Here is a 57087-nt window from a genome sequence, read left to right on the forward strand (position 1 = left end):
TTGAACCACAGCGGACGCGTCACGGAACCCATGCTCAAAGGGTCCGACGGCGTCCACCGGCCGGTTACGTGGGACCAAGACCAGTCTCCTGCACTACGTGGTAATCGATGATGTCCGTTCTATGGCTGAACTCTCCGAGGCCGGCACGCGCGGCGCCACCACCCCGCTGGTCCCTCAAACCGGGCGGCAGCATTCGGCTGCAGAACCACCGCTGGCCGGTTCCTTGGGGGGAACCGGCCAGCATGGGCGTCGGGAGCTGAGGAAGCCCCTTGTTTAGAGGGCTACTTCGAGGTATCCGTCCACGAGGCGGGTGCTGTAGGTCGCGAGCCGCAGTTCGGGGTTGGTGAAGCATTCGCCGGTCTCAAGGTCGTAGACCTCTTTGTGGAGCGGTGAGGCGATGGTGGGACGGCTGCCACGGGAACCGACGATTCCCCGCGCCATGACATTGGACAGCGTTGCCGGGTCCTGCTGGGATACGGCCAGGACCTCATCCGGCGTGGTGCGGAAGAGCGCTACTTGCTTGCCTCCGACCAGGGCAGCTTCGCCCCAAGCCGGTTCCAGCTCGTCGATTGCGCACACGCGATGCCAGCCAGACTCGGCCGGTGCACTCAGCTGCTGTTGTTTTTCCCGATCCAGAATTACGGTCATTTCAGCCCCTATCACTTAGCCTGCCGGTCCGGCGGATCCAAATGCCGTCAGCCAGCGCGGGCCGTTTGCGGCCACAACTTCACGGTAGGGCCGCCATGTTTCGCCGGAATGCAAACAATGTGTCCTGTTCGTAAAGGAGACCTCACATCGGCGCATTCCTCACCGTGATGCCGAAGTTAAGCCCACGAAACAAAGGGGAAACTGACGCGAAACTGCGTGTCTTTAGTCTGAAGTGACAAGTCGCGGATGACGGTTCTGCGGCACATGCGAAAGGCCGCCAGTGACCGGACATACTTCCCCCTCAGAGAACCCGCGCCGCATCGTGGTCGCGGGCGGAGGCCCTGCGGCCCACCGTTTTGCCGATGCCATGCATACCCGCGGTCTTGAGGGCTGGCACGTCACGGTCCTGACCGAAGAAGCGCATCTTCCCTATGACCGGGTAACGCTGAGCAAGGCGCTCATCGAGGTGGACTACGACCTCACCCTCGGGCACGCGTCGATGTGGGACCACGATGCGCTGGACCTGCGCACCGGCGAGCGGGTGGTCAGGATCAACCCCGATGCAAAGTCCGTGGAAACCGCGGCCGGCAACAGCTACGAATACGACGCCCTCGTGGTCGCGACGGGTTCGAATGCCGCCCGCCTGCCCATCCCGGGCGCCGAGTTCACGCATGTCTACCGCACGCTCGAAGACGTCTGGGCCATCAACGAAGCAATCACGCAGCTTACGGATAAGCTCGACCGCAAGGTCAACGCTGTCACCATCGGCGGCGGCCTCCTAGGCCTCGAATCGGCCGCAGGCACGGAGCGGTTAGGCGCCACGCCGATCGTCATCGACGGTGCGTCCTGGCTGATGGCCACCCAGCTCGACGAAGGCGCCGGCCAGGCACTGGGCCGCCTCATCAAAGACAAAGGCTTCGAAATCCACGGCGGCGTGTTCCCGTCTGAAGTATTGTCCGACAACGATGGCCAGGTCACCGGCGTCCTCATGGCCGACGGCCGCATCATCGACGCCGATATCGTGATCGTCGCGATCGGGGTCAGGCCGCGCGATGAGCTCTTCCGAGCAGCGGAAGGAGAGGAACAGGTCTTCACGCTTGGCCCGCGCGGCGGTGTTGTCATTTCCGATGGTTGCGAGACCGAGATCCCCGGAATCTTCGCCATCGGTGAAGTCGCGAACTTCGAGGGCATGTGCCTGGGGCTCGTAGCGCCGGCGAACACCATGGCCGAGATCGTGGCCGACCGGCTGCACGGCGGCCAGGCGACCTTCCCAGGCTTTGACACCGCCACCAAGCTCAAGCTCTCGGGCGTGGACGTTGCCAGCTTCGGCGACGCGTTCGCCACCACCGAGCACTCCCTGGAAATCGTCTACGCCGACCCGGCCCGGGGCGTCTACCAGAAAATCGTCACCACCGACGACGCCAAGACCCTGCTCGGCGCGATCTTCGTCGGCGACGCCACCCCCTATATGAGCCTGCGCCCCTTGCTCGGCCGCGAGCTCCCGGCCGAGCCCGGCGCCTACCTCACCGCAGCCGGCGGCGGGGACGCGCCCGACACCGAACTGCCCGACGACGCGATCCTGTGCTCCTGCAACAACGTCCCCGCCGGGACCATCCGCGACGCCATCAACGCGTGCGGTAGCTGCGAGGGCAACGCCCCCGTCCAGGAACTGGGCGAACTGAAGGCCTGCTCCCGGGCCGGAACGCAGTGCGGCTCCTGCGTGCCGATGCTCAAGAAACTCCTCGAAGGCGAGCTGAAGAAATCCGGCATCGAAGTCTCCAAGGCCCTGTGCGAGCACTTCAGCCTCTCCCGCCAGGAACTCTTCGACGCCATCCGGGTCCTGGAACTGGACTCCTTCGAAGACATCCTGGCCAAATACGGCACCGGCGCGGGCTGTGACATCTGCAAACCGACCATCGCCTCCATCCTCGCTTCGCAGCATTCCGCGTACGTGCTCGACGCCGGGCGCGGCACCCTGCAGGACACCAACGACCGCGCCCTGGCCAACATGCAAAAGGACGGCACCTACTCCGTGGTCCCCCGCATCCCGGGCGGGGAGATTACGCCCGACAAGCTCGTCGTCATCGGCACGATCGCCAAGAAGTACGGCTTGTACACGAAGATCACGGGCGGGCAGCGGATCGACATGTTCGGCGCCCGCCTCGAACAGCTCCCGCTCATCTGGGGCGAGCTCATTGACGCAGGCATGGAGTCCGGCCAGGCCTACGGCAAGAGCCTGCGCACCGTGAAATCCTGCGTCGGATCCACCTGGTGCCGCTTCGGCGTCCTCGACTCGGTCTCCATGGCCATCAACCTCGAGCTGCGCTACCGCGGCCTGCGCAGCCCGCACAAACTCAAAATGGGCGTCTCCGGCTGCGCCCGCGAATGCGCCGAAGCCCGTGGCAAGGACGTCGGCGTGATCGCGACTGCGGAAGGGTGGAACCTGTACGTCGGCGGCAACGGCGGCGCGAACCCCGCCCATGCCCAGCTCCTCGCCGGCGGCTTGGACGACGACACCCTGATCAAATACATCGACCGCTACTTTATGTACTACATCCGCACCGCCGACCGCCTCCAGCGCACCGCCCACTGGCAAGCCGAGCTCGACGGCGGCCTCGAGCACGTGCGCCAGGTGGTCGTCGAGGACTCCCTCGGCATCGCCGACGAGCTCGAAGCCGCCATGGCCAAGCACGTCGGGTCCTACGAGGACGAGTGGGCCGCGACCCTGAAAGACCCGGAACGGCTCCGCCGCTTCCGCTCCTTCGTCAACGCCCCCGAACAGAAAGACGAGGCCATCGCCTTCGTCCCAGAACGCGGCCAGATCCGCCCCGCCACCAACGAAGAAAAGAGCGCCGTCCTGATCGCCAGCACGATCCCCGTCCGCGGCCAGGACTAAGGAGCAAGAAGCCATTCCTGCAGAGCCGGGTCGAGAACAAAGTCACGATTCTGCACGAGCAAAGGAACAAGGGGCGGACAACCACGAAAAATTCGAGGACCACGCAGCGGAGGCCGCATTCGCCGTTGTCCTGTTGACTCCTGATGATCAGGGCGGACCCGCCGGCGTGATGAAACCTCGAGCCCGGCAGAACGTCGTGCTTGAGCTGGGGTATTTCTTCGGCAGGCTCGGCAGAGACGGAGTGGCCGCAATTTAGCGAAATCCCCTTCGAACAGCAGGAGCTGCCACCCTGTCAAAGTCATGCAGTCCGGCCCCTACCCCACCATGAAGAATCAAGACAAGCAGACCACCCCCCAACCAAGAAAGCGAGACAGAGGACCAACAAAAATGCCCCCGAAGGGGCACACAAAAAGCTGATTTATGCACAGTCCGAGGGTCAAAGGCCCCCTGAGCTGTGTCAGCACCCTGGGACCCCGGAAATGTGCCCCGCGTCTGCGGTCGACACATCGCCTCCGAGATAAGTTTGTCCAAGATGGCCCCTTGGATGCCTTGCTAAATCCTCCGTACCGGAAGGGGCACGAGCGCGAGGCAGGGCCGGGTACTGGGTCTCCCGTTGGATTCTTCGAGGACCCCCGCCTATCTGTGGATCAAGGCTTAGGCGGCGCGGGTCAGTCGCCCGGCAATGACCTGCAGGCGGCAGGGAAGCCTTGCCGGGTCGGCGGATCCGGGCAGCAATCCCTCCCGGACTACCGCGCCAAGCCGGTCAAGGACATCCGTCCCCGCAGCAGCTGCGCTGAGGTCGATGACGATCTCCATTCCCGGCAGGAACGAATTCGTGCGGCGCACGACCGCGTACAGGGCCAGGAGATTCGCCTCGGTCACGGTTCCGTGAACGGCCAGCCGGGCCGAGCCCATGTCAGGCTCCAGACGGACACGGATCTTCAGCCTGCTCTCCGGAGGCGTCGCCGGTCCTTTCTTGGCGGCCCCGGCGGGGGCTGTCGAGTCCACGCCACACCGAACCGGCGGAAGGGTCAGGGCTTCAGGACCGGCGGGACGGGCACGCGTTGCCTGGCCGCCGCTACTGGAGCGGAGGCCAGGCTTCACGGTCATACCCACACACACTGCAATAGACCACATCGTCTTTCCGTTCCGGCGTTTCCACTACCGCGGTCCCGGCGCCGGGACCGCGGCCTTCTGAGATGTCTGAAACTCCGGGCATGCTTATCCCCGCTCCTGGTGGTTGAGGGCACACCGGCTCGACTATGCGTGCCGCCATGTACCCCACGTCACACTAGCCGTGCCCGGAACAGCCCACTAGAGGCTTTTGGACCTTCCCCCAACGGCCACGCACAAGGCAGGGAAGAAAACTACGACAGCACCATCGAGCACAGCCACAGGCACTGGGCGTCGGCAGACTTCCTGCGGTTCCACCTGGAGCCTGACACCCTGGCAGAAGGTTTATATGGCTGCGGGCTTCCAGGACGAGGGGCGCCACCCACAAAGTATTTGGGTGCTGCGCCGCCGCGCGGACGGTAATGGGCGTAGCGTGAAACAAGACAGGGTGCTGGGGCGTGCCTTATTTCAGGATGTTTCTCTCTCAGGAAGCGGCACGCGATGCACCCAGCCCAGAATCCGGTTCCTGTCCACCCCGTTCCGCGAGGACCACTCGCTGCCGAGGCCGCTGCACGGCCCGCGGGAACCGAGGATCCTCTCGGCGACGGCAGGGACCGGGGCCAGAAGCCGGTCCTGGAGCAGCTCGTTCGTTCCGGCTGCGTCCTGATCAATGCCCGATCCGGGATTCTGCACCTCGCAGGAACCGACCTGCCAAGGCACTTCATCACCGCCGGCATCGATGAGCCACGTCACGGGGAACCGTCTGCCCTGACACTACCTGTCCCGGATAGCCGCGATCTGCCGATGAAGTCACTCCTGGAGGTTCCCATCCGGGCGTCAAGCGGGGCCGCGGGCAGCATCTGCTGGATCGATAAGATCGATGGCGACGAGTTCACCGCCGACGACGAAGAAGCCGCCATCGCCCTGGCCACTGCGGCCGGAAGGGCGATCAGTCACAGCCTCCGCCCGGAAGAAGACAAGCGGCGTGCCCTCTGGCTTGACGCATGCATCGAGGTCAGCGGCCGCATCGCCCTGGGCGATGGGCGGAGCGGGACCGGCGGACTGCGTTTCATCGCGGACCAGGCCCGCCGCGGCCCCGGTGCCAGCCAGGCCGTGGTGCTGGTCCCCGCCAGTGACCACAGCACCTTCGTCGTTGTTGCCGCGGCGGGAGGGGACGAGGCCCTTGCCGCCGGAGGGACAGTCCACCTGGGTGCTGCTCTGAGCGATCTCCTCCACGCAAGCGCAGGCCTGGCCTTGTTGGATGACGGGGCCGAACTGGCCGCTCAGTTGTCCGGCCCGTCCACCGGGAACGTCCTGGCGATCTCCTTGCAGACACGGGACCTCCAGCCGGGGTGGCTGATCCTCAGCGGGGCGCAGGCGCCGGGGTTCACCCGGACAGATGTGGAAATGGGCGCGTATTTCGGTTCCCACGCAGCGTCGGCGCTGGAACTGGAGAGTACCAGGGTGCGCCGCGAGGAAGAGCTGATGCATACCGACAGGGAACGCATCGCCCGGGACCTCCACGACAACGTGATCCAGCGACTGTTCGCCGCCGGCCTGGGGATCCAGGCCCTGCCCAACATTTCGGACCGCGAAGAAACCGTGCGGCGTGTCGGGGCCATCACCACCGAACTGGACGAATCCATCAGGGAACTGCGGGAGACCATCTACGCGCTGAACCCCTCCGGCGGCGGCGACGCGACGCTCAGCAGCCGAATTCTCCGGACCCTCAACTCGGGCACAGGCACGGTGGTGCCGCGGCTCACACTCAAGGGCCCCATCGACCAACTCACCGAGCCCAATCTCACGACCCAGTTGCTCGCAACCTTGTCCGAAGCCCTCAGCAACACGGCGCTCCATCCCGGAGCGGACACGATCAGCGTGGAGATCACGGCCGGTCCCGCGGAGCTGGTCCTTCGCGTCCAGGACAACGGCACCGGATTCGGCCGCCACAAGCACGGCGGATTGATCAACCTTGAGCACCGTGCCAGGGGACTCGGCGGCTCAAGCACCGTCAGATCCTCCGCCAGTGGAACACTGCTGGAATGGGCCGTCCCAATGCCCTGACCGTCCCCCTCCGAAAGTCGGCCGGTGCCTTCAAGGCCGGGCCTGGTATGCAGGCCATTCAGCAACAACCACCCCGCCCGGAAAATCAATTCCTGGCGGCAGGCACCCGAACACGGCGGGACGGGCACGACGCAAGGCCGCAGCGGGGCGCAAGCTTGCAGTAGCCGGAGAACCATATCAAAGGAGACGCGAGCATGGCTGGGAACTTCAAACTCATCCGCACCACCCGAGGCCAGTACCGGATCCACCTCATGGATGGCGACGGACACCTTGTCGCTGTTTCGGTCCCGTTCGAATCCAAAACGGCCGCGGTTCAAAGCATCACCACGACCCGGGAGATCGCCGGGACAGCCCACATCCAGGACCTCACACGCCGCCGCAAAAAGACCTGAAAGAACGAGAGGAACCACGCTCGGTGACCTCGACGCCCCCTCACCAGGCTCGAACGGGAATGCGGGTGCGGGTTGGATGTCCCCGGTTCCGTCCTCTCCGACGGTGGCCTTGATGGCCGCCGCCGTGCTCATAGCGTCTGTGAACATCCCATATCTTGGTTTCGGGCGGTCGAGTGCTTCGTTCCCGCAGAAGGGTCAAGTGCCGACGGCACTTACACGAGCGGTCCGGCGGAGGGGTTGCGGGCATTCCCGGTCCCGGAAAGCCTGGAGCCTGGAGCCGTCCCGAAACCGGAGCAGCCGGATGACGGTTGCCCCGACGCCAGCTTCGGGCTTGGCCTGGACCTCCCGGGGTCTGTGCGCCGGACGCGGCGGGACTATAGCCCCTGTCGCCCGCGTCCGGGCGGGTATCAACTGGAAGAACACCAAGGACCCAGTGCGGGCCCTTCCCTGCCACCAAGTCTGGAGATACCCTCATGTCTGATCTGCTCAAGTGGTCCCCGTTCGCTACAACCCGCTGGACCTCTCCGTTCCACACCTTCCTGAGATCCCCCTCGGAGCTGATGGACTCCCTGGACCGCATGTTTGACTCGACCAACGGGCCCGCCCCGATCAGGGTCGAGGAATTCCTCGATGGCAAGACCCTGGTCGTGCGCGCCGAAATGCCCGGAGTCGATCCCGACAAAGACGTCAAAATCACCGTCGAGGACGGATACCTGAATATCAGCGCCGAACGTCAGGAAAAGGAAGAACACAAGGACAAGGGCGGTTTCCGGTCCGAGTTCCGCTACGGGTCCTTCAACCGCAGCATCCTGCTGCCCGAGGGCGTGAAGGAAGAAGACATCAAGGCCTCCTACACCAACGGCGTCCTGGAAGTCCGGACCCCCCTGCCGGAGGCGGCTGCTGCAGAGCCCACGGCACCTAAGAACATCCCGATCACGCGCGGATAGCGATGTCCGCCCCGGGCATGACCCGTCCCCGGGGACGGGACCGGAACCCGTGCCCCCGCCATTGGGGGCCGGGGGCACGGCAGTCACCGGGGCTGTGTCCTTCGTGGAAACGGTGGACAGCGGGGCGTTCAGTCCACGGAACCTGGAATATCCGTCGCCGGATCCGGCTCCGGCACGGGGCGCCGTGTTGCGGGCAACCTGGCTGCGGAATTGGGCTCGTTGGAGCGGTAGGGATGCAGGGCATAGATGGTTTCCCGCAATTGCCGGATGGATTCGTCTAGCTCGGTGGTGATGGCCCGGACGCGTCGGACGGCTTCTTGGTGGTCGGCAATGTTCGGCAAGGTCTGGATTCCCAGGCCGGCAGCGAACAGGCGTTGGATGACGACGTCGTGGAGGTCCCGGGCGATGCGGTCCCTATCCAAGTACACCAGGTCTTCCTCGCGGGTCATTTGAGTATCCTGAAGCTGCAGTGCCAAAGCCGCGTGTGAGCCGAAATATGCCCCCATCTGAAGATCTGTCCGGGTGAACCCGGGAGCTTTTGCTCCCCGGAGGACCAGCAGTCCATGCTCAACGCGCTCCGCTTGCAGGGTGATGGCAAGGATATCTCCGGTGTCCGGACCGGGCAGCTGACCGGACAGTCCGGCTCCGTCTGTCAGCAGAGCCTGGCCCGCGGTTGCGGAGTGCAGATCTCCCACGGCCGGGTCCAGGTGGACAATTTGTCCTGTTGCGTCGGCTTTGTCCGCTCCTGCGGCACCGGCGACAAGGAATGTCCCTTCCGTCCTGGTCGGCACGAGTATCAGGGCCTGCCTGCATCCTGAGCCGCGGCAGGCCTGGCCTGCGATGAAATCCAGTCCGCCGGTCCTGGCTTGCGGATCGTTGCGGGCGAAGTGGCTACTGACGTCCAGGCATGCGCCAAGCCAGGCGGCCCGCCGCGGGGTTTCTTCGTCACCGCCGTGGCCTGGAACCATAGAAGAGCGCATCAGTTCTTGGGAGTACCGGGCCCGGTCCTCTGTTCCGGGGGTCCCGATGGTGGTTCGGGGAGTTGCATGGTGTATTCCAAGGACTGACCGGGCAGGGCCTGGATTATGTGGTGAGTGATTCACGTGCCGCCTCCTGAAAGAGAAAGGTCCTGAAATAGGGCACGCCCCAACACCATGTCGCCTTTCACGCTACGCCGCCCATGACGGACGCGCCATGCCGTGCCGCCAAAATAGCGTTGGTCACACACCGTGTTCGAAGGAACCCATGGCGGGCAACCTCCGTGCCGTAAGGTAGACCGGCCGCCGGGTGCGGAATTCTCCGAGGTGATCTCACCGGAGTTCTCAACGCAGAAAGACCGCTGCTCCTGCATCGAGGGCTTCCGGGTGGCTTGATCGTGAACGATGGTCGGAACAAAGAGGAACCGCGGACTGTGGCAGACCGGTCCTTGCACTGCGATGGGTCCGGTGGCTTCACGGTTGCCGGATGAGACGTAAGATTCATGTCAACAGGGTCTTGGATCCCGCACTGCAGGCGATCGGAGCCTCTTGGGCGTTCCGTCCTTCAGATTGGTTCCACATGGATCTCACCTTCATGGTCGTGCTGGTCATTTCGCTGGCATTGTTCTTTGACTTCACAAACGGTTTTCACGACACAGCCAACGCGATGGCCACGCCCATCGCCACCGGGGCCATCAAACCCAAGATCGCCGTCGCCCTGGCCGCCGTTCTTAATCTTGTGGGTGCTTTCCTCTCGACGGAAGTCGCCAAGACCATCTCCGGCGGCCTGATTCGTGAAGGGTCCGGCGGTATCCGGATCACTCCGGAACTGATCTTTGCCGGTCTTCTGGGCGCGATCATCTGGAACCTGTTGACCTGGTTGCTCGGCCTCCCGTCGAGTTCCTCCCACGCGTTGTTCGGGGGCCTTATCGGGGCGGCCGTCGTAGGCATGGGCTTTGAAGCCGTGGACTTCACGGTGCTGACGGCGAAGGTCATTCTCCCCGCCGTTTGTGCCCCCGTGATTGCCGGCGGCGTGGCTTTCCTCTGTACCCGGTTGGCCTATGCGATTACCCGGCGCCAGGATGCGTCAGGGGATAAGCTGACGCAGAAGCGTGGAGGTTTCCGTAATGGTCAGATCTTCACTTCGTCCCTGGTCGCTTTGGCCCACGGGACCAACGATGCGCAGAAGACCATGGGGATCATCACCCTGCTTCTGATCTCCAGTGGATTCCAGCGGGTCGGGTCAGGTCCTGCCATCTGGGTCATCGTGTCCTGTGCATCCGCGATCGCCGCCGGCACCTACGCTGGCGGATGGCGGATCATCCGGACCCTCGGTACCGGCCTGACGGAAGTCAAGCCAGCCCAGGGTTTCGCTGCCGAGACCAGTACGGCCGCTGCCATTCTCGCCTCCTCGAACCTCGGCTTTGCACTGTCAACCACCCAGGTAGCCTCCGGATCGGTCATTGGCTCCGGGCTGGGGCGCCGGGGTGCGTCAGTGCGCTGGGGCACTGCGGGGCGCGTCGGCCTGGGCTGGCTGTTCACGCTGCCCGCTTCGGCCGCCGTCGGGGCATTGACAGCACTGATCATCAGGCTGGGCACGGCCGGCGTCGTGATCGATGCTGTTCTCGGGTGCCTGGCCGTTGCGGTCATCTTCCTCAGGTCCCGGCGCAACCGGATTACTCACCTTAACGCCGTCAGCGAGGTCGAGCTCGCCGCTGAAGTCATCAAAGTGCCCAAGAAGGGCAAATCCCGGGCAGCCGGAACCTAGAAGTGATCGATTGGACTGGCCTTGGACCGCTCTTAAGTCGGTTTCCACGGATGAGCGCGATCCGCCCGGTCACCACGTGGGCTTCAGCCGGAGTGAACGGATCCTTGGTGGTGAATCACGGAATCGGGACCGGGAAAGTACAGCCCTTCATGACCGGTGTCAGACCAGCGGATCATGTAGGGCGGTGCACCGTCGGGTCCGCGCACCTGAATGATTTCGCCGTCGCGACTCGGTTCGTCGATGTGCGCAGGCGTGTGCACAATGATCCGGACGCCGACATTCGCTCGCATGCGGACCTCCCTGAATGTTCTCCAATAGTGCTGGCCGCCTTAGGCTGCGCGAAGGACGCATTGGCTCATGGAAGACCTCTACGTGGCTGCCTGCGCTGCGTCTCCGTGCCGCCGGTCCGTGGACGTCGTGGGTCGGGCGGCCATTGGCCCGCGCGCGCAACCGACCGCTGCGGTAATTGGTCTTCCGGTTGGTGGGCGGTTGCGGGTTGTCGGTCGCTCCACCGCTCCACTCCCCTGGCGGCAATCCCTTGCCATGCATTTGCGGGAACCTCACGGGGATCATCCGTGGCCGGACGAGGTCACCGAGACGATGTTTGACAGGTTCAGCGAGGAACGGGCACGGGGCCTGACGGTGGTGGAGCCTCTTTTCGTGGAAGTCTCGGCGGACGTGGCATGGTCTGGCCGCGCGTCCCGCCATCCGGTGCGCCTCCTGCGGGTCCGACCGGAGTTGCATCCGGGTGATGTCTCGTCACCCTTTGATACCGCCGGAATTCCGGGGGTTCTTCAGAGCTACCGTCGCCAACCCGGAAGCTTCATCGAAGAATGTCGACACCCCCGCCGAACCAACAACTATGGGCCAAACAGTCCTCCTGCCGGTCTTCGACGCTCGATGCCAGCGGGTCCGACAGGACAGCATCCAGATCCGGATTCACACGTCGTCCCTGACCAAGGCTGGCAGCAACGAATCCCGGACTCCCATCCAAAAGAACTCCCCGCCGCCACCCCCGACTGACCGCCGGGCTTGAAGACCCGGTCCGGTCCTTCAAGCCCGTTGTCCAATTCAGTCAACCCCTGCGCAGGGATCCCGGCCAGAGTAACGTCTACTTGTTTTCGCTGCGGGGGACGGGCCTAATACTCCCCCGGCCGCACCCCGCACGGACCGGCCACTACCGCTGTCCGCAGCGGAGTAACCCTGACGTACCGGCGAGATCATTGGCCAAGGAATCCGTGATGGGCGTCTCATGCCGAGGCCTCCGGAGCGCCTTCGGTGCCGGGGCACGCCGGGCGCCGCCGATGGACGGTCCAGCCGCGGCGCCTCTAAGATAAGGCAAACCCCACTGCGGAGGACCAACGAGGCCAGGGGTCCGCTGAGTCGCCCTGACGGAAACGGACTCATACCTCGTTGGAGGTCTGTCTGCGCATCACGGGCGCTGCACTTCCTGTGCAGAAAGGCAGATGGAGACCCTTATGCAGACAGACCCCGAGCCCGAAGCCGAAGCAACCGTCCATACTGTGACCGTAGAGGCTTCCAGCACCCACCCGGAGGACTGGGGAAGGGCCACGGCCCGTGCCCTGAGCCAGCTGATCCAAGAGATCATCGCCACCACCGGCACGGACCCCTGCCGTGATCCCGAGGGCCTGGACGTCTCGCTGCACATCAAAGCCGTGCCCGAGGGTGAGGCCATCACGGTCACCTGGCGCGGCTGACCTGCGGGTGCTGTGTCCGGTCCAAGACTGGCCGGCCGCTGGGTTTCCCTCGCCGCGAAGGGAGCCGGGCTTGCCGTCAATCTGCCTTCTTTGTAGTCTCCTTGGCGGTGTCGGCACCCTGCTTCAATTCCGTCCGGGCTTGCCCCGGCTCTCAATGCCTTGCCCTGGTCGGTCACCAGGTTGCGGCTCCGGGGTGTGATCGGGGCTTAGACGCTTCGGCCGCGGTTGACGAAGAACATGATCACAGCGACCACAAGCACGATCGGAGCGATCCAGAGCAGGAAGCCGACAGCCTTGACCGTGCCGCCGATGATGAACAAAACGATCGCGATAACGGCCAGGATCCAAAGCAACGCGCTCATTACCATTACCTCCCAAATTGTGTTCTCGAACAGCCCCGGGTCGGCGGCTGGCCCCAATCTACGCCGCGCGGAACAGGGTTTCCAGCGATACGCTCCGGGCCCGGATGCGCCGTTGGCGCCGGACGATTCGCAGAGTTCCTGCTTCTCGGCAAGGGGACCACATCGCATTGCCATCCACGGCGGCCGGGCGGTCGATCCGGCTCTGCTCCTCCTGCCCCCCCTGTTGCCTCACGTCAATAGCTCCGGGAAGGTTGATTCGTTGCCTCATGTGAAAACCTCCGGCTGGTGTGGTTCCATCGTTCGTTCACAGCGGGTTTGATCGGTGCCGGTTGTTTGGCGGTGGCGATGGTTTCAAGCCCGCCGGTGAGGGCCAGTATCTGTCGTGAGAGCGCGGCCGGCCTGATCTTCTTGTATTGGGCGTTCATGCGGATCATTGGCATCCGTGCCACGGCGGGGTCTGCTACGGCGCGCCTGTGCGGGGTCGCCGCACGGTCGTGGGTTTTGCTGACCTTGGCTCCGTGGCGGACCTTGGCGATGAGCTTTTGCTGGGGTAGCAGGTAGTTGGTGAAGATCCGGTCCAGCTCCCAGATCTCGTTGAGCAGCTCCAGTTCCGCGGCGGTGTCATAGCGCAGGTAGCCGACAAGCTCACGGACCCGGGACCAGTTCTTCTGTTCGACGTGGGCGCCGTCGTTCTTGTTGCTCGGGCGGGACCGGGTGAAGGTGATGCGGTGCTCGAGGCAGAACTCGAAGAGTTCGTTGTTGATGAACTCACTGCCGTTGTCCGAATCGATGCCGATGACGGGAAACGGGAAGACCGCCAGGACGTGCCGCAGGGCCGCGAAGACGTGCTTCTGTGCCTTGTTCGGCACGGACCGGTTCACCGTCGACCCGGTAGCGATATCGGTGACCGTGAGGGTGAAGCAGTACTGCCCGGACGCGGCGCCGCCCTCTCGGCCGACCAGATCGATCTCGACGAAACCCGGCACAGCGTTGTCCCACTGGGCCCAGGTGCGGATCGGGATCTGGGACTTCAGCAAAGATCCGGGCTTGGTATGGGACCGGCCATGCGGCAGGAGCTTCGCCCGCTGACCGGCCAGCCGCCGGTCAATGGTCGCCGCACTCATGCGGGCGAGCATCGCTGCCTGCCCGTCGGTAATGTCCAGGACCTTCTCTGCCCGCAGCATCGGCACGAGATCCGGCAGCATGGGGGCCAGCAGCTTACCCGCAGGGCCCCGTAGCACCGCCCAGCACAGCACGAGACCGTCCTGCAGGTCGGCCCCATACACCGGGGCGCGTCCCGGCCTGACGGGCCGTGGCCGCGGCGGATCGAGCGCATGCCGCAAAACCGCCCGGGCATGGTCCCGGTGCCAGCCGGTCAGCTCGACAAGCTCATCCAGGATCCGCCCCTTCCTGGCCCGGTCACCGGCCCGGTAGGACTCGGCCAGGTGCTTCGTCACGGCTTTGCGTTCACCCATCGTCAATCCCATCCCTCAAGGATCTCCGCGGCCACCCTTCCCGGACCTTTTCCCATGAGGCAACGTATGCGGCTACGCGGAGGTTTTTTATGAGTCAACGCGGGCCCTGTCTTTCCGTGGTAGCCGGGCGTACGCTGATCACGTCCCCGGTACCGGACCGGCCCGGGTCTTTGCCTCCGGATTCAATCAGTGAGGGATCACCATGGAGATCAACATCAGGGACCACTGGGACAACCTCAGCCCCGAAACCCGGCAATGGCTCATCGAGAACCCCGGGTGTGTGGTGCTGCCGCGCACGATCACGGAGACGATCCATCAGGAAACCGGAATCACCGCGGACTCGGACCAACACGCGCAGGCGCCTCTCTCCCCCGAAGACCTCGACTTCCTCCGGGCCCGGTCCGAAGAAGCGCCCGCTCCGCCGGAGCACCGGTTCTTCGACGCAATCCAGCCCGGATAAGGCTGAAGCTGGGCGTCAAGGGATAAAGGACTCCCCCATGAATGCAGAACCACAGCCGTCACCGGAGCCTACCCCTCCGCCCGCACCGGGCGCCGGCCCGCCGGCAGGACGCCGGCCGGTGCTCACGCGCGCCGGGATGGCCTGGACGGCCACCATTGCCGCCCTCGTCCTCCTGATCCTGCTCATCGCGTTCATCGTGCAGAACCAGGACGCCGCCAGGGTCAGGTTCTTCGGCCTGGACGGGACCATCTCCCTGGGCATTGCCCTGCTCATCGCCGCGGTCGGCGGCGGGGCCCTGGTCGCGATAGCCGGTGCAGTACGCATCATCCAACTCCGGACCCGCACCCGCCGCACACCCGCCACACGCCGCTGACATCCGAACACCCCCCTGTGGCCATCTAGCCGTTGCGCGGCACTCAACGCAACAAACCCAGCCCCCAGCCACGCTTGACGAACCATAGAAGGGTCACTGCCCCGCCGCCGGTCCCGGCACCGACTCTCCCGAACCGGGAACAGACAGCTGAACAGGGCGCTGCACCGCATCGCGCTCACCCAGGCCCGCTGCCATCCGGGCGCGCGAGAACTTGTGGCCCGCCGCAAAGCAGGCGGCGACGGCGGCATGGAAGCACTGCGTATCCTCAAACGCCGACTATCAGACGTCGTATACCGGGCTCTGATAGACGATCACGAAACCTCCGAAGCCAGCGAGCTGGTCCTCGCTGCTTGACAGAGGAGCTAGAGACAGTCCCACACGGCCAGCTCTACCGGAGCAGACGGGCCAGCCGTTGCAAGGCGGGATCTGTTCAAATCGACTGGGCTGCGGAAGTGGCGCCTGGAATACGGCGGCGCGCCGCTTCTTTTCTGTGGACGGCCAGACCCGGGTTGTCCACAGCCAGTGGCTGGTTTGCCGCGGTGGTTGTGGGTATCGGGTGCACAACGCCTCCGGGTCGTGAGGGCGGACGACTTGGGTGTCGTCCTTGGCTTCTAGAAGGGTTTCCCCACTGGGTGAGGGGAAGTGGAAGCATGGAGGATGGACGGCGGCCGCGGGGCAGTGCCTGGCAGATCGCCGAGGTCTGGATCGCGGCCGCGGCGCTGCTGTTGACGGCAGCAAGGATGGGTCTGGAGCTGTCGCAGATGGCAGGGCATTGACCGGGGATGGTTGGTGGTTATGCAACCAGGGGCCGGCGGCCCCCTGGGGTTTTCCCTCTGCAAAAGACATCTCACGGTGCTAATCCGCCAACTCAGTCGGCACGGCCAGCCGTTCATCGGTCAGTTCGTGCAGCCTGGCGTCCCCGGCCAGCGTCATCACCGGCAACAGCCCGGCCGATGACACGAAGTTCGCCTCATCGAAGGAAGCTGACACCGCGGACGGCTTATGGAAAACTTGCATCTGCGGGATGCTCCTCTTCGGCCTTTCCAACGGAGCTACGCGCGGCGTCGGTCCCCGTCGACTACTAAATCATCCCCGAATCAAGCCATGGATTCCTGAACCGACCCGGGACCAACAGCTTCAGTCAGGACATCGCCCGGACTGACCCAGTGGCTCAACAGAACCGAAGGGACTATCCAGGAGAACCACGCGCCCAAGGGGTTCTGACGAGCGCCCCGTTCTCTCCGAACAAGCGTTTCTTCGTCCAGTTGGAAGCCACGGGCTTGTAAATTCCGCGCCGACGACGTGATGGCGGCAGTCCGATTCGTGCACGACAAAACGGTGCGTCCGCAGTTGTCGGATGTGTTTCACCCGCGCTCTGACCCAAAGGACCCCTCGAGTTCGAAACGTCGGAAGTTGTCACCGGCCCTGAACACCGCAAGGCTCTACGTCTGTTCGTCGTTCTGCTGTCCTATTTTCGCTGGGCGGGCCCTCCGCGCACCAGGGCGCTACCCGCCGCTCGCAATCCAAAACTTCGCCCGACGCTACTACATCGCCTATTTCCTCACAAAGTTTGGACCGCTCGCCCAAGTTGCATTTCGGCCCCTCAACCCCGCCGACGGTGGCCGCGAGTACCAGCAGGTCCGCCACAACACCGCACGGTTCCTCACCCTGCTGACGGACCCCGTAGGTGTTGCCACGATCGTCACGATCCAAGCGCGGGGCCACAACCGCTGACGTGATGACCCCGCTGTAGTCTGACGCCATGGCCATGGAACTGATCTCGCTAACACCCACTCAAGCCCTAGGGATCCCGGTCGCCCTCATCGGCTCCATCTTCCTGGCCCTGGGCGCCCAATTCCAGCACCGCGGTGTATCCGCCGGTAAATCCGGGGACGGGACCGGCAAAAAGACAGGACTGAACCTCAGAGATCTATTCACACTGGTACGGCGACCCTCCTGGATCGCCGGGACGCTGATGCTTGGCCTGGCGGTAATCCTGCAACTCTTCAGCCTGTATCTGGCGCCCTTGACTGTGGTCCAGCCTCTAGGCGCCCTCGCTCTCGTCATCACTGCTGTCCTCAACGCACGGACAAACAGGACGAAACTGGGCACGCAGACGATCCGGGCCGTGACCTTTTGTGTCGGAGGCATCGGACTATTTGTCACTGTCGCGGCCCTGACCACCACCACGGTCCCGATCCACGACACCCAGCTGATCATCGTCATTGCCGTACTCACCGCCGTGCTGGTTATTTTCGCCGCTGTCTTCGTCTTCCTCCGCAGGAAGCTCACCACTCTCTCATACATCGTCGCAGCGGGGGTCCTGTTCGGGTTTGTGGCGACCCTGGCGAAGGTCGTCATCGACCGCGTCCATACCCTGGTCCGGTTCGGATTCCACTACGAACCAGGAGACGCGCTCACCTTCGGATGTGTGACCGGCTTGATCGCTGCCGCCCTGTCGGGGTCCTACTTCGTCCAGACCGCGTATTCGTCGGGACCGCCAGACCTTGTGGTCGCCGGATTGACGGTGATCGATCCTCTGATCGGCGTGAGCATTGGAATCGCCGTGCTCGGCGAAGCCTCCTCCGCCCCGCTCTGGGCAGGCATCGTGTTCATCCTCGCCGGAGCGCTGGCAGTTTATGGTGTTTTCGAGCTCTCCGTCCGTCCCCTCCGCGAAATCCCGGCCGAGCCGCGATTGTGAACATTGCAAAGCCGCGCCGCAGGTTCCTGAAGTCTGATTCCGTGAGCTGCACGGGCAGCGCCTGACGGGAGGCTGGCGCTGCCCCCTTCCTCAGGGCCACCGCAACGAAGGCCGCCCCTGAGAACAGGCGCCAGATGCCACCCAGAAACATTTGAGCCGCAACACGTCCACGGACGAAAAAGCCTGGACGCGTTCGCCCCATCCAGACCAAGCTTTTGATCCATTGATTGCGAAAACAAAGCAGCGCAGACCGGATCAAGGCATGATGCCTGCCCGGGCTCGCGCAGGAGGCGTCGGCCCCTCCCTTTGCATCACAGAGCACGGCCAGGCCTCGTCCTTGTGGTGATTCGGCCTGCTAGCCTCACTGCATGCGCAGAACATCGGCACGAGGCTCGGACACCGCCAGAGGAGAGCGCGTATTGATCCTGTCGGCAGGGGTAGGATCAGGGCACAACAGCGCGGCCGCGGCGGTGCACCAGGCGTGTGCCGCGCGCACTGATATCGCCGAGGTGCAGGTGCTGGACGTGCTGCAGGTAAGTAGCGTGCTCTACCGCGCACTGCTGGGGAAGGGATACTTCGTCCTGGTCGAGGGCTTACCCTGGCTGGTCGAGTGGGGTTACGACATCAGCAACCCGCCCTTCCGACGCCGCGGCCCAATCGACCCCTGGACACGGGTGAACGCCGGTCCGGTCATCAGTGCGATCAAGAGGTTCCGACCGACGGCGATCGTGTGCACGCACTTCCTGCCCGCCCAGCTGTTGGCGTCACTGCTCCTCCGCGGCGTGGTTGATGCGAAGACCGCTGTCGTGACGACGGACTATGACTTCCAGGGTTTGTGGCTCTCGGGCGCGTTCCACATGATCTTTGTGGCCAGGGAGGAAGGGAGGGTGGAGCTGATGGCGCTCGGCCTTCCTCCCGACCGAGTGGCGGCCACGGGCATCCCGATCAACAAATCCCTCGATCCTGCGCCCGTGCGCGATTGCAATAAGCCACCGATGCTGTTGATCTCGGCGGGTGCGACCGGCGGGGACTATGCGTTCTCCGTGGTGCGGCAGACGATGCACATGCGCTCGGCATTCACGGCCACGGTGGTGTGCGGGAACAACGACGTGCTGCGGCAACGCATCGAGAAGCTGGTCGCGACCGCCGGCGACCGTTACCGCGTGCTCGGGTTCACGACGGAGATGCCGCAGCTGCTGGACCGCGCGGACTTGTTTGTCGGCAAGCCGGGCGGGCTTTCAGCGTCGGAGTGCATGGCTGCGGGTCTGCCCATGGTACTTGTAAACCCCATCCCGGGGCAGGAGGTTCGCAACGGCGATTACCTGATGGAGCAGGGGGCAGCCGTCCGCTGCAACAGCCCCGCAACGATCGGCTGGAAGATCGACGAGGTGCTGCGCGAGCCCGGCCGGCTGCAACGGATGCAGGCGGCCGCGCGGAGAACCGGCCGCCCTGGCGCCGCTGCGGACGTCCTGAGCGGCCTGCTGTGCGGGCCGTCACGTCCGCTGGTCGTGACCCGCGCGGCGCAAAGGACAGTTCTTGCCGCGAGCGAGCAGCGTTTCGTTGCGACTGATCTCACAGGCCCCTCGTCGCTGGTCCGCCTGGTCGACCGGGCCGCGGGCAGCACCGTAGCAGTGCTGCAAGCCGAGGAGCTTTCCGACCTGCAGAAACGGTACGCGACTCCGAACAGTGGCCTGGTGCTGCGACGCGGCCAAGCACCCCTTTTGCTCGGCTGGGAGGAACGGCGGTTGCTTCGCGCCCTGCTGCGGGACGACAACGCGCTGCCCGTCCGCGTAGTAGGGCCATCGGCACCATGGGAGGAGCGTTGGGGCGGGGTGCGGGCCGTCGGATAGCCGGTCGTTGCTGATCTCTGTGGCCTTGGCGGCGTGCAGAACGAGCCGCGCAGCGAGGGTAGAACCGGTGATTTTTGCGTAGGCGAGGGCGGTTTCCCGACAGCCTCGGTGTGCTCGAGAAGCGGCAGCAGATGCGCAGCGGTGACGTTGCTGAGCTCACCGACGCGTTCGCCGTTAAGCCAGACCTCGACAAAAGGACGCTCGACACCGTTCTTGAGAGTGCGGACCGCCTTGTGAAGGCTGACTAGCAGGAGGCCAGCCCCGTCCGGCGGCACGTGCTTGAAAAGGATGTCGAAATGGTTCTCTTCCTTGAGGACTTGCATCGCCGATCCCCACGGCACAAGAGCGGTGGCGCCCGCCGGCGCCTCATTCAGCGGCGCGATCAACTCCGGCTCGGGCAGCGCGACGGTGACCCGCGCTTGCAGCCGATCGCCGCCGTCGAACGCCCAGATGCGAGCCGTCGTAGCCGCCGTGAACCCGCTGGCAATAATTCTCCTGACAGGTTGCGCGTAACGGACCGCATCTTCACGACTGAGATAGCCAAGGACCTGATTCCGCCAACGAACACTGATGGCATTCTTGTCATACGGGTTATCGGGTTCGGCCACGAGTTCCACCTGAACGTCTTCAGCTTCGCTGCCCCTCCCGACGGCGGTCGACGCCTTACAGGCGCGGAGCGCGGCTTGGATCGTCTTGCCGTACGCGTGCTCGCCCACGACTTCAACGTTCGGCCATTCCGACCGGCCAGCGACACACGATACTCCCCCAGGCTTCTGGAGTAGGGACGAGTGACTGGCGCACTTGGTGCCCGACATTCAATAGCGACCCGCCGTGGCTCGGCGTAGCCCGCGGGGGCCTCCATCGGGACATCAGGAACTGCGATTCTTTGTGCGGCGCTGACTGGACTGGCCGACCCGGTCCTGTCCTCCCAGGCCTGGCGGTTCCAGCGCCGCTTCCGCAACAGAAACATCAGCCCGACGGTCCCCGCGGCCAGGACGAACCCCACGGGAGAGGATACCGTTGCGATCAGCACCAGCAGCCCGACCATGGTCCACTGGGCAATCGTCCCGACCTTCTCGAGCCCGGGCACGCCGCGCCCTCCGGCGGTCAGCTTCGCCGGGCTCCGACCGACACACCCCAAGACAAGCGTCGCCTGTCCCAAAGTTAGGTGCAACAGGCTAGGGCGCTTGCCCGTTGCGCGTGCGACGGCCGCGCGAACAAAGTTCCGCTGAAACTTCAACGCCGCGTGCGTCCCATCGGCTGCGAGAAGCTCCCGCCATGTCTCGTCGCTGATGATCTGACGCGCAACCTGCGGGCGAGTCGGTTGGGATGCGCTCGCAGCAGGCTTCCGTGCTGAGCGGCGGTTCGAGCTGGTAGTCACATACGAGGCACCCGTTCCGGGGATCCCCACTGTGCTCGTCGTGCGGCCTGTAGTGGACTCCGTAACCCGGAACGGGCCCGCCCCAATGCTTGCACTGACCCCGCGCTTCGACGCCGTGATCCTCACAGGTCCTAAGGTCTTCGACTTGGGATGACGGATCCCCAACTCGCACCCCCACATAGGCAATCACAAGGAAGCCTTTATCCCAGTACGGGGATTCTAAGCCTCAGGAATCGCAATGGGAGCGCGTCCCGTCAGACGCCGAAGGAACGGTCTCATCGCCCTCCCATCGCCTGTCCCATCAGTGGAGCTGGGGAGATTCGAACTCCTAGCCTGTTCGATATTGGTTTCCATGTGAAGCCATCCCGCTGCGCTTGCTCAGCGGCGTCCCCGCCATAACACGTGCAGCAGCGGAACTACCGACACGATCATGAGCACATTTCCGAGCACAGTGTCGTCCGCTCGGACCACGGAACCCGCGATGAGCAAGGCTCCAAACACCAGTGCCGATGCTAGTCGCTGCGCTGTGCGGCTAAGCCGTGCCATTTGCCGTTCAAGGCGCGGATTTGACACCGACAGTGAACCGTCCTCAATCCGGCTAAGAAGCCCATCCAGGCGTTTCGGCAGACGCAAGACGACCCCCGCGACGTCGAGCGCCTGCTGAGCCACATCCTGCACGATGTTGCCGCGTTCGTCTCGCAGCAGCTGCGCCGCGTAGGGCTCGACCGAGTCCCAAAGATTGAACCGGGCGTCTAGCGAGCTGCACACACCCGACGTCAGTGACATCGCGCGGATGATGAGGAGGAAATTCTCCGGCAACTGGAATGGCAACGTCCGGACTACGTCACCGAACTCCATTGCAAAATCACGGAACTCGCGCGGGTCGACCTCGCGAAGCTCGGCGAAACCCATCCCGCCAAACCGGGCGAAGAGATGCGTCATCGCTTGCTCAAGCTTGACTGTGTCAGCTGACGGCACCAGCACACCCACGTCCCTGATCGCGGCGACCAAGCCCTTACCGTCACGCGAGGCGGCCGCGATGAGAAGCTTCCGCAGACCGCTGCGGGTCTTGGGCGGAACCTCGCCCATCATGCCGAAGTCAATGAAGGTCAGCTTCCATGGATGCCCTGCGGATGAATCGGTAGCCGGCGTGATGAAGATATTGCCCGGGTGCGGATCGGCGTGGAAAAAGCCGTTCGTGAACAGCTGGTCGAACATGACCGACGCAAAGACGGGGGCAACCTCCGCTGGGTCGATGCCTGCCGCAAGAAGCGCCTCTGAGTCCGTGATCTTGATCGCCGTGACGTCCTCGAGAGTGAGCGCGCGGCGCGTGGTCCGCTCCCATACGACGTCGGGCACAGTCACCCTTTCGTCGTCGGCGAAGTCGGCGGCAAATCGCTCTGCATTCGCTGCCTCGTTCATGTAGTCGATCTCCTCGAGACTGGTCTGCGCAAACTCCTTGACCAGAGCGGGGATGTCGGCACGGTTTGACACGAGGCGCACGTGGCTGAGCCAGCCGCCCACCTTACGCAGCGCGGCCAGATCGACGTCGACAATCGCGTCAATGCCCGGCCGCTGCACCTTCAACACGGCGCTGGCGAGCCCGATGTCCGCGGCATTGCCGGGAAGAAGCTGCGCACGGTGCGCCTGCCCAAGGGAGGCCGCGGCAATGGGAATCTCCTCGACTGAGGCGAACACCGACTCCAACGGCGCACCTAGCTCCGCCTCGGCAAGGGAACGGATCGCGCGGAACGGGACGGCGGGCACCTCGTCCTGAAGACCTTCCAGTTCAGCGGTGATTTCCGGCGGGAGCACATCGAGCCGGGATGACATGAACTGGCCAACCTTGATCATCAGACCGCCAAGCTCCACCGCGAGCGCATGGAAGCGCTGCGCGAAGCGCTGCATCCTCTTGGTCCTGGTGTGTTCCGCGATTCTGCTCAGCCCGACACGAGGGAGAAAGAGCTCAAACCACCAAGTAACCGTGAGATGCCACAGAGCGAACCGGAGGATACGCCGGTAACGGGCACCGGGGTCCCCCGCACCCGGCACTGCATCTGCCCGGTCGCGTCGAACAGACGTCACCGCTGTCAGTCCTCGGCGAGGATCGAGTACAGCCGACGACGTGCCTCGTCGAGCACCGCCGCGGCCTCCCGCACCTGCTTCTGCGAGCCGGTGCGACCCACTTGGGCCGCGACCTGCGCGAGCTCGACGCCGGCCTTCGGCAGCGCCGCGAAGCCGGAGCCTGATGCCCGGCCTGTCGTCTCCCATGGCGCTGACGTATTGGTGCCTCCGGCCTCCCCGCGGCCTGACTCGGTCAGCGAGTAGATCTTGCGGCCGTTGGACTCCTCAGCAGTGATGAGTCCTTCATCGGCCAGCAACTGCAGCGTGGGGTAGACAGAGCCGGCACTGGGCTTCCAGTTGCCGCCGCTGCGCTCTTCAATTTCGTGAATGATCTGATAGCCATGCATCGGCCGCTCAGCCAGCAGGGCCAGCACCGCCGACCTGACTTCGCCTCGACCTGCGCGGGTGCCCGGGCCCTTCTCAAATCTTGAGCGCAATTCCTCGAAGGCCTCCCACACGTTGTCGAAGTTGCCTGCTCCAAATCTGCCTGCCGGGAATGAATTACGCATTATGCTCTCCTCCGTCAATAGCAAACGATGTACAACGATACGTTTCGATACACGCAAAAACCATAGGCGTCTATGACCAATTCTGGACTTTTTCCATCATCTTCCGCGCGTCTTGCGATATTGAACGATATAGTCGCTCTCGCTCAGCTGGCCGGTGTGGAGGATTTCCCCCATCCTGCTCAGCGCAAATCGGGCTTGCGCCAGTGCCCGGCCGAGGTCGTAGCCATCCGACTTCGCCAGCTTGTGCCGTAACCGATCCGTCTGCGCCGCCCGCCCCGCTCCCCGGCTCGGAACGGCCAGAGAGCATCAGCGCTTTTGTCGGTCTGATCCCCCATCACGGCGGGCGGGTCCTCCGCGCAACAACGGCACTACGCGCCGCTCACGAACCAAAATCTTCCCTTGGCGCTCCTCCGTCGCTAATCTCCTCGCGAGATGTTGATCCGTTCCTGTTCCCCAAGTTGCACCCCCGGACCCTCAAACCCAGCGGTGACTCCGCTAGCAGACCGCCCGCCAAACATGACAAACTCTCCGGTCACAGAGTACGGCCCAGTCCGGCACCGGTACGGCCGAGTCCGACGGCACATTCTGCACACCCCGCTTTCGGCCTTCGAACTCCCCCGCCGAAGCTCAACGGGAATTCCGCACCATCAGCCCGGGATCCGCTCCACGGAACCTATCGTCGAATCAGGTGTTTCTCGATCAGGGCGGCGCTGCGGTGCAAGTCGATGTGGCCGGCGGCCACTCCCACCACCAGGTCGAAGCCCTCGTCGGCGTTGAAGAAGCCCTCGTCGGCGTTGAAGTCGTGCAGGTAGCCGTTGATCCACAGCAGCAGAACCATGAGCGTCCAGGCGGTTCGCTTGTTGCCCTCCCCTCATCCGACTCAACGCCCGCATCGACGGCCCCGACAACGGCAACGCGATTAAGGTGACACGATTCAACGTCCGGGCGGACAGCCTCGCGGCTGTGCTCGCCAACGACGCGGGTGAATTCACCGTCGCCCCGCCCTTCACCTATTCCTCCGGCGTGGTCGTGCCACCAAACCCCCAAAGCACACAGCACCCAGCTGCTGTTCACCTTCGACCTGCTCACCGAGACCGCCCCCGGATCAGGCATCTACGCCCGACAAACGGTCCTAGACACCCTGAACATCGGCTACGCCAAGCCCGGCGCCCCCCACCGCCACACCCACCCCATGACCCCAAGGCCGCAGCCCCGACCACACCCGGTTCAGCCCCTTGCCCCGGCGGGCCCAATCCTGCCGCAAAACCCGATACCGGAGCCTGAAAAGCAGGAAGCCAGCATATTGCTCATCGATGACAACCCGGAGGAAACTAAAGCACCTGGTCTCGTAGTAGGCGGCCCCGCGGCGCGATTCACTCGAAGCAAAAGTGAGCGGCTTGGACTGAGTCAGCCTTGTGCCGGCAGCCAAACGGGGTCAGCGCCGGGAGCACACTGGAGCCCGGACCTCGCTGACCCTACCTACTGCTGGACTGGTGTCGCTCAGGTGGGTACTGTTCTGGCCGTCGTAGTGGGCTCCGTTCACCTGACATATTCAACCTGCTGTCCCACTGCCGCCTGTCCCGGGGCAAGGTGCTGTTCACCTGCCGGATCCCCCGGGAACGCTTGCTCCTGTCCGAGTTCGACGACTGGCACCGGGTACTCAACGGATAACCCAACATCCTTGCCCAACGAGTGAAAGCGATGACGCCTACAGCAACCGGCTCAACATGGTGCTCGATGACTTCCTTGACCGGGTATCCGCCCCCGGCGTCGAGTTAGCACCTGGCCGGCGGACCTTCGGCACGAGATTGAAGCGAGCTGGGAGACGAACTTCAACCAAACCAACTACCCAGGACCTCCTACTGGCAGGCCACGGTTCACGAACTGCACGCCGAAGACGAAGCAGTCCGCTTCGTGGGCACCTCCCATTGCCGGACGTATTTCACGGGGTGCCATCACGCCTGAAGGCCCCACCGGTTCGAAAGACGGGACGTTGTGCAGCTGGGTCATACCCTTACGGATTCACGCTTCGTCTTGTCCTGATGCTTCATTGTCGCTGGCCGGGCCCTCCGCGCAACCAAGGCGCTACGCGCTGCTCACCCTCCAAAAGTTGCACTCCGGCCCCTCAACCCAGAGAAGGCTCCGCTAACAGAACCACGTCGAAAACATGCCACACGTCGGGCTTCACCGAGGCCCGACGTGGCTGGCAAAAGCCCCAGGCCGCGTCGCGGTCTGCCAGCCGCGTCCGGGCAACAAACCTAATACGAGCAATTCACGCAGAAGTCATGTTAATCGGGCACCGCCCCACCATGAAGAAGTAAGACCGCAAACCACTCCCCAACCCAGGAAAGCGAGGCAGAGGACCACAAAACGCCCCCGAAGGGGCCCACAAAAAGCTGATTTCTACACAGTCAGGAGCCAAAATAGGCCCCTGACCTGCGATAACACTGTGCCCGAGGTGGGACTCGAACCCACACACCTTTCGATACCGCATTTTGAGTGCGGCGCGTCTGCCAATTCCGCCACTCGGGCGCGGAAACACCGAAACAAGACTAACCGACGTCGGGCTCTTCACAGAACTCAACGCTCCCTGTTGCAGTGCGCGAAACTACTCTACATGCAGATAGGCTATTTTCCAGAACCGGCTCGGCCGAGCAATAAATCATACGCACGGACCGGGTGCAACTAAGATGGTTGAGAACCCGCCGTACGTCTTGAAGGAGATCCCGTGTCAGAACAGACGGAGTCCAAGCCCGCATCCCAGCCGGCACGCCGAGTAGTTGTCGCAGAGGATGAGACCCTCATCCGCCTGGACATCATCGAGATCTTGAAGGGCGAAGGCTACGACGTTGTCGGCGAGGCCGACAACGGTGAGAAGGCTGTCCAGCTGGCCGAGGAACTGAAGCCGGACCTGGTCCTCATGGACGTCAAGATGCCTGTCATGGACGGCATCTCCGCCGCGGAGAAGATCGTCAAGGCGAGGATCGCCCCCGTGGTCCTGCTGACGGCGTTCAGCCAGAAGGAACTCGTGGAGCGCGCACGCGACGCCGGCGCCATGGCCTACGTCGTCAAGCCCTTCACCCCGGCAGACCTGATCCCGGCCATCGAGATCGCCCTTTCCCGCCACGAAGAGATCAAGGCGCTCGAAAACGAGGTGTCCGACCTTCAGGAGCAGTTCGCCACGCGCAAGCTTGTGGAGCGCGCCAAGAGCCTCCTGACCACGAAGATGGGCCTCACGGAACCGGAAGCGTTCCGTTGGATCCAGAAGACCTCCATGGACCGTCGCCTGAGCATGCGCGAGGTCGCCGAGACCATCATCAACCAGGTTAACTAGCACTCCCCCGCGAAGGGCGCCGCTTCCACGCGAAGCGGCGCCCTTCGTCGTCTCCGGCCAGCCCCCGACGACGAACAGCACCCGCCGCGGCGACAACCACCCAGCCCCAAACAAAACAAAACACAACAAAGGAGGCCCCGCCACACGGCGGAGCCTCCCCTGCTAGATCCGAAAAGCTAATCCGAAAAGATCAGGCCTTCGACTTGGCCTTCTTCTTTTCCGGCCACGGGCCGACCTTTTCCTTGCGGGCTGCGGCTTCTTCCACGCGGGACGTGTCCGCGAGGTCTCCCACCTTGTGGACCTTGAGTGAGTTCGTGGAACCGGCCTGTCCGGGAGGGGAACCGGCAGCGATAACCACAAGGTCGCCGTTCTCCACGATCTTCATCTCGAGGAGGCTGCGGTCCACCTGGGCCGTCATTGCGTCGGTGTGGCCCACCATGGGGACGAGGACGGGCTGGATGCCCCAGGTCAGCGCCAACTGGTTCCAGACGTGCTCCACGGGGGTGAAAGCGAACACCGGCTTGACGGGACGCAGGCGCGACAGGCGGCGGGCCGAGTCGCCGGACTGGGTGAAAGTACAGATGTACTTTGCGTCCAGCTGGTCGGCGATTTCGACGGCGGCACGAGTGATGGCGCCACCGCGTGTCTTGGGCTTGGTACCCAGCGGAGGAACGCGTTCGAGGCCGTGCTCTTCAGTGGACTCGATGATGCGGGCCATGGTCTTGACAGTCTCGATCGGGTACTTGCCCACGCTGGTCTCGCCGGAGAGCATGACTGCGTCGGCGCCGTCGAGCACTGCGTTGGCGCAGTCCGAAGCTTCGGCACGGGTCGGTCGCGGGTTGTCGATCATCGATTCAAGGACCTGGGTGGCCACGATGACGGGCTTGGCCCAGCGGCGGGCCAGTTCGATGGCGCGCTTCTGGACGATCGGCACTTCCTCGAGCGGGAGTTCCACGCCGAGGTCGCCACGGGCAACCATGATGGCGTCGAAGGCGTCGATGATTTCGTGGAGCTGGTCCACTGCCTGCGGCTTCTCGATCTTGGCGATCACCGGCACACGGCGGCCCTCTTCGTCCATGATTTCGTGCACGCGCTTAATGTCGGAGGCATCGCGGACGAAGGACAGTGCGACCAGGTCGACACCGCGCTTCATGGCCCAACGGAGATCGTCCTCGTCCTTTTCGCTCAGCGCGGGGACGTTGACGGCAACGCCGGGCAGGTTGATGCCCTTGTTGTTGGAGACCCAGCCGCCGACGGTCACCGTGGCGACCACCTTGACGTCGTCAACCTCGATGGCGCGCAGCGCGACCTTGCCATCGTCGATCAGCAATGCATCGCCGACGTTGACGTCTTCGGTCAGGCTCTTGAGCGTGGTGGAGCAGATGTCCCTGGTACCGGGGACGTCCTCGGTGGTGATGGTGAAAGTGTCACCGACGGCGAGCTCGTGGGGGCCGTCGACAAAGCGACCCAGGCGGATCTTCGGGCCCTGCAAGTCGGCCATGATGGCAACGGGCTTGTGGAGCTGGGCGGAAGCCTTGCGGACGTTCTCGTACGTGTTGTCGTGTACCGAGTAGTCGCCGTGGCTCATGTTCATGCGGGCGACGTCGACGCCGGCTTCCAGCACCGCGAGGGTATTGTCAAAGCTGGAAATTGCCGGTCCGAACGTTGCCACGATTTTTGCGCGTCTCATATACCTACCCTAGTAGTGTGCTGCAGTTGGAGTTGGGAAAGCGTCGTGCGCCGGTCCTTAGAGGACCGCTATAGCCCGGTCGGTGGGAGCCACCGGCGCGGGGAGAATGGTGCTGCCCATGAGGTACTTGTCGACGGCGGCAGCGCAGGCGCGGCCTTCAGCGATAGCCCAGACAATCAAGGACTGCCCGCGGCCGGCGTCGCCTGCGACGAAAACTCCCTCGGTGTTGGTCATGTAGTACCCATCTCGGGCCACGTTGCCGCGGCCGTCGAATTCTGCGCTGACCTGTTCGGTGATACCGGCAGGTTCCGCGCCCGTGAAGCCGAGCGACAGGAAGACCAGATCGGCCGGAATGACGCGCTCCGTGCCGGCCTTCGGCAGGCGCTTGCCGTCCACGAACTCGGTCTCGGCCACCTTGACCCCTGTGAGCTTGCCGTTTTCGCCGACAAACTCGACGGTCGAGGCGAGGTAGGTGCGTTCGCCTCCCTCTTCGTGCGCGCTGGCAACCTCGAACAGTGTGGGAAACGTCGGCCAAGGCTGGTGGGTGGCACGCTCGAGCGGCGGCTGCTTGCCGATCGCGAGGGTCGTGACGGACGCGGCGCCATGACGGTGTGCCGTGCCGAGGCAGTCGGCGCCGGTGTCTCCGCCGCCGAGGATGATGACGTGCTTGCCCTTGGCATCGATCTGGCCTTCCACGGTTTCACCGGCCACCACGCGGTTGGCGGGCACCAGGTAGTCCATGGCGAAGTGGATGCCGTCGAGATCGCGGCCCGGGATGGGAAGGTCGCGCGGCACGGTGGCACCGGTGGCGATCACCACCGAGTCGTAACGGCGGCGCAATTGCTCCCACGTCACGTCGCTTCCGACCGCCACACCCGTGCGGAAGCGGGTGCCCTCGGCCTTCATCTGCTCGACGCGGCGGTCGACCTGTTCCTTCTCCATCTTGAAGTCGGGGATGCCATAGCGCAGCAGTCCCCCGATCTTGTCGTCACGCTCGTAGACGGCCACAGTGTGGCCGACGCGCGTCAGCTGCTGCGCGACCGCAAGTCCCGCCGGGCCGGAGCCGACGACGGCGACCGTCTTGCCGGAGAGGCGCGCCGGCGGAAGCGGTTGGACCCACCCGTTTTCGAAGGCGTCGTCGATGATCGAAACCTCAACCTGCTTGATGGTCACGGCAGGCTGGTTGATGCCCAGGACACAGGATGCTTCGCACGGCGCAGGACACAAGCGGCCCGTGAACTCCGGGAAGTTGTTCGTGGCGTGCAGGCGCTCGATCGCTTCCTCGCCCTTGCCGCGCCACGTGAGGTCGTTCCACTCCGGGATGAGGTTCCCCAGCGGGCAGCCCTGGTGGCAGAACGGAACACCGCAATCCATGCAGCGGCCTGCCTGGCTCTTGAGCACGCCCTTGTCCTGGGCTTCGTAGACTTCCTTCCAGTCCATGATGCGGACGGGAACGGGACGGCGTGGCTGCGTCTCGCGCTGCCGGACTTTCAGAAATCCGCGTGGATCAGCCACCGGTTACCTCCAGGATTCGAGACCATACTTCTTCGCCATCGGGATCAAGGCCTTCCTCGATGGCATCGAGACGGGTTTGCAGGACTGCGGCGTAGTCGCGCGGCAGAACCTTGGTGATGCGGGCAGCGGTGTCATCGAAGTTCTCGAGCAAGCGGCCTGCCAGGACGGATTCAGTTTCTTCCAAATGCTTGACCAGGAGGCCGTGCACGATGGTGCGGTCCTCGTCGTCGAGCTCAAGCAACTGCAGTTCGCCGGAATCCAAGGCCTGCTTGTTGACCCTGGCAGGCTGGAGGTCCAGCACGTAGGCGGTACCACCGGACATGCCGGCACCGAAGTTGCGGCCGGTGCGGCCGATGATCAGCGTCTGGCCGCCCGTCATGTACTCGCAGCCATGGTCACCGATGCCTTCGACGACGGCGGTGGCCCCCGAGTTGCGGACCAGGAAGCGTTCGCCCACTTGGCCGCGCAGGAACATTTCGCCGCTCGTGGCGCCGTAGCCGATCACGTTGCCTGCGATGACGTTGCGTTCCGCTTGGAAAACGTTGGTGCGGTCGGGGCGGACGATGATGCGTCCACCCGAGAGGCCCTTGCCGACGTAGTCGTTGGAGTCGCCGAACATGCGCAACGTGATGCCGGCCGGAAGGAAGGCGCCCAGCGACTGCCCGGCGGTGCCTTTCAGCGTCACGTCTATAGTGTCCGTGGCGAGCACATCGATGCCGAACGTCTTGGTGACGACGTGACCCAGCATGGTGCCCACTGAACGGTCCGTATTGATGACGTCGACGGCGATCTTCACCGGCGTGCGGTCGCTCAAAGCCTCGGCGGCCATGCCGATGAGGCGCTGGTCGAAGTGCTTGTCGAGCTCGTGGTTCTGGCCGGTGAGGTTCCGCAGGGGAACGTCGTCGTCGAACTCGAGGCCGTGCAGGATCGGGTCGAGGTCGAGTCCCTCGGCCTTCCAGTGGTCCACCGCTTCGCGGGTGTCCAGGACCTCGGCATGGCCGATGGCCTCCTCGAGGCTGCGGAAACCGAGTTCGGCGAGCAGTTCGCGGACTTCCTCGGCAAGGAATTCGAAGAAGTTGACCACGAATTCTGGCTTGCCGGTGAAGCGCGAGCGGAGCTCCGGGTTCTGGGTTGCGACGCCCACCGGGCAGGTGTCGAGGTGGCAGACGCGCATCATGATGCAGCCGGACACCACCAGGGGCGCGGTCGCGAAACCGTACTCCTCGGCACCCAGCAGCGCAGCGATGACGACGTCGCGGCCCGTCTTGAGCTGGCCGTCCACCTGGACCACGACGCGGTCGCGGAGCCCGTTGAGCATAAGCGTCTGCTGGGTCTCGGCAAGGCCGAGCTCCCACGGGACACCGGCGTGCTTGAGCGAGTTCAGCGGCGAGGCGCCGGTTCCGCCGTCGTGCCCTGAAACGAGCACGACGTCGGCCTTCGCCTTGGTGACGCCGGACGCCACCGTGCCGATCCCGACCTCGGACACCAGCTTGACGTGCACACGAGCCGAGGGGTTGGCGCGCTTGGCGTCGTAGATGAGCTGCGCGAGGTCCTCGATGGAGTAGATGTCGTGGTGCGGGGGCGGGGAAATGAGCCCCACGCCGGGGGTGGAGTGGCGGGTCCGGGCCACCCAGGGGTAGACCTTCTGCGCCATGAGCTGGCCGCCTTCACCGGGCTTGGCGCCCTGGGCCATCTTGATCTGGATGTCCTCGGCGTTGGTCAGGTACAGGCTCGTCACGCCGAAACGGCCGGAGGCAATCTGCTTGATCGCGGAGCGGCGCTCCGGGTCCAGCAGGCGGTCCACGTCTTCGCCGCCTTCGCCGGTGTTGGACTTGGCGCCCAGCCGGTTCATGGCGATTGCGAGCGTCTCGTGGGCTTCCTTGGAGATAGAGCCGTAGCTCATCGCTCCGGTGGAGAAGCGCTTCACGATGCTGGAAACCGGCTCGACTTCCTCAAGGGGCACGGCGGGACGCTGGCTGTCCTTGAACTTCAGGAGCCCACGCAGGGTCATGAGGTTCTCGGACTGGTCGTCGATTCCCTTGGTGTAGGACTTGAAGATGTCGTAGCGGCGTTCGCGCGTGGCGTGCTGCAGGCGGAAGACCGTCTCCGGGTTGAACAAGTGCGGTTCGCCGTCGCGGCGCCACTGGTATTCGCCGCCGCCGAGCAGCGGACGGTGCGGCAGCTCGATGCCGCCTTCCGGGTAGGCCATCTGGTGGCGGGCGGACACTTCGGCGGCGATGACGTCCAGTCCGACGCCGCCCAATTGCGAGTGGGTGCCGGAGAAGAATTCGTCCACGAGGTCCTGGGACAGCCCCAGTGCTTCGAAAGTCTGGGCTCCGGTGTAGGAGGCCACCGTGGAAATGCCCATTTTGGACATGATCTTCAAGACACCCTTGCCGAGGCCCTTGATGAGGTTGTACACGCCGTCTTCAGCGGTCACGCCGACCACTTCGCCGGTGCTGATGAGCTGCTCCACGGACTCCATGGCCAGGTAGGGGTTGACGGCGGAAGCGCCGAAGCCCACCAGCACTGCCACGTGGTGCGTTTCGCGGACGTCGCCGGCCTCGACCACCAGGGCGGTCTTGGTGCGGTTGGCGCTGCGGAGCAAGTGGTGGTGCACCGCGCTCACGAGCAGCAGGGACGGGATCGGGGCCCACTGCGCGTTCGAGTCACGGTCCGACAGCACGATGTACTGCACGCCGCGGTTGATCGCACCGGAAACCTGCTCGCAGATTTCGGTCAAGCGGCTTCGGAGCGATGCTTCTCCGCCCTCCGGGCGGTAGAGTCCGCGGACCTTCATGGCGACCTTGTCGCCGTCGGCATTCTCGATGTTGGCGATCTTGGCGAGCTGGTCGTTGTTGATCACCGGGAACGGCAGGGAGATCTGCGGCTGGCGCACCTGCCCGACGTCGAGCAGGTTTCCGTTTGGACCGATGGCGCACTTCAGCGAGGTGACAAGCTCTTCGCGGATCGCGTCCAGGGGCGGGTTGGTGACCTGTGCGAAAGACTGCACGAAGTAGTCGAACAGCAAACGCGGACGCTTGGACAGCACGGCGACCGGGGTGTCGGAACCCATGGCGCCGAGCGGCTCGGCCCCGGTACGGGCCATGGGCCCAAGGAGGATCTTCAATTCCTCGGTGGTGTAGCCGAATGTCCGCTGGCGGATGTTCACGGACGCCGCGGTATGCAGCACGTGTTCGCGCTCGGGAAGGTTGTTGAGGTCGATCAGGTTGTCCTTGACCCATTCAGCCCAAGGGTTGGCGGCGGCCACCTCGGCCTTGACCTCGGCGTCGTCGATGATGCGGCCGGCTTCAGTGTCCACCAGGAACATCTTGCCCGGCGAAACACGGCCCTTCTTGACCACCTTGGCGGCCTCGACGTCGATCACGCCGACCTCGGAGGCGAAGACGATCAGGCCGTCTTCGGTGATCCAGTAGCGGCCGGGGCGCAGGCCGTTGCGGTCAAGGGTCGCCCCCACGAGGTTGCCGTCGGTGAAGGACACCGCTGCGGGACCGTCCCACGGTTCCATGAGCAGCGAGTGGTACTCGTAGAAGGCGCGGCGGGCAGGATCCATCGTGGCGTGGTTTTCCCATGCCTCGGGGATCATCATCATGATCGAGTGCGTGATGGGCCGTCCGGAAAGCCAGAGCAGCTCTGCAACTTCGTCGAAGGACGCGGAGTCCGAGGCACCCGGCGTGCAGATGGGGTACAACTCCTCCGGGGAATCGCCCAGCAGCGGGTTCGCGAGCTGGGACTGGCGCGCCCGCATCCAGTTCCGGTTGCCCTTGACGGTGTTGATTTCACCGTTGTGGGCGATGGTGCGGAACGGCTGCGCGAGCGGCCACGACGGGAACGTGTTCGTGGAGAAGCGCGAGTGCACGATGGCCAGCTTGGTCTTGAAGCGCTTGTCCGAGAGATCCGGGTAGAACGGCTCCAGCTGGGCTGTGGTCAGCATGCCCTTGTACACGATGGTGCGCGAGGACAGCGACGGGAAGTACACGCCGAACTTGTTCTGGGCACGCTTGCGGACACGCCAGGCGCGGGAATCCAGTTCATTCCTGTCCAGCACCTCGCCCGTCGCGGAGGCGAGGAACGGCTGCGCGAAGTAAGGCATGCAGGCACGAGCCATGGCACCGACCAGGTCTCCGACCACGGGCACTTCACGCCAGCCAAGAACCGTCAGGCCCTCGTCTATTGCAAGGGCTTCGATGCCGGCCTTCGCGGTCCCGGCTTCGCGGGCTTCAGCCGGAAGGAAGGCGGTACCGACTACGTACTGCCCGGGTGCCGGGAGTTCGAACTCCGTGACGGCCCGGAAGAATTCATCCGGAACCTGCATGAGGAGCCCGGCGCCGTCGCCCGTGCCTTCGTCGGCGCCCACGGCGCCCCGGTGTTCAAGGTTGCGCAGGGCAGTCAGGGCCGCTTCCACGATGTCATAGCCGGGTTCACCACGCAGGGTGGCGATAATGGCCAGGCCACAAGCGTCCTTCTCCTGCTCAGGGTTGTAGAGTCCCTGGGCTTCCGGGAGCGCAGCAAAACGTTTGAAGGGCGAGATGGCACCTTGCGGTTCGACTGCTTCGGACCAGCTTGGGTTATGAAGATGGGTCATTGAAGACGTCCTTCCTCGAGATCGTGCGAATGGAAGGGACAACGTTGGCCCCACCTTGCCAGCCGTGTGACGGGCATAACAAAGCGCTAGTTACTAGAAATTGTAGGACAGCGGGCAAGACGCAACGAACAGTTACGCATGCCCCTGACCCAAGCTTGACCGCGGAGCCTCTGTGTGCTGCCGGGCTACTGCCAAGGGTGCCACGACGCTGTGGCCGGGGGTCTCTGGGCGGTAGCCCGGTTCCCCGATGCCGTAGCGCTGGCTACTTGGTTCTGCCAGCTTCCGGCCCGGATCCAGGGACACTGCTGGCGGTGGTTTCGGTGGACGCTGAGCCGGAATCCGACGTGACGCCGGCATGTGGCTCCTCGGCCGTTTCCGTTGGCTCAGCAGTATGGCCCAGATCGCTTTGGTTATTCCGGAGATTACCATGCGCACCGGTATCTGAGACAGATCCGTCCGCATCATGGGACTTCGTATTGGTCACAATTGGGCTCTCCGCCTCCCGGGCAGCAGCCGTGTCGTCGTCGGCAGTCGGCTCATCGTCCCCGGCATGTGGGTGGCCGACGGCGGGCTCATCCTCTCCGGCGGTCACCGCGGCCGGTTCCCTGCCGGGAAGGTACGCAGTGTCCGGCTCCGGCCTGCCGCGCAGGCTCAGGACGATGAAGATGATGAGCGCTGCGACGAAGACGAAGATGCTGGTCCAGACATTGAGACGCGTGGTGATGCCGAAGAGGTTGATCTGTTCGGCATCGTCGATCCGCAACGCTTCGATCCAGACCCGGCCAAGCGTGTAGTAGATGGCGTACAGCCAGAAGAGCCTGCCGCGGCGGAAATGGAAGCGCCGGTCCAGGACCAGGAGGATCACGACGCCGATGATGTTCCAGAGGGATTCGTAAAGGAACGTCGGGTGGAAGAGCGTGTCGCTCGGCATTCCGGCCGGAAAATTGGGGCTGTTCGGGTCTATCTGAAGGCCCCATGGCAAGGTGGTGGGTCCGCCGAAGAGTTCCTGGTTGAACCAGTTGCCCCAACGCCCGATCGCTTGCGCCAGCAGGAGCCCGGGGGCCGCAGCGTCGAGGAAGGCGGTCAGCTTGACGCCGGAACGGCGGCAGCCGAGCCAGGCACCGACAACGCCGAGAACCACGGCACCCCAGATGCCCAGGCCGCCCCGCCAGATCTGCGGGATCAGGGAGAGGTCGCCGGTGCCGTTGAAGCCCGGGCCGAAGTACGCGTCCGGCGATGAGATCACATGGTAAAGCCGGCCGCCCACAATGCCGAAGGGGATCGCCCAGATGGCGATGTCCCACAGGCTGCCTTCGGGAGTGCCGCGACGCTTCCAGCGCACGGCGGTGAGCCACAGGCCCACGATGATGCCCAGGAGAATGCACAGCGCGTAGGCATGGATGCGGAGGGTCCCCCACGGAAGCGGAATATCAAATCCGGACCATGAGGGGCTCGGAATGCTCATGGGAGCCATTGCCGCGACGTGGAGGAGACTCTGCATTGTCTACGCTTTTCCTTTTCTAGGCCTGCGCTGTGGCCCGGCCGAGGCCGGCACTGAGGTTCTTGGTGAGTTGCGCGACGGCGTCAACGCCGCCGTCGCGGATCGCGGCAACCAGCGCGGTACCAACGATCACGCCGTCCGCGTAAGCGGCGATCTCGCGGACATGGTCCGCGGTGGAGACTCCGAGTCCGACACAAACACGTTCGGCGCCGGCTGCATGCGTGTCCGCCACAACCTTCTCCGCGGCGCTGCTGACTGACTGCCGCGCTCCGGTGACACCCATGATGGAAACGGCGTAGACGAAGCCGCGGCTCGCCTCCACCGTCATGGCCAGGCGCTCCGGCGTGGACGAAGGCGCTACAAGGAAGACCCGGTCCAGTCCGTATTTGTCCGATGCAGCGAACCATTCGGCTGCCTCGTCCGGAATGAGGTCCGGAGTGATGAGCCCTGCTCCCCCGGCCTCGGCCAGCCTGCGTGAGAACTCGTCGACGCCCATGCGCATGACGGGGTTCCAATACGTCATGACCAGCACTGCGGCATCGGTGGCCGCGGTGATGCCCGCGACGACGTCGAACACGCTGGCGACGTGGAAACCGTTGGCGATTGCTTCCGTGGTCGCAGCCTGGATGACGGCGCCGTCCATGACGGGGTCCGAATACGGGATGCCGATTTCGATGAGGTCCGCGCCGTTGCGGGCCATGGCAATGCCGGCGTCGATGCTTGACTGAATGTCCGGGTAGCCTGCCGGCAGGTATCCGATCAACGCGGCCCGGCCTTGTGCCTTCGCGCGGTCGATCGCGGCCGCGGACTTGCTGCTCATCTGCTCAGTCATCAGTTCCGGCCCCCGTTTGCTTCTTCAGTGCTGATCTCAAGGTTGCTGCGTTCGGACGTTCCCTTGGGCTTGCGGGTGGAGAGGGTGGTGCCCTTGACGTTGCCGTTCTCATCCAACATGTCGAACCATTCAGCGGCCGTTTCCACGTCCTTGTCGCCGCGCCCGGACAGGTTCACGATGATGATCGTGTCTGCCGGGTTTTCCTTGCCTTCCGTGAGCTGCTTGCCCACCTTGATGGCGCCGGCGAGGGCGTGCGAAGACTCGATGGCGGGGATGATGCCTTCGGTCCGGCAAAGCAGGCGGAACGCTTCCATGGCCTCGGTGTCCGTGATGGGCCCGTACGTGACGCGGCCGATGTCGGCGAGGTAGGAGTGCTCCGGACCCACGCTCGGGTAGTCCAGGCCGGCGGAAATCGAGTGGGACTCGATGGTCTGGCCGTCCTCGTCCTGCATGAGGTAGGACCGGGCACCATGGAGCACCCCGGGGCGCCCAAGGGTGATGGCTGCGGCGTGGCGACCGGTTTCGACGCCCTCGCCGCCTGCCTCAAAACCGTAGATCTTCACTGAGGCGTCGTCCAGGAAGCTGTGGAAGATGCCGATGGCATTGGAACCACCGCCGATGCAGGCACAGACGGCGTCGGGCAGCTTGCCGGTCTGCTCCAGGATCTGGGCGCGCGCTTCCTCGCCGATGACCTCGTGGAAGAAACGCACCATCGCCGGGAACGGGTGTGCGCCGGCCGCGGTGCCCAGCAGGTAGTGGGTGGTGTCGACATTGGAAACCCAGTCGCGGAGGGCGTCGTTGATGGCGTCCTTGAGCGTCTGTGATCCGTTGGTCACGGGAACCACGGTGGCGCCCAGGAGCTGCATGCGGGCCACGTTGAGCGCCTGGCGGCGGCAATCCTCGGCGCCCATGTAGACGACGCATTCGAGTCCGAGCAGGGCCGCAGCGGTGGCACTGGCAACGCCGTGCTGGCCCGCGCCGGTTTCCGCGATGACACGGGTCTTGCCCATGCGCTTGGCGAGCAAGGCCTGTCCGAGCACGTTGTTGATCTTGTGCGATCCTGTGTGGTTCAGGTCTTCGCGCTTGAGGAAGATGCGGGCCCCGCCGGCGTGCTCGGAGAACCGCTTGGCCTCCGTGAGGAGCGACGGACGGCCTGAGTAGTTCTTGTTGAGGTCCTTCAGCTGGGCGAGGAACTCGGGATCGGCCTTGGCTTTCTCGAACGTGTCCTCAACTTCGTCCAGGGCGGCGATGAGGGACTCGGGCATCCAACGTCCACCGTAAGAGCCGAAATACGGCCCAGCGGCGTTGCGGAGCGAGGTTCCGCCTTGTAGGAATGCGTCGGCCACATTCTCATCCGAGTTGGCTGTTGATGCGTCCACCATCAGTCTCACCGTCCTGTTCAGTTGGTAGTTGGGTTCTTCCGGGAGCCGCGGCACAGCAGGCAGCCATGTTGTCTGCTGTTTTCCGGGTCCCGGCCGCGATTCAGGCCTGCCTTAGGTCCTGACTGCGATGGCGGCAGCTCCGGCCGCCTTGAATTCGCTGATCCGCTCGTGTGGCGTGGAGTCACTCACAAGGGCTTCGCCCACAAGAATTGCGTGGGCACCGTTTCCCGCATAGTGCGCGACGTCCTCGGCGTTCCGCACCCCGGATTCAGCCACGACAACTGCTCCCGCGGGAATGCTTCCCGCGAGGGAGGCAAACAGGGTGCGGTCGACGTCGAGTGTCTTGAGGTTGCGGACGTTCACGCCGATGATCCGTGCCTTGGCTGAGGCCGCACGCTCGATTTCCTCGGGCGTGTGGGTTTCCACCAGGACGTTCATGCCAAGCTCGTGGCTCAACGCGCTGAATTCGCGCAGCTGTGCATCGGAAAGCGCCGCGACGATCAGCAGGATGAGGTCCGCGCCGTGGGCGCGGGCTTCCCAGATCTGGTACTCGTCAACTGTGAAGTCCTTGCGCAGCAACGGGATGTCGACGGCGGCGCGGACCGCGTCGAGGTCAGCGAGGGACCCGTTGAAGCGCCGCTGTTCGGTGAGGACGCTGATCACGGAAGCGCCGCCGTCGGCGTACTGCACCGCAAGTGCCGCAGGGTCGACGATGCTCGCGAGATCGCCTTTCGACGGGCTGCGGCGCTTGATTTCCGCGATGACCTTCAATTCGTCGCGGCTGGCAGACGGACCGCCCAAGGCAGCCCACGCGTCCAGTGCGGGCGCGGTGGCCGCTGCGCGCTCTTTCAGCTCGTCAAGGCCAACAACAAGGCGGCGCGCCTCCATGTCCTCCCTGACACCGACGATGATGTCATCAAGAACGGTCACGGTCAGTGGCCGGCGTTCTTCAGCTTGCTGCCGTCGACGCCGTAGCCCGCCTTGCGCATGGCCCAGCCGGCGATCAGGCCGGCGAACATGACAACAATGCCGGCGATGAAAATGGGGGTGCTGGCGATCACAAAGGCGATGGACGAAATCAAGGCCCCTACCAGCATGACAATCACGCAGGTCCACGCGGCCGGGCTGTTGCCGTGGCCGATGGCATCGCTGTGGCTTGCAGCGGTCACAGGGGCCTTGCTCGCGGACACTGTGGTTTTGCTCATGTGAAAATCTCCTCAGGATGAATACTGCTTACATTCTGCCATTTATTGACTGCACCCGGGACATCGTCCGATGTCCGGACAGTCGGGTCTTAGGTGGGGTCTTCTCCGCGGGAGAGGCTGTCCCAGCTGTCGATCTCGTCGACCGGTCCGGAACCCGCGAGGGCCGCCCGGCTGGCGACGTCGTACTTGGTGCGTGCCTTCCAGTGCCTGCCCGCGAGCGGAAGCAGGCCACCGCACAAGGCGAGCAGGCCGGCAGCCACGACGGCGAGTACCGGGAACACAGTCGACGATGCTGCCGCCTGCCCGCCCGAAATGCCTGTGGTCGCCGCAATGGTTCCTTGCGCCGCACCGAGTGGGTCTGCCAGGACGGTCACCGCGGCAATGAGGATGCCCGCCGAGGCGAGCACGATGATCGTTGAAATGATCCAGCGCGAAACCTTGCCCGCGATGGACGATGCCAGTCCCCCGGCAAGGGCGACGAGCGCGAGCGCGGTCACCGCTGTGGCGGCCTTGCTCCCCTGGACGTGGAGGTCGGCATTCGCCGCGGCGGCGGGATCGAGCCGGACGTTGATCCAGGTCTGCGTGGTGGTCCCGAAAACGGCGAGGGCAAAAATGGCCATGGCGAGCACCACGTTGCCCTTCCGTGCCCACACGGGAGGCTTTGCGGTGGCCGTCTGAGGGCGCTCCGCGGTCACAGCGCGGGCTTCCCGTCGACGATCGATTCCGCGGAAACGGCGTCCGGGGAAATGTTGTGGAGCGATCCGGCGGTGTGCACGGCACGCAAGGGGGCCGCCGCCTTGTTCACGGTCTCCAGCGCTTCGGAAGGCTTGTGGGAATCGGCCACGATGCCGCCGCCGGCCTGGACATACGCCCGGCCCTCACGCAACAATGCCGAGCGGATGGCGATCGCCATGTCCATGTCGCCTGCGAAGTCCAGGTATCCGACGACGCCGCCGTAGATGCCGCGCCGGTGCGGTTCGAGTTCGTCCAGGAGCCGCAGTGCGCGCGGTTTGGGCGCGCCGGACAGCGTGCCGGCGGGGAAGGTCGCCTTGAGGACGTCGTATGCCTTCGCCCCGGGCGCCAATTCTCCGACGACCGTGGACACGAGGTGCATGATGTGGCTGAAGCGTTCAACCTCCATGAACTGCGTAACGTCCACTGTTCCGGCCACGCAGACCTTGGACAGGTCGTTCCGCGAGAGGTCCACGAGCATGAGGTGTTCGGCGCGTTCCTTCTGGTCCGCGAGCAACTCGGTAGCCAGCGCTTTGTCGGCTTCCACGGTTTTGCCGCGGGGCCGCGATCCGGCGATCGGGTGGGTGATGACCTCGTTGCCTGTCACCGTCACGAGGGCCTCGGGAGAGGAGCCGACGATCGTGTACTCGCGTCCGTCGGGATCTTCGAGGCTGAAGAGGTACATGTAAGGGCTCGGATTGGTGTTGCGCAGCACGCGGTAGACATCCAGCGGGTCCGCGGCGCACTCCATTTCGAAGCGTCGCGAAATGACCACCTGGAAGACCTCGCCGTCGACGATCGCTTCCTTGCCGCGATCGATCGCGTCAAGGTACTCCTGCTCGGCCCAGCGTTCCTGGACGCTCGACGCGAAGTCGAGGGCTTCGGACTGCAACACCGATACGGGCTGCTTCACGGGCGTGCTGATCTGGTCCAGCAAGCGCTTCACCCGCGCGACGGCGTCGTGCCAGGCTTCGTCGACCCGCTCGGAACTGTTGTCGAAATTGATCGCGTTGGCAATCAGCAGGACGGTGCCGTCCATGTTGTCGTGGACAGCCATGTCCGTCACGAGGTTCAGGGCCAGTTCCGGCAGGTTGAGGTCATCCTCCGGGGGGCTGGTCAGCTTCTCCCAGTGCCGGACGGTTTCCCAGCCAAGGAAGCCCACAAGGCCGGAGGTGAAGGGAGGAAGGTCCGGGAAGCGGTCGGTCTGCAGGGCTGCAATGGTGTCGCGGACGGCGTCGACCGGGCTGCCGTCCACGGGCACGCCGACAGGAGGCTCGCCGATCCAGTGCGCCTGGCCGTCCTTGCTTGTCAAGGTGGCACGCGAACGCGAACCAATGAAGGAATAACGTGACCATGCCCCGCCGACAGCTGCCGACTCCAGGAGGAAGGTCCCGGGCTGGCCTTGGGCCAGCTTACGGTAGAGCCCGATGGGAGTCTCGGCGTCGGCCAGTACCCTCAGCCGGACCGGGATGACACGGCTGTGCGCGGCGAGTTCGCGGAACTCCTCCAGGCCCGGGCTGATGATTCCAAGGTCCTGCATGGTTTGTGTTCTCCGCCTCTTCTTGTTTGCTTGCCTCAGTGGATGGTGTGTAGCGGGTTAGTCCCGCTCGCCGGTCACGGCGGCGAGGCTCCGGTCATCGAAGCACGTGCGCGTACCGGTGTGGCAGGCCGCACCGACTTGGTCGACGCGGACCAGGAGGGCGTCGCCGTCGCAGTCCAAGGCCACCGATTTCACGAACTGGACGTGCCCGGAGGTGTCTCCCTTGCGCCAATATTCCTGGCGGGAGCGGGAGAAGAATGTGACGCGTCCCGTGGTCAGGGTCCGGTGCAACGCTTCGTCGTCCATCCAGCCGAGCATCAGCACTTCGTCGGTGTCGAACTGCTGGATGATCGCCGCCACCAAGCCGGCGGAATCGCGCTTCAGCGCGGCGGCCAGCTCGTGCGGGAGCGGACTAACGGGCACGACGGCGGGCTCCGCGGCGGAAGCGGCAGCGGGCGTGGCTGGGGGTGTTGACTGCTCAGACATCAGATCAAGTCTAGTGCCTCAAGTGGAGGCGAAATTCAGCGGCGGTTCCACTGCGCAACAGAGAGCGTCTCGTGCTAGTTTCACAAGTGATGCATTTCGTCGATCCCTCCCGCGAAGTACTGGCCGAAACACTCCTGGCGGCCGGACCTGACTCCCCCACGCTCTGCGAAGGGTGGCTCACAAGGGACCTCGCCGCGCACTTGTACTTGCGGGAGCGCAAAGCGGCCGTCGGTATTGGCTTGCTCATCAAGAGCCTCGCCCGGGCCTCGGACAAAGCCACGGCCAAGCTGGCCTCCAAGCTCAAGACCACGGAAGATTACGCCGAACTGGTGAACACCTTCCGTTCAGGGCCGCCCGCCTTGTCTCCCCTGAAGATCAAGGCCCTCGACGAGTCCTCCAACCTCATTGAATATTTCGTTCACACGGAAGACATCCGCAGGGCGGGTGACCGTTGGGCTCCACGGGCCCTCGACGAGGAATACTCGGACGCCTTGTGGGATGAATTGATCAAGCGAGCCGCCATTCTCTATCGCGGCGTGGACCTCGGGATCGTGCTGGTACGGCCCACCGGCCCCCGACACGTTGCCAAGCGGGCGCCCGTATCCGTGGCCATCGTGGGCGAACCTGGTGAACTCCTCATGCATGCCCATGGCCGAACGCATCACGCCCTGGTCACCTTCGAAGGCCAGCCGGACGCCGTCGCGCTGCTCCAGTCCGCCGAAGTCGGCCTCTGACCCGCGCTTAAACCCAACTGACTCGCAGTTGTTGTCGTTATGAGCGCTCAAAACGACAACAACTGCGAGTCAGTTGGGTTGAGACCCGCTAGCGGACCAGGAAGCCTGCTTCGCGGATCGCGGCTTTGACCTGGGCGATCATGTCATCCGGGCCGAAGTGGAACACTGACGCGGCCAACACAGCGTCGGCACCTGCTTCAACAGCCGGCGGGAAATGCGCCGGTTTGCCGGCACCGCCGGAGGCGATGATCGGGATGTGGACGGCCGCACGGACCAGGCGGATGAGTTCCAGGTCGAAGCCGTCCTTGGTGCCGTCGGCGTCGATCGAATTCAGGAGGATCTCCCCCACACCGCGGTCCGCGGCTTCCTTGGCCCACGCAATGGCGTCGATTCCGGTCCCTTGGCGTCCCCCGTGCGTGGTCACCTCGAAGCCGGAAGCCGTGGGCTCGGAGCCGGGCCTGGTCCGCCGCGCGTCAACCGACAGGACCAGCACCTGCGATCCGAAGTGGCGGGTGATCTCGTCGATGACGTCAGGGCGTGCGACGGCGGCCGTGTTGATGGAGGCCTTGTCCGCGCCGAAACGCAGGAGCTTGTCCACTTCGGCCACGCCCCGGACGCCACCGCCGACGGTCAGCGGGATGAAGACTTCCTCGGCGGTGCGGCGAACGACGTCGAACGTGGTTTCCCGGTTGCCGGACGACGCCGTGACGTCAAGGAACGTGAGTTCGTCCGCCCCGGCGTTGTCATAGCGGTGCGCAAGCTCCACGGGGTCTCCGGCGTCGCGCAGACCCTCGAAATTGATGCCCTTAACCACACGGCCGGCGTCGACATCCAAACAAGGGATGACCCGTACTGCTACAGCCATTGCTGCTCCTCGATGGTCTCGTGTCAGATGCGGCAGGCGTGGATGCTGCTGACCAGGATGGCGCGGGCGCCGAGGTCGTACAGCTCGTCCATGATCCGGTTGGTTTCCTTTTTCGGAACCATGGAACGGACGGCAACCCAATCCGAGTCGCGCAGCGGCGACACCGTGGGCGATTCGAGGCCAGGGGTGAGGGTGGCGGCTTCTTCCACGAGGTCCTTGCGGATGTCGTAGTCCATGAGGACGTACTGACGGGCGACGAGAACGCCCTGCAGGCGCCGGATCAGGACCTCGATCTCCTTCGCCGTGCCGTTTGCGGCACCACCCTCGCCGGTGCGGCGGATCAGGACGGCTTCGGACTTGAGGATGGGCTCTCCGAAGATCTCCATTCCGGCAGCCTTGAGCGTGTTGCCGGTTTCGACGACGTCAGCGATCGCGTCGGCGACGCCGAGGCGCACGGAAGACTCGACGGCGCCGTCAAGGCGGACCACCTTGGCTTTGACGCCGCGCTCGGCGAGGTAGTCGCGCAGGAGGCCGTCGTAGCTCGTGGCGAGGCGCTTGCCTTCAAGCTGCTCGACGCCGGTGAAGTCGCCGACAGGCCCGGCGAAACGGAAGGTGGACGCGGCAAAGCCAAGGGGAAGCAGCTCTTCTGCTTCGACCTGCGCGTCCAGGAGGAGGTCGCGGCCGGTGATACCGACGTCGAGGGTGCCCTGGCCTACATACACTGCGATGTCGCGGGGGCGGAGGAAGAAGAACTCAATGTCGTTGTCGGGGTCGACCATGACCAGTTCACGGGTATCGCGGCGCTGGCGGTATCCCGCCTCGGTCAGCATCGCGGAGGCGGCTTCGGACAGGGAGCCCTTGTTGGGGACGGCTACTCGCAGCATGGGGGACTTTCTTGGGAAGTGGAAGGGGAAGTTTCAGGCATTGTGCTCACGGCGCTGTTCTTTTCTTCCGCGGAACGGGTCCCGGAAGAGACCTTTCCCGGAAGAGACGGCGCAGTCAGCGGGGGCCACGCTGGGCTCTGCCAGGACCTTTTCAGGTCCGGACCGAGCGGACGTGGCTAGAGATGCTTGTAAACGTCTTCCAGGCCCAGACCCTTGGCGAGCATCAGGACCTGCAGGTGGTAGAGCAACTGGGAGATTTCCTCGGCCGCTGCTTCATCGGATTCATACTCTGCAGCCATCCAGACTTCGGCGGCTTCCTCCACGACCTTCTTGCCGATGCCGTGGATTCCGGAGTCCAATTCGGCCACAGTGCGGGAGCCTGCCGGACGGGTCGCTGCCTTTTCGCTCAGTTCTGCGAACAGCGTCTCGAAATTCTTCACGCCCTACAGCCTACTTGCTCGGGGCCGGTGACCGCCTGTCGGGTCATTGAATGACGGAAGGGATGTGAGCGAACGCACAAAGCGTGCCGGCACGCCCACATCCCTTTCGTCGCTGTTAGGCGTACTGCTTGAGGGTCAGCGCAGTGGAGAGCGCAGCGGTCACGGCTTCGTGGCCTTTGTCCTCGGACGAGCCGTCCAGCCCGGCGCGGTCCAGGCCCTGCTGCTCGGTGTCGCAGGTGAGCACGCCGAAGCCCACCGGCACGCCGGTGCGGACGCTTACTTCGGTGAGTCCCGACGTCGCCGCCTGGCAGACGTAGTCGAAGTGCGGCGTGCCTCCGCGGATGACGACGCCGAGGGCAACGACGGCGTCGAAGTGCGGCGCGAGCCGTGCAGCTGCGACGGGAAGCTCAAAGGATCCCGGGACGCGCAGCACGGTGGGCTCGGCGATGCCGGCTTCCTTGGCGGCACGCAGCGCGCCGTCGAGAAGGCCGTCCATGATCTGGGTGTGCCAACTGGCAGCCACGATGGCGAGTTTCAGCTGGTGGGTTTCCTCGGGATTGAGGGTGGTGAGGTCGATGGTAGGGGCGCCGTGTCCGCTCATGGGTGTGTGGTGATCCGTTCAGTCTTAAGGGTGAAGTTCAGTCTTGTTCGAGGTCAAACGTGCCGGCAGTTGCGTGCGTGCCGGCCGGTTCAGCGTCACCGAGGGTCAGGCGGTGGTCCATGCGGTCCTTCTTGGTCTGGAGGTACCGAAGGTTTTCTTCCCGGGACGGGACCTCGGTGGGCACCATCTCGACCACCTTCACGCCGGCCGCGGCAAGCCGGTTCTGCTTGTCCGGGTTGTTGCTCAGGAGCCGGATTTCATGAAGGCCCATTTCGGCAAGGATCTGGGCGGCGGCCTTGTAGCAGCGGGCGTCCACGGGGAGCCCCAGCTGCTCGTTGGCCTCGACCGTGTCGAATCCGGCCTCCTGCAGGGCGTAGGCCTTGATCTTGTTGGCCAGGCCGATGCCGCGGCCTTCCTGTCCACGAAGGTAGAGCAGGGTCCCGCCCTCTTCGCGGATGAGTTCCAGGGCGTAGGCCAGCTGTTCGCCGCAATCGCAGCGGTACGAACCGAAAACGTCGCCCGTGAGGCACTCGGAATGCAGACGCACCAGGGGAGGCTTGCCGGCAAGCGGCGCTTTCGGGGAACTCACCGCCAGGTGCTCTGCCCCGGTGGCGAGGTCGGTCCACGCCTGTGCCACGAACTCACCGAAGGCGGTGGGTAGCTGGACAATCGGGCCGCCGCTCACGGGATGCGTTGCGCGCGCGGGCGTGCCGCCGTCGTGCGTTGTCGCTGTGGTCATCGCTGCTCCTCGTTTCCTGCCGGAATTGCAACCTGGTGCCCCGCCTCCGACGCTACAACATAAGCCACGAGGTCCTCGATCGAAATCAGAGGACATCCATGCTCGGCAGCGAACTCCCGGAGGCTGTCCAGGCGCATCATTTCACCATCGTCATGTACCAATTCGGCGATCACGCCCACCGGGGCGAGCCCCGCAAGCCTGCAGAGATCAACTGCCGCCTCCGTGTGTCCCGGACGTTCACGCACTCCCCCCTTAACGGCCCGGAGCGGAAAAATATGCCCGGGCCGTGTGATCGAGGACGGAGTGCTGCTGGAATCAGCCAGAATCCGGGCGGTCAGGGCCCTGTCCGTGGCGGAAATACCGGTGCTTACGCCCAGCGCAGCATCACATGACACCGTGTACGCCGTGCCTTTGGCGTCTTCGTTGACCAGGACCATGGGCGGCAGCGCCAGGGCATCGGCCCGCGACTCCTCGAGGGGAACGCAAATGACTCCCGAGCTGTAGCGGATGGTCCAGCCCATGAGGGCAGGCGTCGCGTGTTCGGCGGCGAAGATGATGTCGCCTTCGTTTTCGCGGTCTTCATTGTCCACCACGATGACGGGACGGCCGGCTGCCATGGCCTTGACGGCCTTCTCCACCGGGTCCAGCCCTTGGCGCACCACTGCGGTACTGCCGTTGTGTGCGGCGCTCACTGGGCAGACCCAGCGGCGGTTGCCGAACGGAAGGAGAGCAGTCGCTCGGTGTATTTCGCGAGGACGTCCACCTCAAGGTTGACGCGCCCGCCCGTGGCCTTGGCCCCGAGCCCGGTTTCGTCCAGCGTGGTGGGAATGAGTCCCACTTCAAACCAGGGGTTCACTTCTTCTGCCGGGCTGACGGCGGTGACGGTGAGTGAAACGCCGTCGACGGCGATCGAGCCCTTTTCGGCGATGTACCGTGCCAGCGGGGCCGGCACGGCAAAGCGGAGGCGGTCCCAGTTGCCCAGCGACTCGCGCTCCAGAAGCTGCCCGACGCCGTCGACGTGGCCCTGCACGACGTGGCCGTCCAAGCGGCCGCCCGCCTGGACACAACGCTCAAGGTTCACCGAATCACCGGCGGCAAGCTCGCCGATAGTGGTGCGGACGAGGGTTTCGCCCATGACGTCGACGCTGAGCTCCCGGCCGTCGATGTCCGTTGCGGTGAGGCACACGCCATTGACCGCGATGGAGCCGCCCAAGCCAAGGCCTTCGGTGGTGCTCGGGGCCGTGAGGCGCAGCGTGGCGCTGGCCTCGCCGTCGTGCTCGACGGACAGGACCGTGCCTTGTTCAGCGACGATTCCGGTAAACATCAGTGTCCTCCTGTGGTGGTGTCCGAGGCGTCCTTGCCCGGAAATGGTTCGTGGTGTTCGGTGTGCGACTTGCTCCAGGCCGGTTTGTTTCCGTCCGATGGTCCGGACCTCAAATGCAGCCTGAGGTCGCGGCCCAGCGCATGGACCGCTCCGCCACCGGCGTCGTCCCAGTTCCAGTGCTGGGCGTCGGCGAGGGTGGAGATGCCGAGATCCATGAGGGCAGGCGTACCGGCACCCAACAGGGTGGGCGCAAGATAGACGATCAGTTCATCCACCAGGCCGGCGGCGAGGAAGCCGCTCAGGATGCGTGAGCCGCCTTCCACCATGACGTGCCGGACGCCTTCGGCGAACAGCAACTCCAAGGCCTCTGACGGGTCGCGGGTCGGCAAATGGATGAACTTGCCGTCAGTCCCCCGCACGGCGGCATCGGCCGGGACCTCCCGCAGCCCCATGACGGCCCGGAGCGGCTGGCTTGGCGATTCCACGCCGTCACTCTCCCGCGCGGTCAGCCGAGGGTTGTCCACCAGGACGGTTTCGGTGCCCACAAGAATGGCGTCGATCAGGCGCCGCAATCCGTGGTTGTCGGCGAGCGATTCAGGGCTGGAGATCCATTGGCTGGTTCCGTCGGCGGCCGCGATCCTGCTGTCGAGGGTCTGGGCAATGTGGAGCGTGACGAAGGGGCGCCTGGCATCCACCGCGTTGAACCACTCGCGGTTCAGCTTCAAAGCCTCGGCCGCGGCGAGCCCGGACCGCACATCCACGCCGGCAGCGCGCAGCCTGCCGGCACCGCCAGCGGCTGGATCGTGGGGATCATCGACGGCGTAAACCACCCGTGATATGCCGGCGTCAATGATCGCAGTGGTGCACGGTCCTGTGCGACCTACGTGGTTGCAAGGCTCCAAGGTCACCACCATGGTTGTTCCCGCGAGGTCGAGGCCTTTCGCCTTCGCCTTGGCGATCGCATCCGCCTCGGCATGTGGCGTGCCTGCGCCGCGGTGGTAACCCGTGATGAGCTGTTCTCCGTTGGGCCCGAGCACAACCGCACCCACCAAGGGATTGGCACCACGGTGTCCCCGCAGGGCCACGTGCAGCGCCGTGTCCATGGCCGCGGACTCAGCTTCCGAAAAATTCGGTTCAATAGCGTCGCTCATGAGAGGGCTCCTGCGGTTTCCGGCTCGGGCGTTGGCCTGAGCGGCCGGCTTTCACGTCGGTCTGCGCGCCACCAGACGAAGAATCCGGCAAGGGTGAAGAACCCGTAAAAGAGGTACATGAAGGCGCTGGCAAAATAGCCCGCGCTGAAAAGCAAGGGAACGCCCACGATGTCCACGGCGACCCAGATCAGCCAGAATTCGGTCCAGCCGCGCGCCATGCCATACGTCGCCAGGAGTGAACCCATGAAGGTCCAGGCGTCCGCCCACACAGGGGGGTAGGAACCCATGGAAGCGAAGACGGGAGTGAGTGCGGCTGTTCCCGCAATCATGGCGGCCACCATGCCGACCCGCGCTGTGGGGCTTGCCCAGCCGGGCACGATGGCGTGGCCATGCGCGCCTGCTTCGAGTCCCCGGCGCCAGCGGTACCAGCCGTAGACGGCGACCGTAATGAACATGATCTGGCGTCCGGCCTGGCCCCACAGGGTTGCCGGCGAGGCGGCGCCGAAGACGTTGCCCAGAAAGACCGTGAGCAGGAGCAGGTTGCCCGCGATTCCGATGGGCCATGCCCAGACTTTGCGGCGCATGCCGCCCAGGGCGCTGGCGAGCCCGAAAATGTTGCCTAGCACTTCGCGAAGAACAAGCACAGATCCGCCTACGGGAATCTGTGCTTCGAAGAGCCATCGCAGAAAGTCCATGTCGTTCCTTCCCTCGAATGCCGCGATGGCTCCGGGGGTGTACGACAGCGCGATGCCGGGCGCACGAAACGCCCAAGCATGACTGTACGTGCTTCTCCCATCCAGACTTTAACTGTCGGTACTGGAGTTCCACCAGTTCAACCGTCCGCCGTCGAGAATCCCGTGAGGGAAACGCGATGGCTCGCGGGTCGCGGACTATAACCGCCGGTTCGGAATTACACCGACCCCGGAGCACGTATGTGTGTTGCTATTCTGACACAACTGGAGGCATGGACGATGTATTCCCGGTGCAATATGCATGCCATTGCGTCATTGTTGTCACATTGCCGCGTGTCCGGTCACATTGCCGCGAGGCCTGCCGCCCGGAGCCGCTCAATGGCGGCAGCGGGGTCCTCATGTCCGTACACCGCGGAGCCCGCAACGAACACATTCGCACCGGCTTCTGCTGCCCGGACAATGGTCTCCTCGGTGACGCCGCCGTCGACCTGGATGGCGACGCCGATACCCGAGCCCTCGATCGCCGCCCGCGCCCGCCGGATCTTCGGCAGGGTCACGTCCAGGAAGGACTGCCCGCCGAAGCCAGGCTCCACGGTCATGATGAGGAGCATGTCCAGTTCGCTGAGCATGTCCAGGTACGGTTCCACCGGAGTGGCCGGACGGAGGGCCATGCCTGCCTTCGCACCGCGGGCACGGAGCTCACGCGCGAGCTTGATGGGAGCCATCGCCGCTTCCGCGTGGAAAGTCACGGAAGCCACGCCTGCGTCGGCGTAGGCCGGTGCCCAGCGGTCGGCGTCGGCGATCATCAGGTGGGCGTCGAGCGGCACCGGGCTCACGGCCTGGATCCGCTCGACCACCGGAAGGCCGAGCGTCAGGTTCGGCACAAAATGGTTGTCCATGACATCGACGTGGACGGCGTCGGCGTTGCTGATTCTCTTCAGCTCGGCTTCCAGGTTCACGAAGTCCGCGGACAGGATGCTCGGGTTGATACAGCACTCAGTCAAGGCAGTTCCCTCAGTGTTGGTGGCGGTCTGGTGGTTGTGGCAATTCTCCAGCTTAGGTACGCGGGACGTTCAGCCGGGGAAAGGCGCCGAAGGTTACGGCTTCTTCCGGATCAACGCCAGGAACATCGCATCGGTTTGATGCACGTGCGGCCACAGCTGGGCGGTCAACTCGTGCCCGGCGCCGAGGTTGCCGCTCAGGCTGACCGCGTCCACGGCCGCACCGGCGTCGATCTGCTCCAAGTCGTCCCGCTTGCGCAGGACATCGCTGACGACGGCGGTGGTTTCGGCCGGGTGCGGGGAGCACGTCACGTACGCCACCACTCCGCCCGGTTTGACGGCGTCGATGGCCGAATTGAGCAATTCACGCTGCAGCGGTCCGAGATCGGCAAGGTCCTTGGGGGTCCGCCGCCAGCGCGACTCGGGCCTGCGCCGCAGGGCGCCCAGGCCGCTGCAGGGAACGTCGACCAGCACGCGGTCGAAGGCCTCGGGTTGTTCTTTTCCGACGTCGCGGCCGTCGCCAACCCTCACGGTCCAGGAGTCCGCGGGAACCGCAGAGAGGGCTTGGCTGACCAGCTTGGCCCGATGCTCCGCGGGTTCGTTGGCCAGGAGGGTCGCACCTTCCTGGTGGGCGAGGGCTGCCAGCAACGCGGCCTTGCCGCCGGGACCGGCACACAGGTCCAGCCATTTCTCGCCGTCTTGGGTGGCCTGTCCGAGGTCCACACCCGCGACGGCGCGGGCTACCAGCTGCGATCCGACGTCCTGGACGCGCGTGGTGCCCTCGCGGATGGAGGACATGCGCCCCAGGTCGCCGCCGCTGGACAGCGCCGAGTCGATCACGAGTTCACCCGGAGTGGCCCCGTTCTCCAGGGCTTCATCGAGGTTGCCGATGCCGGGAAGCGCCACGAGGTTCACCACAGGGGCGGCGTTGTCGGCTTCGAGCAGTTCGGTGATTTCACTCGCGGGACGGCCATGCATGACGAGCGACTGGCGCAGCGCCCTGACGATCCATTCCGGGTGCGCATGGCGTACGGAGGCGATCCTGGTTTCGTCGGTCTCGTTCTCCAGCAGGTGGTCGAGCCACTCCGGGAGCGTCCTGGCGGTGACTTTTCGGAGCACGGCGTTGATGAGCGACGACGGGCCGGCCCCGATGACCGCGCGGGCCAGCCCGACAGTCTGGTCGAGGGCTGCGTGGGCAGGAACGCGCATGGCGAGCAGTTGGTGGGCACCCAGCCGCAATGCATCCAGGACTGCCGGATCGAGTTGGTCGAGCGGCCGGTCGACACACTCGGCCAGGACGGCGTCGTACATTCCTTGGCCGCGCAGCGCTCCGTAGCTCAGTTCGGTGGCGAATCCGGCGTCGCGCTTGTCGAGGTGGTGGTGGCGGATCCGTGAGGGCAGCACGAGGTTCGCATACGCGTCTTCCGAAGCGACGGCGCGCAAGACTTCGAAGGCCACCAGTCGCGCCGGATCCGCGCGTCGGGTCCGCTGGGACGGTGCGTTGGTGGTGAAACCGCGTTGCGGGCCCCTGTTGCGTTCGCGGCCTTGGGCGTTGCGGTTGCTTTCGCCGCGGGGACCGCGGTTGCCGTGGCTACCGCCGTCCCTGTTCCCACTGTTGTCGGAGCTGCGCCGGCCGGACTCATTCATTCGAATTCCACGCTTTCTGGTGTTGCCAAACCACGGGCCCAGTCGGCCGACGGCATCATCTTTTTGCCCGCAGGCTGGATCTGCCCGAGCTGCACCGCATGGGATCCGGTCCCGACCAGGACGTTCTTGCCGTCAACCCGGATCTTGCCGGGTGCAAGGTCCCGGATGTCCGGGCGCAATCCCACGGGTTCCAGCTTGACCCGCTGCCCGTCGAGCATGGTCCACGCTCCCGGTTCAGGGGTGGCCCCCCGGGCCCTGCGGTTGATGGCGAGGGCCGGTTGCGTCCAGTCGAGCCGGCCGTCGTCGAGCGTCAGTTTGGGCGCGAGCGAAACGTCGCCTCGCTGGGGCACCGGAGCCGCACTGCCGGACCCGACGGCGGACAGAGTCTGGGTGAGCAGGACCGCGCCGCTGCGCGAGAGCCGCTCCAGCAAGTCGCCCGCCGTGTCTTCGGGGCGGACGGTTTCCGTCAAGGTCCCGAAAACCGGCCCGGTGTCGAGTCCTTCTTCCAGGAGGAAGGTGGCCGCCCCGGTGATGTCATCGCCGGCGATGACCGAGCGTTGGACCGGTGCGGCTCCCCGCCAGGCGGGGAGCAGGGAGAAGTGGAGGTTGATCCAGCCGTGGCGCGGCACACCGAGTGCGGCTTTGGGGACAAGGCCTCCATAGGCGACGATCGCTGCGACGTCCGGCTCATATGAAGCGATCCGCTCCGTTGTCCCGGCGTCCACCTTGGAGGCGTGGATGATGTCGATGCCGAGTTCAGCGGCACGTGCTGCCACGGGCGACGGCGTCAGGATCCGTTTGCGGCCGGTCGGGGCATCCGGCCTGGTCAGCACCGCCACGACCTCGAAACCCGCCTCGATCAGCGCGTCAAGGGACGGTACGGCGACGGCCGGAGTGCCGGCGAAGAGCACCCTCATTCGGCGGCGCCGAAGCTGCCGAAGCTGGAGCCCACGGTATTGGCCCTCTTGGCGGTGGTCCGTTCGGTCACGGAGTGGTAGTCCGCCGCGCGGATGGCCCGGAGGGCGGTTTTCCGGTCCTCACCCTCGAGGCGGTCAGTGAACAGGATCCCGTCAAGGTGGTCGGTCTCGTGCTGGAAGCAGCGGGCAAGCATGCCCTCCGCCTCGACGGACACGGGATTGCCGTGCAGGTCCACGCCGGTTGCGCGGGTGGTCCTGCGGCGACGGACCGGAAACGCGAGTCCGGGAATGGAGAGGCAGCCTTCCACTTCGTCGGGCTGGAAATCATCGCTGCTCTCGAGCACGGGGTTGATGATGTGGCCTTCCACGCCGCCGATCCGGTAGGTGAAGACACGCTGGCTCACGCCGACCTGCGGCGCGGCGAGCCCTGCACCGTCCACGTCTTCCATCGTCTCGGTCATGTCCGACACAAGTTTGGCGAGCTCAGGCCCGAATTCCGTGACTGGATCAGCAACCGTGCGGAGCACGGGATCGCCGATGATACGGATACTCAAAATGGCCATGTGCTGTCTTTCCTCACGATCGGCGAAGCTTCGGTCCCGGCAAAAGGGGCCTAGGCCAGTTTAGTTGAGCCTGCGGGTGCCGTGGCGGCAGGGTACGACGGCGGAGCCACAGGGAGCAGCGCCGTTCCGGCTGCGGCCACGTCGGCAGACATCTCCCACACTCTCTTCAAGGCGCAGAACTTCCACCAGTGGTGTTTGAGGACGTCCGGGTTGGCCCGCTGGGGACGCACTTCGGTCTCGCCGATAGCCACCGCGAGGAGAACCGGGTTTTCACCGTATTTCCAAGGTTCCCACTCCCCTGCCACTGGATCCACAAGGCTCTCCTCGGCTTTCATTCCCGCGACAAGCTGCATCACCACCTTGTCGTCGAGGGGCTTCACCGTTCCATCGCGGGTGGTGCCTTTGGTCTTGTAGTCGATCAGGCAAACCCTGCCATTGATTTTGGCCACGAGGTCCAGGGTTCCGGCGTAGCCCACGCTGGCGTTCCACACGGTGATCTCGGGCGCGATGGGTTCCACCCGGTACAACTCCCACCATTCATCGAAGCGGGCCGCGAACGCTTCCTCTCCGTTTGAAACGAGATCATCGAGTGTTTCCTTCACGCGGTGCGGGCGTCCGAGGGCGCGGAGGGCCACTTGCTCGCAGTAGTTGTGCACGCGGTCTCCGCGGCGCGCAGCGTCGTCCCGGTACACCTCCGCTGCCTTGGCTGCTTTGTTGACTGCCTGCCTCAACTTGGCAGGACTGGAAAGGTGCTGCGGGAGTTCGGGATCTTTCGCCAAGCTGCTGGCACCCATGTAGCCGAACCAGCCGTCCAGGGAATGGGCCTGCTGGCCGATCACCGTGGTGATGGAAGGAACCGAGAAGGCCTCGGACGTGGACCGGGCATACATCCGGCCGTATTCGGTGGCATGGGCAAGCAGTGGATCTGTCATGGGAAAACTCTTTCACACACCGCTGACAGGAAGACGCGGAGCCTTTGTGGCCGACCACGGGACGTCCCGGGCGCGCTGTTAGCGCGCTATTTAACGCGCTATTTAACGAGACCGTACGCATGGTGCACTTGGTTCTGTGACTCACGGTGCCATAATTGGTCACGTCCTCGGCTACGGGAGCAAATCTTGGTCCTCGATATAACAACTCTGCGAGTCGCCCTTGGCGTTGTCGCCCTGACGCTGCTCCTTTTGTTCTATGCATCCTTCAGGCGCACGCGATCGTCGTACAACGGGTGGTGGTGCATCGCACTCCTGTGCTTCCTGGCTGGAAACCTGGCCTTCCTCCTCAACGGGACGCCGCATCAAGTCTGGGCGAATCCCTCGGGGAACGTCCTGTTGGTGGCGGGCGCGCTCAGCGTGTGGACCGGCGCCCGGTCCTTGAGGATGCTGCCGCCCCCCAAATGGCAGTTTGCTACTGCGTGTGGAGTCACGACCCTTGCCTCCGTGTTGGAGAGCCCCGGTTACAACACCTGGTCCGGAGGCTTGGTATATCTGGGGTTCATGACGCTGGGCATCGCTTTGGCGTCCCGCGATCTGTGGCGCCTGGATTCCAGCTACTCCCATGTGCACAAGTCGATGGCCTTGGCCGCCGGTTTCCTTGCCGCCTACTATTTTTGCCGCCTTGCCGTTTACCTCGTCGAAGGTCCCACCGGCCCGACCTTCCGTATGTATTTTGGCCCGTCGATTGCCAGCCTCGTCACGCTGGTACTCCTGGTTGCCGTGTCCTTCAGCATGACCGCCCTCAGCAACGATCAGCTGATCAACCGGCTCAGTGAGCGCGCTGCCCGCGACAACCTGACCGGGCTTCTCAACCGTGGCACTTTCATGGACCTGGCCACCCAGGAACTCGAGCGCCTCCACGCTTCAAGCTCGGTCGCTTCCTTGATCCTGGCCGACCTGGACCACTTCAAGGCGATCAACGATGAGTACGGCCATGCCGCCGGCGACGCCGCGCTGCAGGCATTCGCGGCTGCGTGCAACGAGTCGGTACGATCCACCGACCTGGTCGGACGATACGGGGGCGAAGAGTTCATCCTGCTTTTGCCGGGAGCCAGCCAGGAACGGGCCGAAAGCATCGCGGCCGACATCAATCGTGCCTTGGCGGCAAGCAAAGACCTCGAGGACATCCACATTCCTACCGTGAGTTACGGAGTCACCTCCACCGGGTTCGACGCCGTCGACCTCACCGCGATGATTGCCGCTGCAGACACGGCCCTCTACGAAGCCAAGTCACTCGGAAGGAACAGGGTGGTCAGGGCAGCGCCCCGCGGATAACGGCAAAGCTCCCCCGCGTGTGACTTACATCACACGATACTGTGATTTGAACCACATAGGGTTTCGATTGTGACTTGCATACTCAGGTGTAACCTGATATGCGACACCAGTGATGGTGCTGGTGCTGACCAAGGAGTCGTGCCATGAGTATCGAATCAAGTTCTGCCGCGGGAACCACCCCGGCCGATAGTGGTCACCGGGCTGGAAACCCCCTCTCAGCCCAGAGTGTTGCGGCATCCCCGCAGGCGAGCGCCAGTCCCCCGTTTGCCGATCCTGCAGCCTTGGGTTTGGGCGCATTCGCGTTGACCACTTTTGTCTTGAGCGTCGTCAATGCCGGCCTGATCGCCAAGGGCGACGAACCCGTGGTCCTTGGGTTGGCTCTCTTCTACGGCGGCCTCGCACAGTTCGGCGCCGGGATCTGGGAATTTGCCAACCGCAACGTCTTCGGCGCGACAGCCTTCTGCTCGTACGGGGCGTTCTGGCTGTCCTTCTGGTTCCTGGCCCAGTTCAGCGCGGCCGGCCTTCCACCGGCGGACGCCGGCAAGGGCGTCGGCCTCTACCTGCTGGCGTGGGCCATCTTCACCGCATACATGACCATTGCCGCGTGGCGTGTCAGCATGGGCGTCTTCGCGGTTTTCGTTGCCCTGACCCTGACCTTCATCGCCCTGTTCATCGGCG

The 57087-nt window shown here is 64.6% G+C and carries 53 protein-coding genes, 1 tRNA gene, 2 pseudogenes and 1 riboswitch (1 of these 57 only partly in view); of the genes and pseudogenes, 18 read left to right on the forward strand and 38 right to left on the reverse strand.

Features of this window, described 5'->3' with window-relative positions:
• Nucleotides 1–273: 273 nt before the first annotated feature.
• A complete protein-coding gene (gene nirD / locus BMF89_RS02070) occupies nt 274–648 on the reverse strand; it encodes a nitrite reductase small subunit NirD (RefSeq protein ID WP_078105432.1) in 375 nt (124 codons plus the stop codon).
• A gap of 280 nt (nt 649–928) precedes the next feature.
• Here nirD and nirB point away from each other — a divergent pair, with 280 nt between their 5' ends.
• Together nirB and BMF89_RS22705 are read left to right on the forward strand one after the other, a co-directional pair.
• Nucleotides 929–3544: a nitrite reductase large subunit NirB gene (gene nirB / locus BMF89_RS02075; RefSeq protein ID WP_078105433.1), complete on the forward strand. Its 2616-nt coding sequence runs from the start codon at nt 929–931 to the stop codon at nt 3542–3544.
• Nucleotides 3545–3557: 13 nt separating this feature from the next.
• Complete coding sequence (locus BMF89_RS22705) at nt 3558–3800, forward strand: TIR domain-containing protein (RefSeq protein ID WP_366214754.1); 243 nt, start codon at nt 3558–3560, stop codon at nt 3798–3800.
• Between the two features lie 398 nt (nt 3801–4198).
• On the opposite strand, the gene BMF89_RS02085 is transcribed toward BMF89_RS22705, so the two are convergent.
• Nucleotides 4199–4654: a hypothetical protein gene (locus BMF89_RS02085; RefSeq protein ID WP_078105434.1), complete on the reverse strand. Its 456-nt coding sequence runs from the start codon at nt 4652–4654 to the stop codon at nt 4199–4201.
• 504 nt (nt 4655–5158) lie between these two features.
• On the opposite strand from BMF89_RS02085, the gene BMF89_RS02090 reads away from it, so the two are divergent.
• From BMF89_RS02090 to BMF89_RS02100, 3 genes are all read left to right on the forward strand, one after another.
• Nucleotides 5159–6724 (forward strand): histidine kinase, encoded by a 1566-nt coding sequence (locus BMF89_RS02090; protein WP_078105435.1) that lies wholly within the window; start codon nt 5159–5161, stop codon nt 6722–6724.
• 194 nt (nt 6725–6918) lie between these two features.
• Nucleotides 6919–7116, forward strand: coding sequence for a YegP family protein (locus BMF89_RS02095; protein WP_078105436.1), 198 nt, complete (start codon nt 6919–6921; stop codon nt 7114–7116).
• 473 nt (nt 7117–7589) lie between these two features.
• On the forward strand, nt 7590–8063 hold the full coding sequence (locus tag BMF89_RS02100; protein ID WP_078105437.1) for an Hsp20/alpha crystallin family protein: 474 nt from the start codon (nt 7590–7592) through the stop codon (nt 8061–8063).
• 128 nt (nt 8064–8191) lie between these two features.
• On the opposite strand, the gene BMF89_RS02105 is transcribed toward BMF89_RS02100, so the two are convergent.
• Complete coding sequence (locus BMF89_RS02105) at nt 8192–9043, reverse strand: histidine kinase dimerization/phosphoacceptor domain-containing protein (RefSeq protein WP_078105438.1); 852 nt, start codon at nt 9041–9043, stop codon at nt 8192–8194.
• Nucleotides 9044–9620: 577 nt separating this feature from the next.
• Between BMF89_RS02105 and BMF89_RS02110 the strand changes: the two genes are divergently transcribed.
• A complete protein-coding gene (locus BMF89_RS02110; RefSeq protein ID WP_078105475.1) occupies nt 9621–10808 on the forward strand; it encodes an inorganic phosphate transporter in 1188 nt (395 codons plus the stop codon).
• An 83-nt stretch (nt 10809–10891) separates the two neighbouring features.
• Here BMF89_RS02110 and BMF89_RS02115 read toward each other — a convergent pair whose 3' ends face one another.
• Entirely contained in the window at nt 10892–11098 is a 207-nt protein-coding gene (locus BMF89_RS02115) for a DUF1918 domain-containing protein (RefSeq protein ID WP_078105439.1), read from the reverse strand.
• A 1188-nt stretch (nt 11099–12286) separates the two neighbouring features.
• On the opposite strand from BMF89_RS02115, the gene BMF89_RS02120 reads away from it, so the two are divergent.
• The gene (locus BMF89_RS02120; protein WP_078105440.1) at nt 12287–12526 is read left to right on the forward strand and encodes a hypothetical protein; all 240 of its coding nucleotides are present in this window, start codon (nt 12287–12289) and stop codon (nt 12524–12526) included.
• Nucleotides 12527–12732: 206 nt separating this feature from the next.
• Here the strand turns inward: BMF89_RS02120 and BMF89_RS21830 are convergent, their stop codons facing one another.
• Both BMF89_RS21830 and BMF89_RS02130 read right to left on the reverse strand, forming a co-directional pair.
• Nucleotides 12733–12888 carry a hypothetical protein gene (locus tag BMF89_RS21830; protein WP_171983377.1) on the reverse strand — a complete coding sequence of 52 codons (156 nt, stop codon included), beginning with the start codon at nt 12886–12888 and terminating at the stop codon, nt 12733–12735.
• Between the two features lie 233 nt (nt 12889–13121).
• Nucleotides 13122–14363 carry a DDE-type integrase/transposase/recombinase gene (locus BMF89_RS02130; RefSeq protein ID WP_078105476.1) on the reverse strand — a complete coding sequence of 414 codons (1242 nt, stop codon included), beginning with the start codon at nt 14361–14363 and terminating at the stop codon, nt 13122–13124.
• 202 nt (nt 14364–14565) lie between these two features.
• Between BMF89_RS02130 and BMF89_RS21835 the strand changes: the two genes are divergently transcribed.
• The 4 genes from BMF89_RS21835 to BMF89_RS22570 all read left to right on the forward strand — a co-directional run bounded on the left by BMF89_RS21835 (nt 14566) and on the right by BMF89_RS22570 (nt 15972).
• On the forward strand, nt 14566–14823 hold the full coding sequence (locus BMF89_RS21835) for a hypothetical protein (protein WP_253190664.1): 258 nt from the start codon (nt 14566–14568) through the stop codon (nt 14821–14823).
• 37 nt (nt 14824–14860) lie between these two features.
• A complete protein-coding gene (locus BMF89_RS21840) occupies nt 14861–15196 on the forward strand; it encodes a lipopolysaccharide assembly protein LapA domain-containing protein (protein ID WP_253190665.1) in 336 nt (111 codons plus the stop codon).
• Between the two features lie 96 nt (nt 15197–15292).
• On the forward strand, nt 15293–15550 hold the full coding sequence (locus BMF89_RS22710) for a transposase (protein ID WP_366214755.1): 258 nt from the start codon (nt 15293–15295) through the stop codon (nt 15548–15550).
• A 296-nt stretch (nt 15551–15846) separates the two neighbouring features.
• Entirely contained in the window at nt 15847–15972 is a 126-nt protein-coding gene (locus BMF89_RS22570; protein WP_290439664.1) for a hypothetical protein, read from the forward strand.
• Between the two features lie 79 nt (nt 15973–16051).
• On the opposite strand, the gene BMF89_RS21845 is transcribed toward BMF89_RS22570, so the two are convergent.
• The gene (locus BMF89_RS21845) at nt 16052–16213 is read right to left on the reverse strand and encodes a hypothetical protein (protein ID WP_171983378.1); all 162 of its coding nucleotides are present in this window, start codon (nt 16211–16213) and stop codon (nt 16052–16054) included.
• 396 nt (nt 16214–16609) lie between these two features.
• On the opposite strand from BMF89_RS21845, the gene BMF89_RS02150 reads away from it, so the two are divergent.
• The 3 genes from BMF89_RS02150 to BMF89_RS02160 all read left to right on the forward strand — a co-directional run bounded on the left by BMF89_RS02150 (nt 16610) and on the right by BMF89_RS02160 (nt 19747).
• Nucleotides 16610–16930 carry a hypothetical protein gene (locus BMF89_RS02150; RefSeq protein ID WP_139359512.1) on the forward strand — a complete coding sequence of 107 codons (321 nt, stop codon included), beginning with the start codon at nt 16610–16612 and terminating at the stop codon, nt 16928–16930.
• A gap of 28 nt (nt 16931–16958) precedes the next feature.
• Entirely contained in the window at nt 16959–17897 is a 939-nt protein-coding gene (locus BMF89_RS02155) for a DMT family transporter (protein WP_078105443.1), read from the forward strand.
• A 368-nt stretch (nt 17898–18265) separates the two neighbouring features.
• Nucleotides 18266–19747 carry a glycosyltransferase gene (locus BMF89_RS02160; protein ID WP_078105444.1) on the forward strand — a complete coding sequence of 494 codons (1482 nt, stop codon included), beginning with the start codon at nt 18266–18268 and terminating at the stop codon, nt 19745–19747.
• A 566-nt stretch (nt 19748–20313) separates the two neighbouring features.
• On the opposite strand, the pseudogene BMF89_RS22715 reads toward BMF89_RS02160, so the two are convergent.
• The 6 genes and pseudogenes from BMF89_RS22715 to BMF89_RS02195 form a co-directional block, all read right to left on the reverse strand.
• A pseudogene (locus tag BMF89_RS22715) lies at nt 20314–20562 on the reverse strand (hypothetical protein); the annotation flags it as partial.
• Nucleotides 20563–21140: 578 nt separating this feature from the next.
• Nucleotides 21141–21308, reverse strand: a pseudogene (locus tag BMF89_RS22720) (DUF4236 domain-containing protein); the annotation flags it as partial.
• Between the two features lie 198 nt (nt 21309–21506).
• On the reverse strand, nt 21507–23213 hold the full coding sequence (locus BMF89_RS02175; protein WP_078105445.1) for an AarF/UbiB family protein: 1707 nt from the start codon (nt 23211–23213) through the stop codon (nt 21507–21509).
• Between the two features lie 5 nt (nt 23214–23218).
• A complete protein-coding gene (locus tag BMF89_RS02180; protein WP_078105446.1) occupies nt 23219–23761 on the reverse strand; it encodes a PadR family transcriptional regulator in 543 nt (180 codons plus the stop codon).
• Nucleotides 23762–24434: 673 nt separating this feature from the next.
• Nucleotides 24435–24599, reverse strand: a complete 165-nt coding sequence (locus BMF89_RS02185; RefSeq protein WP_253190667.1) for a hypothetical protein — start codon at nt 24597–24599, stop codon at nt 24435–24437.
• Between the two features lie 1612 nt (nt 24600–26211).
• Nucleotides 26212–26293 (reverse strand) — tRNA-Leu (locus BMF89_RS02195).
• A gap of 196 nt (nt 26294–26489) precedes the next feature.
• Between BMF89_RS02195 and BMF89_RS02200 the strand changes: the two genes are divergently transcribed.
• Nucleotides 26490–27095 carry a response regulator gene (locus tag BMF89_RS02200; protein WP_028266834.1) on the forward strand — a complete coding sequence of 202 codons (606 nt, stop codon included), beginning with the start codon at nt 26490–26492 and terminating at the stop codon, nt 27093–27095.
• A gap of 190 nt (nt 27096–27285) precedes the next feature.
• Here the strand turns inward: BMF89_RS02200 and pyk are convergent, their stop codons facing one another.
• From pyk to hisI, 11 genes are all read right to left on the reverse strand, one after another.
• The gene (gene pyk, locus BMF89_RS02205; RefSeq protein WP_078105448.1) at nt 27286–28785 is read right to left on the reverse strand and encodes a pyruvate kinase; all 1500 of its coding nucleotides are present in this window, start codon (nt 28783–28785) and stop codon (nt 27286–27288) included.
• Nucleotides 28786–28842: 57 nt separating this feature from the next.
• Nucleotides 28843–30300, reverse strand: a complete 1458-nt coding sequence (locus BMF89_RS02210) for a glutamate synthase subunit beta (RefSeq protein ID WP_078105449.1) — start codon at nt 30298–30300, stop codon at nt 28843–28845.
• Nucleotides 30293–34906 (reverse strand): glutamate synthase large subunit, encoded by a 4614-nt coding sequence (gltB, locus tag BMF89_RS02215; protein ID WP_078105450.1) that lies wholly within the window; start codon nt 34904–34906, stop codon nt 30293–30295. Before gltB ends, BMF89_RS02210 begins: the two co-directional genes overlap by 8 nt.
• 262 nt (nt 34907–35168) lie before the next feature.
• On the reverse strand, nt 35169–36407 hold the full coding sequence (lgt, locus tag BMF89_RS02220) for a prolipoprotein diacylglyceryl transferase (RefSeq protein WP_078105451.1): 1239 nt from the start codon (nt 36405–36407) through the stop codon (nt 35169–35171).
• Nucleotides 36408–36426: 19 nt separating this feature from the next.
• Nucleotides 36427–37239, reverse strand: a complete 813-nt coding sequence (gene trpA / locus BMF89_RS02225; RefSeq protein WP_078105452.1) for a tryptophan synthase subunit alpha — start codon at nt 37237–37239, stop codon at nt 36427–36429.
• On the reverse strand, nt 37239–38621 hold the full coding sequence (gene trpB, locus BMF89_RS02230) for a tryptophan synthase subunit beta (RefSeq protein ID WP_078105479.1): 1383 nt from the start codon (nt 38619–38621) through the stop codon (nt 37239–37241). The genes trpA and trpB overlap by 1 nt, the downstream gene beginning before the upstream one ends.
• A 111-nt stretch (nt 38622–38732) precedes the next feature.
• Nucleotides 38733–39551 (reverse strand): indole-3-glycerol phosphate synthase TrpC, encoded by an 819-nt coding sequence (gene trpC / locus BMF89_RS02235; RefSeq protein WP_078105453.1) that lies wholly within the window; start codon nt 39549–39551, stop codon nt 38733–38735.
• Nucleotides 39552–39553: 2 nt separating this feature from the next.
• Entirely contained in the window at nt 39554–39826 is a 273-nt protein-coding gene (locus BMF89_RS02240) for an HGxxPAAW family protein (RefSeq protein ID WP_078105454.1), read from the reverse strand.
• 89 nt (nt 39827–39915) lie between these two features.
• Nucleotides 39916–40521 carry a Trp biosynthesis-associated membrane protein gene (locus BMF89_RS02245; RefSeq protein ID WP_253190668.1) on the reverse strand — a complete coding sequence of 202 codons (606 nt, stop codon included), beginning with the start codon at nt 40519–40521 and terminating at the stop codon, nt 39916–39918.
• Nucleotides 40518–42098: an anthranilate synthase component I gene (locus tag BMF89_RS02250; RefSeq protein ID WP_078105455.1), complete on the reverse strand. Its 1581-nt coding sequence runs from the start codon at nt 42096–42098 to the stop codon at nt 40518–40520. Before BMF89_RS02250 ends, BMF89_RS02245 begins: the two co-directional genes overlap by 4 nt.
• Nucleotides 42099–42155: 57 nt before the next feature.
• Nucleotides 42156–42584 (reverse strand): phosphoribosyl-AMP cyclohydrolase, encoded by a 429-nt coding sequence (gene hisI, locus BMF89_RS02255; protein ID WP_078105456.1) that lies wholly within the window; start codon nt 42582–42584, stop codon nt 42156–42158.
• A gap of 89 nt (nt 42585–42673) precedes the next feature.
• On the opposite strand from hisI, the gene BMF89_RS02260 reads away from it, so the two are divergent.
• Nucleotides 42674–43318 carry a TIGR03085 family metal-binding protein gene (locus tag BMF89_RS02260; RefSeq protein WP_078105457.1) on the forward strand — a complete coding sequence of 215 codons (645 nt, stop codon included), beginning with the start codon at nt 42674–42676 and terminating at the stop codon, nt 43316–43318.
• Nucleotides 43319–43406: 88 nt separating this feature from the next.
• Here BMF89_RS02260 and hisF read toward each other — a convergent pair whose 3' ends face one another.
• From hisF to BMF89_RS02330, 14 genes are all read right to left on the reverse strand, one after another.
• Nucleotides 43407–44183 (reverse strand): imidazole glycerol phosphate synthase subunit HisF, encoded by a 777-nt coding sequence (gene hisF / locus BMF89_RS02265; RefSeq protein WP_078105458.1) that lies wholly within the window; start codon nt 44181–44183, stop codon nt 43407–43409.
• A gap of 23 nt (nt 44184–44206) precedes the next feature.
• Nucleotides 44207–45067, reverse strand: a complete 861-nt coding sequence (gene hisG, locus BMF89_RS02270) for an ATP phosphoribosyltransferase (RefSeq protein ID WP_078105459.1) — start codon at nt 45065–45067, stop codon at nt 44207–44209.
• 176 nt (nt 45068–45243) lie between these two features.
• A complete protein-coding gene (locus tag BMF89_RS02275; RefSeq protein WP_078105460.1) occupies nt 45244–45507 on the reverse strand; it encodes a phosphoribosyl-ATP diphosphatase in 264 nt (87 codons plus the stop codon).
• A 115-nt stretch (nt 45508–45622) separates the two neighbouring features.
• The gene (ribH, locus tag BMF89_RS02280; protein ID WP_078105461.1) at nt 45623–46108 is read right to left on the reverse strand and encodes a 6,7-dimethyl-8-ribityllumazine synthase; all 486 of its coding nucleotides are present in this window, start codon (nt 46106–46108) and stop codon (nt 45623–45625) included.
• A 37-nt stretch (nt 46109–46145) separates the two neighbouring features.
• Nucleotides 46146–46847 (reverse strand): GTP cyclohydrolase II, encoded by a 702-nt coding sequence (ribA, locus tag BMF89_RS02285; protein WP_078105462.1) that lies wholly within the window; start codon nt 46845–46847, stop codon nt 46146–46148.
• The gene (ribB, locus tag BMF89_RS02290) at nt 46844–47539 is read right to left on the reverse strand and encodes a 3,4-dihydroxy-2-butanone-4-phosphate synthase (RefSeq protein ID WP_139359513.1); all 696 of its coding nucleotides are present in this window, start codon (nt 47537–47539) and stop codon (nt 46844–46846) included. Before ribB ends, ribA begins: the two co-directional genes overlap by 4 nt.
• Entirely contained in the window at nt 47536–48171 is a 636-nt protein-coding gene (locus BMF89_RS02295) for a riboflavin synthase (protein WP_078105464.1), read from the reverse strand. The genes ribB and BMF89_RS02295 overlap by 4 nt, the downstream gene beginning before the upstream one ends.
• Entirely contained in the window at nt 48171–49322 is a 1152-nt protein-coding gene (gene ribD, locus BMF89_RS02300; protein ID WP_078105465.1) for a bifunctional diaminohydroxyphosphoribosylaminopyrimidine deaminase/5-amino-6-(5-phosphoribosylamino)uracil reductase RibD, read from the reverse strand. The genes BMF89_RS02295 and ribD overlap by 1 nt, the downstream gene beginning before the upstream one ends.
• Nucleotides 49319–50017 (reverse strand): nicotinamide riboside transporter PnuC, encoded by a 699-nt coding sequence (gene pnuC / locus BMF89_RS02305; RefSeq protein WP_078105466.1) that lies wholly within the window; start codon nt 50015–50017, stop codon nt 49319–49321. The genes ribD and pnuC overlap by 4 nt, the downstream gene beginning before the upstream one ends.
• A gap of 84 nt (nt 50018–50101) precedes the next feature.
• Nucleotides 50102–50256, reverse strand: a riboswitch (FMN riboswitch).
• Nucleotides 50257–50355: 99 nt separating this feature from the next.
• Nucleotides 50356–51018 carry a ribulose-phosphate 3-epimerase gene (rpe, locus tag BMF89_RS02310; RefSeq protein ID WP_078105467.1) on the reverse strand — a complete coding sequence of 221 codons (663 nt, stop codon included), beginning with the start codon at nt 51016–51018 and terminating at the stop codon, nt 50356–50358.
• Nucleotides 51019–51111: 93 nt separating this feature from the next.
• Nucleotides 51112–52662 (reverse strand): transcription antitermination factor NusB, encoded by a 1551-nt coding sequence (locus BMF89_RS02315; RefSeq protein WP_078105468.1) that lies wholly within the window; start codon nt 52660–52662, stop codon nt 51112–51114.
• Nucleotides 52659–53579, reverse strand: coding sequence for a methionyl-tRNA formyltransferase (gene fmt, locus BMF89_RS02320; protein WP_078105469.1), 921 nt, complete (start codon nt 53577–53579; stop codon nt 52659–52661). Before fmt ends, BMF89_RS02315 begins: the two co-directional genes overlap by 4 nt.
• Nucleotides 53576–54142 carry a peptide deformylase gene (def, locus tag BMF89_RS02325; protein ID WP_078105470.1) on the reverse strand — a complete coding sequence of 189 codons (567 nt, stop codon included), beginning with the start codon at nt 54140–54142 and terminating at the stop codon, nt 53576–53578. The genes fmt and def overlap by 4 nt, the downstream gene beginning before the upstream one ends.
• Nucleotides 54143–54192: 50 nt before the next feature.
• Nucleotides 54193–55074 (reverse strand): cytochrome, encoded by an 882-nt coding sequence (locus tag BMF89_RS02330; protein WP_078105471.1) that lies wholly within the window; start codon nt 55072–55074, stop codon nt 54193–54195.
• Nucleotides 55075–55260: 186 nt separating this feature from the next.
• Between BMF89_RS02330 and BMF89_RS02335 the strand changes: the two genes are divergently transcribed.
• Together BMF89_RS02335 and BMF89_RS02340 are read left to right on the forward strand one after the other, a co-directional pair.
• The gene (locus tag BMF89_RS02335) at nt 55261–56409 is read left to right on the forward strand and encodes a GGDEF domain-containing protein (RefSeq protein ID WP_078105472.1); all 1149 of its coding nucleotides are present in this window, start codon (nt 55261–55263) and stop codon (nt 56407–56409) included.
• A 143-nt stretch (nt 56410–56552) separates the two neighbouring features.
• On the forward strand, nt 56553–57087 hold the 5' portion of the coding sequence (locus tag BMF89_RS02340) for an acetate uptake transporter family protein (protein WP_078105473.1). It continues 140 nt past the right edge of the window; 535 of the gene's 675 nt are visible here — the first part of the coding sequence; the start codon lies at nt 56553–56555; its stop codon lies beyond the right edge, outside the window.

The sequence above is a fragment of the Arthrobacter sp. SRS-W-1-2016 genome, from assembly GCF_002009585.1.
Lineage (GTDB): Bacteria > Actinomycetota > Actinomycetes > Actinomycetales > Micrococcaceae > Arthrobacter > Arthrobacter bambusae_A.

Coding starts and splice junctions, on each gene's coding strand:
- nirD (WP_078105432.1), bottom strand. CDS start 648: ATGACCGTAATTCTGGATCGGGAAAAACAACAGCAGCTGAGTGCACCG.
- BMF89_RS02085 (WP_078105434.1), bottom strand. CDS start 4,654: ATGACCGTGAAGCCTGGCCTCCGCTCCAGTAGCGGCGGCCAGGCAACG.
- BMF89_RS02090 (WP_078105435.1), top strand. CDS start 5,159: ATGCACCCAGCCCAGAATCCGGTTCCTGTCCACCCCGTTCCGCGAGGA.
- BMF89_RS02095 (WP_078105436.1), top strand. CDS start 6,919: ATGGCTGGGAACTTCAAACTCATCCGCACCACCCGAGGCCAGTACCGG.
- BMF89_RS02100 (WP_078105437.1), top strand. CDS start 7,590: ATGTCTGATCTGCTCAAGTGGTCCCCGTTCGCTACAACCCGCTGGACC.
- BMF89_RS02105 (WP_078105438.1), bottom strand. CDS start 9,043: ATGCGCTCTTCTATGGTTCCAGGCCACGGCGGTGACGAAGAAACCCCG.
- BMF89_RS02110 (WP_078105475.1), top strand. CDS start 9,621: ATGGATCTCACCTTCATGGTCGTGCTGGTCATTTCGCTGGCATTGTTC.
- BMF89_RS02115 (WP_078105439.1), bottom strand. CDS start 11,098: ATGCGAGCGAATGTCGGCGTCCGGATCATTGTGCACACGCCTGCGCAC.
- BMF89_RS02120 (WP_078105440.1), top strand. CDS start 12,287: ATGCAGACAGACCCCGAGCCCGAAGCCGAAGCAACCGTCCATACTGTG.
- BMF89_RS21830 (WP_171983377.1), bottom strand. CDS start 12,888: ATGAGCGCGTTGCTTTGGATCCTGGCCGTTATCGCGATCGTTTTGTTC.
- BMF89_RS02130 (WP_078105476.1), bottom strand. CDS start 14,363: ATGGGTGAACGCAAAGCCGTGACGAAGCACCTGGCCGAGTCCTACCGG.
- BMF89_RS21835 (WP_253190664.1), top strand. CDS start 14,566: ATGGAGATCAACATCAGGGACCACTGGGACAACCTCAGCCCCGAAACC.
- BMF89_RS21840 (WP_253190665.1), top strand. CDS start 14,861: ATGAATGCAGAACCACAGCCGTCACCGGAGCCTACCCCTCCGCCCGCA.
- BMF89_RS22570 (WP_290439664.1), top strand. CDS start 15,847: ATGGAGGATGGACGGCGGCCGCGGGGCAGTGCCTGGCAGATCGCCGAG.
- BMF89_RS21845 (WP_171983378.1), bottom strand. CDS start 16,213: ATGCAAGTTTTCCATAAGCCGTCCGCGGTGTCAGCTTCCTTCGATGAG.
- BMF89_RS02155 (WP_078105443.1), top strand. CDS start 16,959: ATGGCCATGGAACTGATCTCGCTAACACCCACTCAAGCCCTAGGGATC.
- BMF89_RS02160 (WP_078105444.1), top strand. CDS start 18,266: ATGCGCAGAACATCGGCACGAGGCTCGGACACCGCCAGAGGAGAGCGC.
- BMF89_RS02180 (WP_078105446.1), bottom strand. CDS start 23,761: ATGCGTAATTCATTCCCGGCAGGCAGATTTGGAGCAGGCAACTTCGAC.
- BMF89_RS02185 (WP_253190667.1), bottom strand. CDS start 24,599: ATGGTTCTGCTGCTGTGGATCAACGGCTACCTGCACGACTTCAACGCC.
- pyk (WP_078105448.1), bottom strand. CDS start 28,785: ATGAGACGCGCAAAAATCGTGGCAACGTTCGGACCGGCAATTTCCAGC.
- gltB (WP_078105450.1), bottom strand. CDS start 34,906: ATGACCCATCTTCATAACCCAAGCTGGTCCGAAGCAGTCGAACCGCAA.
- lgt (WP_078105451.1), bottom strand. CDS start 36,407: ATGCAGAGTCTCCTCCACGTCGCGGCAATGGCTCCCATGAGCATTCCG.
- trpA (WP_078105452.1), bottom strand. CDS start 37,239: ATGACTGAGCAGATGAGCAGCAAGTCCGCGGCCGCGATCGACCGCGCG.
- trpB (WP_078105479.1), bottom strand. CDS start 38,621: ATGGTGGACGCATCAACAGCCAACTCGGATGAGAATGTGGCCGACGCA.
- BMF89_RS02240 (WP_078105454.1), bottom strand. CDS start 39,826: ATGAGCAAAACCACAGTGTCCGCGAGCAAGGCCCCTGTGACCGCTGCA.
- BMF89_RS02250 (WP_078105455.1), bottom strand. CDS start 42,098: ATGCAGGACCTTGGAATCATCAGCCCGGGCCTGGAGGAGTTCCGCGAA.
- hisI (WP_078105456.1), bottom strand. CDS start 42,584: ATGTCTGAGCAGTCAACACCCCCAGCCACGCCCGCTGCCGCTTCCGCC.
- BMF89_RS02260 (WP_078105457.1), top strand. CDS start 42,674: ATGCATTTCGTCGATCCCTCCCGCGAAGTACTGGCCGAAACACTCCTG.
- hisF (WP_078105458.1), bottom strand. CDS start 44,183: ATGGCTGTAGCAGTACGGGTCATCCCTTGTTTGGATGTCGACGCCGGC.
- hisG (WP_078105459.1), bottom strand. CDS start 45,067: ATGCTGCGAGTAGCCGTCCCCAACAAGGGCTCCCTGTCCGAAGCCGCC.
- ribH (WP_078105461.1), bottom strand. CDS start 46,108: ATGAGCGGACACGGCGCCCCTACCATCGACCTCACCACCCTCAATCCC.
- ribA (WP_078105462.1), bottom strand. CDS start 46,847: ATGACCACAGCGACAACGCACGACGGCGGCACGCCCGCGCGCGCAACG.
- BMF89_RS02295 (WP_078105464.1), bottom strand. CDS start 48,171: ATGTTTACCGGAATCGTCGCTGAACAAGGCACGGTCCTGTCCGTCGAG.
- ribD (WP_078105465.1), bottom strand. CDS start 49,322: ATGAGCGACGCTATTGAACCGAATTTTTCGGAAGCTGAGTCCGCGGCC.
- pnuC (WP_078105466.1), bottom strand. CDS start 50,017: ATGGACTTTCTGCGATGGCTCTTCGAAGCACAGATTCCCGTAGGCGGA.
- BMF89_RS02315 (WP_078105468.1), bottom strand. CDS start 52,662: ATGAATGAGTCCGGCCGGCGCAGCTCCGACAACAGTGGGAACAGGGAC.
- fmt (WP_078105469.1), bottom strand. CDS start 53,579: ATGAGGGTGCTCTTCGCCGGCACTCCGGCCGTCGCCGTACCGTCCCTT.
- def (WP_078105470.1), bottom strand. CDS start 54,142: ATGGCCATTTTGAGTATCCGTATCATCGGCGATCCCGTGCTCCGCACG.
- BMF89_RS02330 (WP_078105471.1), bottom strand. CDS start 55,074: ATGACAGATCCACTGCTTGCCCATGCCACCGAATACGGCCGGATGTAT.